The sequence below is a fragment of the Actinocrispum sp. NPDC049592 genome (assembly GCF_040675465.1).
Classification (GTDB): domain Bacteria; phylum Actinomycetota; class Actinomycetes; order Mycobacteriales; family Pseudonocardiaceae; genus Kibdelosporangium.
Map to the genome: position 1 here is coordinate 1 of NZ_JBFAPA010000005.1, position 54,902 is coordinate 54,902.

Sequence of the window (54,902 nt, forward strand, 5' to 3'; positions counted from 1 at the left end):
GGCCGAACATCACGTTCGCCACGGTCGCCGACGCGGTCCGCGACGAGGCCGGCGGGGTCGTGGGCGACAAGGACGTGCCCGGCCGCGCCACCGGTCAGGGCTGGATGTTCTCCAGGTCGTCCAGCAGGCGCGGGTGCTTGGGTTCCCAGCCGAGTGCCTGGCGCGTGTGAGTGCTGGACGAGGGTTGGTCGGCAGAGAAGATCACGGCGAGGGGGCCGTAGGTCTCGGTGGGCACGGACTGGACGGGCACGCCGAGGCGCCGGCCGATGACGGCCGCGATGTCCCGCACCTGGTCACCCTCGTCGTCCACGGCGTGCCAGGCCGTGCCGGGTTCCGCGTGCTCCAGGGCGAGCCGGAACAGGACGGCGGCGTCGAGGGCGTGCACGGCCGGCCAGCGCTGTGTGCCGTCGCCGGGGTAGCCGGACACTCCGCTGCGCCGCGCGATCCCGGTCAGCACACCGGCGAACCCGCCGGCGCCTTCGTTGTGGACGGTCCGGGGCAGGCGGACGGCGGAGCTGCGGACCCCGCGCGAGGCGAGATCCAGGATGCCCATGACCGAGCGGCCGCGGCCGCCGACCGGCCCGTCGGCCGGGATGGGGTCAGCCTCGGTGGAGGCGCGGCCGGGCACCGCGGGCGTGCCCGAGCAGACGACGAAGGGACGGTCGCTGCCGACGAGGGCCTCGCCGAGCGTGGCAAGCGCGGCGCCCTCCTCGGCGACCGCGGCGGCCAGGGCTTCGGGGCTGCTGAAGTCGTTGGCGAAGGCCAGGTGGATCACGCCGTCGGCCTGAGCGGCGCCGGCGCGCAGGACGTCCAGATCGGCCAGGCCTCCCCGGATCGGCTCGGCACCGGCCTCCGACGCGGCCTGCGCGGAGGCGTCGGAACGGGCGAGCGCCAGGACGGTGTGGCCGTTGCCGAGCAGCTCGGCGACGACAGCCGATCCGATCAGACCGGTGCCGCCGGTGATGAAGACGCGCATGGAACTCTCCAGCGAGTGATGGGACTCTTGTCCCATCACCCTAGCAGCGTGATGGGACAAGAGTCCCATCACCTATGATAGGTCCATGGGCCGGTGGGAACCAGGAGCGCGCGAACGCCTCGTCATGGCGGCCGTCGACCTGTTCACCGAGCAGGGCTACGACGCCACGACGGTCACGCAGATCGCCGAACGCGCCGGGGTCACCAAGAGCACCTTCTTCCGGCACTTCCCCGACAAACGCGAGCTGCTGGTCGCCGGGCAGGAGACGCTGTGCCGGCTGCTGACCGAAGGCATCGCCGAGGCGCCCGCCGGCGCGAGCCCGCTCGAGGCGGTCGCCGCCGGTCTGCAGCGCGCCTCGACCGCGATGGGCCCGATGAGCCGCGAGATCGCCCCGCGCCTGAAGGCCGCCGTCGCCGCCAGCACCGAACTCCAGGAACGCGACGCACTCAAGAGCGTCAGCCTCGCGGCCGCCATGACCGCCGCCCTGATCGCCCGCGGTGTGCCGGACCCGACCGCCGCCCTCGCCAGCGAACTCGGCGTGCTGGCCTTCAAGCGTGGCTTTATCGAATGGTCCGACGGCGACCGCGACGACGAGTTCGCCGCCTACCTCCTCAAGGCCCTCGACGAACTGCGCGCCGCCAGCACCTCCCTGGGCTGACAGGCAAGGCAGGCGGGCAGGCCGCGAGCGTCCACGTGCGCGAGCGCGGGGATGTCGTGGAAGGTCTTCCCGACCCCACGTATCTCGAGAAGCTGCTCGTCCACTGACCACCCCCGCGTTGCCGCGCATCGTGGCTACCGGTTTCGTGCTGTGCCCGATGACGCTAGATGGCCGCACGCCACGGCGTCAAGCATTATCGATAATGCCCAAGGGGCTTACGATGGGGGCACTATGACCAGCCCCTTACCCCGCACGACGCTGGCCGATCAGATCCGCGACCACATCGTCATGGAGATCGCCCGGGGTGCGTTGCCGCCCGGCACGCCCGTGCGTGAGCTGGAGATCGCCCAGCGGCTGGGCACCAGCCAGACCCCGGTCCGGGAGGCGTTTCGCAAGCTCGCGGCGGTCGGGCTGCTGGAGACGCGCATCCACGTCGGCACCCGCGTGCGCGACTTCACCGCCAAGGACCTGTCCGACGCGGTGCCCGTCCGGGCCGCCCTCGAAGGCATCGCCGGCCGCACCGTCGCCGGGCTCGGCATCCGGCAGGACGACGAACTTCTGGCGGCGTTGGAGCACATGGAGTCGGTCGCGGACTCCGGCGACCGCCTTGCGCTGGCCGGCGCCAGCACGGCCTTCCACCGCCGGATCGTCACGATGGCCGGGAACGACTCGCTGCGCCGCGCGTGGGAGTCACTCGGCATCGAGGTGATGACCGTGATGGCCCTCGCCCACAGCACCATCGACACCCACACCGCCGCGCACAGCCACCGGCCGGTGCTGGAGGCGGTGTTGTCCGGCGATCCGGTCCGCGCGGAGCGGGAGTTAGTGGCGCACCAGTTCGCCTACATCCCCAGCTCCGAACCGGCGGACGACGAGCCGACCGCTTCGTGAGTCAGAGGGCCGCGAGCAACGCGTTCAACGGCCGGGGCAAGGCATTGCGGGTGACCGCCGCCTCGACGAGCAGCCGCGCGTAGCGGAGTTTGCGGCGGGAACCGCTGGCCAGGAACCGGTGCAGCTGCGCATCGAGGTCGCGGCCGCGCCAGGCGGGTTGGCTCTGCAGGGAACGGAACGACCCGAGATCGCCCTGGGTGCCGAAGACCGCCTCGACCTCGGCGGTGCCCAGGGCGCGGATCAGCTCGTCCTCCAAGTCGTTGACACAGACGTGAAACCCGAGCCGTTCCAGGTCGGCACGCGTCCACGGTGAACCAAGCCCGGCCGCGACGATCGCGCGCCGGAAGATCTCCTCTTCGCCGAGGTCGCACAGGCCCGCGAGTCGCGGGCCCGTGCGGAACCTCGTCAGGAAACGGCCGATGGCGTGCGCGCCACCCATCGGCAGGACCACGATCCGCTCCGCGTCCAGATCGCGGTCGTGGGCCAGTGCGGCGGTCTCCAGGGCGATCTGGTCGCTGAGACCCTCGACCAGGACCACGGTCGCGGCGTTGCCGACCTTCGCCAGGGCCTGGGCGGTCGCCGCGGCCGGGGCCTCGACACCGCTCACATAGCCGTCGAGGGCCTTGCGGGCCAGCTCACGGCGATGGTCAACGTCCACGGCTGATCGGCCTGCGGTTGCGCCGGTCGGCTCGCGCGTCGATCCGCCGGGGCGGGCGCGCCGTTCGATCGCGCCGGCCTCGCACCGGGAAGTCGCTGCGCCCCAACGGCCAGTCCGGTTCGGCGGGGCGGCGGCGCAGGTGCCGCGACCGGGCGCGCAGCGAGTCCGCGAACCGGGTGGCGATGTCGGCGCGTTCGGTGTCGGCGAGGCGTCGTACCAGGCCCAGCAGTGACATGTCCGACGGCTCAAGGGCGTCCGTGGTGAACATGTCGGCTCGGCGGGTCATGACCATGACCGTCATCTTCGGCGATGTCCCGCACCCCCGCAAAGGATTAACGCCGCCACGGTTAGCAAACGGTTAGCGCGTCAGGACAGTCTCCGTGCTCTGGGCTGACATCCAAGGAGGGCGAATCCTGATGAAGTCATGGGTGAAGGGTGCGGTGACCGGGGTCGCGGCCGCCGCCGCGACGCTCGGGCTCGCCGTGCCCGCGCAGGCCGCCGAACCGAACTTCCAGCTGCCGTTCCCGTGCGGCCAGACCTGGCACGGCAACAACCCGGACAGCAGCGCGCACGTGACGCCGTGGGAGATCGACTTCAACCGGGCCGACGATCTCGGTGACCCGGTGGTCGCGTCCGCTGCCGGAACGGTCGAGACCGCGGCGAACCAGGGCGATGCCAACGGATACGGCAACCTGGTGAAGATCAGCCACGGCAGCAGCGGCTACTTCTCCTACTACGCGCACCTGCACGACATGACGGTGCAGAAAGGCGACACGGTCGCACAGGGCCAGCTGATCGGCCACGTCGGCAACACCAGCAAGCCGGGCAACAACATCCAGCCGCACCTGCACTACGAGGTGCGGCACGGGAGTTCCTACCCGTCGAACCTGCAGCCCGCGGTGTTCAACGGCGTGCGTTTCCCTTACCCCGACGGGAGTGTGACCTCGCACAACTGCGGTGGCGGTGGCACACGGAAAGCGGCGCGCAGCATCAACGGCGACCAGTACGACGACGCGGTCGGGGTCGACGGTGACGGTGTCGCGTGGATGTACGCGGGCAAGGCCGGTGGCGGGTTCGCGACCGGCGTGAAGCTCGGGCCGGGCTGGGGCGGTTACACGCGGATCGGCGTCGCCGACTCGAACGGTGACGGCTGGGCGGACCTGTTCGCGATCAAGGCCGGAACCCTGTCCTACTGGAACAACCGTGGCAACGGCACGTTCACCTCGGCGGTCGAGGTGGGGCCCGGCTGGTCGGGAATGGAGTGGGTCGCGTTCGCGGATGTCGACGGTGACAACTACGCGGACATCCTCGCGCGTGACGGCGGCAACATGTACCTCTACGTCGGCAAGGGCAACGGGGCCTTCGCCGCCCGGGTCAAGCTCGGCGAGGGCTGGGCTTCGCTGGCGCGGCACACCGCCGCGGACGCGGACGGCGATGGTGACGGCGATATCTGGGCGACCAACGGCGCGGGCGAGTTGTTCTTCTGGGAACGCGGTCCCAGCGGCTACGCCACGGCGGTGCAGGTGGGCAGCGGCTGGAATGCGTTCCGGCAGCTGGTGTCCATGGACATCAACGGCGACAGCAAAGCCGACCTCGTCGGCATCCGCACGTCGGACAACACGCTGTGGCAGTGGCTCGGCAGCGGCACGGGAGCCTTCGGCCAGGCCAAGCAGATTGGCAACGGCTGGACCGGCTTCACCCTCGCGGACAGCTGAAAAGGAGTTCCTCCAATGAGATTACGTGCGCTGCTGCCTGTTGTCGTTCTGACCACCAGCGTTCTGTTCGCCGCTCCCGCACACGCTGTCGGTGACATCGACCTGTGCGTCACTGTCGGCCGCAACGCCGGGTTCACCGGCGAGGACTTCGTCACCGCGGTCGCGGTCGCGATGGCCGAGTCCCGCTGCGATCCGGCGGCCCGCGGTTCGAACCCGGGCTCCGTCGACCGCGGTCTCTGGCAGATCAACGACAAATACCACCCCGAGGTATCCGACGCCTGTGCCTACAACGCGCAGTGCAACGCCAACGCCGCCTATCGGATCTCCGACCGCGGCACCGACTGGACGCAGTGGTCCACCTACGAAAACGAGACCTACAAACAGTTCCTGGACGAGGCGCGGGCCGCGATCGGCGCTCCTCCCCCACCGGCTCACGCGTCGAAGAGCATCAACGGCGACAGGTTCGACGACGCGATGGCCGTTGACGGCGACGGCACGGCGTGGACATACGCGGGCAAGACCGGTGGCGGGTTCGCCACCGCGGTGAAGCTCGGGCCGGGCTGGACCGGCTTCACCGCAATGGGTGTGAGTGATTCCAATGCGGACGGTTGGGCGGATCTGTTCGCCATCAAGGCAGGCACGCTCCACTACTGGAACAACCGCGGCAACGCCACCTACTCCCCCGCCGTCGAGGCCGGGCCCGGCTGGTCGGGAATGGAGTGGGTCGCGTTCGCGGATGTCAACGGGGACAAGAAAGCCGACATCCTGGCCCGCGACGGCGGCAACATGTACCTCTATGTCGGCAAGGGCAACGGGTCGTTCGCGGCCCGGAGCATGATCGGCGCCGGGTGGTCGTCGCTGACCCGTCACACCGCTGCGGACGCGGATGGCGACGGTGACGCGGACATCTGGGCCACCAACGGGGCCGGTGAGCTGTTCTTCTGGAAGCGCAGCAGCGGCGGTTACGGCACGGCGGTTCAGGTCGGGACCGGCTGGAACGCGTTCCGGCAGCTGGTGGCCATGGACATCAACGGTGACGGCAAAGCCGACCTCGTCGCCATCCGTTCGTCTGACAACACCTTGTGGCAGTGGCTCGGCACGGGCACCGGAACCTTCGGCCAGGCCAAGCAAATCGGCAACGGCTGGGCCGGACACACCCTCGCCGCGAGCTAGGACGGCGACCGACTGCCACTCGCCTCGGGCGGCGATACCCCCTTGCCGGCCGAGGCGAGCGGCATCCGGGGAGACGCACGCAATCCCTCCCCAAGACAGCGTGCGTGTCTCCGGGAACCCTTGTCCTACCTTGTGGTCGTGCGGAACCGGCGTTGGTAGGCGGCGGGGCTGATGGACAGCTTGCGGCCGAAGACCCGGCGCATGCTTTCATAGCTGGGGAACCCGGCGAGGGTCGCCGCCTGGGTCGCGGTGTGTCCTTGGTCGAGCAGGGCCCTGGCCATGTCGAACCGGATGTTCTCCACGTAGCGGGCCGGTGTCGTGGCCAGCTCGTCGTGGAACAGCCGGGTGAGGTGGCGGGTGCTGACGTTGAGGTGTTTGGCGAGTGCACCGAGCGAGTGGTCGCCGCTCGGGTCCGCCGTCACCCGATCGGTGATCGTGCGCAGAGCGGGTGAGCGGGGCGGCGGTCCTTGCAGCGGCGCCGAGAACTGTGACTGGCCGCCCGCGCGTTGCATGTACACCACCAGGGCGCGGGCCACGTCACGCGCCACGTCGGGCCCGTGGTCTTCCTCGACGAGAGCCAACGCCAGATCGATGCCTGCGGTTACTCCGGCCGAGCTGTAGGTAGTGCCGTCGCGAACTTAGATCGCGTCGGGGTCGACGCGGCACGTCGGACACTGAGTGGCGAGCTTGTGCGTGACCTTCCAGTGTGTGGTCGCCCGTTTGCCGTCGAGCAGGCCGGCCGCGGCGAGGATGAACGCCCCCGTGCAGATCGACGCGACCCGTCGGGCCTCCGGGGTCCGGGCGGCGTCCGCCAAGTCGCCAGGGACACGGGAGCGCGGGTAGATGTCGGCCCCAGGCACCAGAAACGTGTCAATAGGGCCCGCGGACACCGCGCCGTCGACCGCGATCCGGACCCCGAGGTTCGACGTGACGTCCGCGCCGGCCGGTGAGAGCAGCTCGATCCGGTAGCGGGCGCCGAACTGGTTCGCCGTCTTGAACACCTCCGCGGGACCGGCGAGGTCCAGCAACGTCACCCCGTCGTAGACGAGGAACACGACGCGATGACGTGCAGCCTGTGTGGACACCGTTCAGTGGTAGCACACCGTCACCGGCGCAGCAGGCCGTCCGGATACGAGGTGTTCCTGGCCGGATGAAGGCGGCGCCGCGCACCTGGGCGTTGGCAGCATGGAGGCGTCCGAACACCTTCGTGGAAGTCCGAGGTCATGTCAGAGGTCATCGCGGGGCTGGCGATCCCGGAGACGACGGCGGTCGCCGAGGCGACCACGCTCATCCAGCAGACGACCAGCCCGCTCATCTACCACCACTCCCGGCGGGTCTTCCTCTTCGGCCTGATCCACGCCCAGAACCTGGACGTGCGGCCGGACCCGGAGTTGCTTTACCTGGCGGCGATGTTCCACGACTTGGGCCTGTTGACGCCGTTCTCCGATGCCGAGCAGCGCTTCGAGGTCGACGGCGCCGACCACGCCCGCAAGTTCTTGGCGGGCCACGGTTTCTCGACGGCCGCCGCGGACACCGTGTGGCTGGCCATCGCGTTGCACACCACGCCGGGCATCCCCGGCCGGCTGGCGCCGGAGATCGCGACCATGCACCTCGGCGTGCTCACCGACGCGATCGGCTTCGGCCTGGACGGGCTGGATCGCGACCAGCTGGCCGAGATCCTCGCCGTGCACCCGCGCGGGGACTTCAAGAGCGAGTTCCTGCAAGCGTTCGTCGATGGGCTCAAGAACCGCCCGGACACCACGAACGGCACCGTGAACGCCGACGTGCTCGCCCACTTCATCCCCGGCTTCCAGCGCACGACGATGGTCGACCGCGTCCTCGGCTCGCCATGGCCGAGCTGACCCGAAAGGATACGAGCATGCGAGCGATCACAGTGCGAGACCGCGACGCGGGTGTCGGCGGCCTCACCCTGACCGACATGCCTTACCCGCACGCCGCGGAGAACGACGTCATCGTGCGTGTGCACGCCGCGGGTTTCACGCCTGGTGAGCTCGACTGGCCGGCCACGTGGTCCGATCGGGCCGGGCGTGACCGGACGCCCAGCATCCCGGGGCACGAGCTGTCCGGGGTCGTGGCCGAACTGGGCTATGGCACCACCGGCCTGACCGTGGGCCAGCGGGTGTTCGGGCTGACCGACTGGGCCCGCAACGGTTCCCTGGCCGAGTACACCGCGGTTGAGGCGCGTAACCTCGCCCCGCTCGCGGCGGACGTCGACCACACCGTGGCCGCGGCGCTGCCGATCTCCGGGCTGACCGCATGGCAGGGCCTGTTCGACCACGCCCGCCTCACCACCGGCCAGACCGTTCTCGTGCACGGCGCCGCGGGTGGCGTCGGCTCGATCGCCGTCCAGCTCGCGCACGAGGCGGGCGCGTACGTGATCGGCACCGGCCGGGCCGCCGACCGTGACATCGCGCTCGAGCTCGGCGCGCGCAGGTTCCTCGACCTGGACGCCGAGGATCTCAAGCAGGCCGGTGACGTGGACGTGGTGCTCGACGTCATCGGCGGCGACATCCTCGATCGGTCGACCGATCTGGTCCGGCCGGGCGGCACCGTCGTCACCATCGCCGCGCCGCCGACCGTCCAGCCCAAGGACGGGCGAGCCGTGTTCTTCGTCGTCGAGCCCGACCGCGCCCGGCTGGCCGGCCTCGCGGAGCGCGTCCGCACCGGACGGCTCAAGCCGATCGTCGGCGACGTGCGGCCACTGGCCGACACCGCCACCGCGTTCGCCCGCCACCGCCGCACACCCGGCAAGACGATCATTCAGGTCGCCGAGGAGGGGTGACCGAGCAGCTCGTCTCAGGAGGTTGCGGCGAACCTGCTGACACCGCCACTAGCAGCCGAGCTGGTCGGCCAGGTCACTGCCGGAGGTAGCGGCGATGTCGCCGCGGGTGCCGGCGGCCGTGTCGACCGGCCGATGGGGTCCTTTCTCGCCGCGCCGGTGCGGGAACGCTGTGCGCAGCCTCCTCGTCGCGTACACCTCATCTTGGCGCGGGCATGATCCGTGCTGGGAGGATCTCTTCGTGCTCGACACTCTCGCCCCTGGGCTGCACGCGACGTTCGACTACCAGGTGCCCGGTTGGGGTTCGAGGTCCTCGCTCGTGACGAGGCCGCCGTTATCTGCCGCGGCCACCACCAGCGGGCCGTGGTCGACTTCGACCGGTTCACCCGCGGCCTGGCCGCCGGCACCCCGCCAGCCGGTTCGTCCCAGCTGGGTTGACTATTCGACCGTGGCGCGGGCCCGGCGGCGCAGCGGCGAACTCGGCTTGGACGCGGCCAGCGGGTCCCAGTCCGGCCCGATCGGGCTGAGCTTGGCCGGGTCGGCGATCACGGCACCGGCCTTGACCTCGGTGCTGAGCGGGCGGCGCAGGATCGCACCGGCCGCGGCGAGGCCACTGCTGACCGCGCCGACGATGCCGTTGCCCGAGATGGTGCTCGCGCCGGTGAGCCACAGGCCGCGGATCTCGGTCCGCGGCCCCGGCCGGCGGGGGCCGATCTGGTCGGCGGCCATCTCGATGCCGTAGCAGGAACCCAGGCTGGACAGGGTGAACCGTTCGTGGGTGACCGGGCTGGACGCCTCGCGCCACACGATGTGCTTGCGCAGGTCGGGGATCACGGCGGTGGCGCGGTCGATCAGCTGCTCGGTCAGGCGTTCCTTGATGGCGACGTAGTCCGGGTTCTGCCGGTAGCCGTCCCCGCTGGGCCAGAACGCGCCTTGCGGCGCAAGGCACATCACCTCGAGCGTGGAGTGGCCGGGCGGGGCGGCATACGGGTTGCCGGGGTCCTTGGTGGTGGCCGACGTAAGGAAGATGGGCACCTCGTCGGGGATACGACCTTCGTAAGCGTTGCGGTACAAGCCTTCCACGTCGCTGTGCGGGTAGCACCAGTAGGTGCTGTTGGCCATCTGGCCGGTGAGGTCGATGTCCAGTCCCAAGTAGACGGAGAACAGTGGCAGCGCCATCCGGTAGCGGCCCACCCGTTCGACGGTCGCCGGGGCCAGGTGCTCGCGGCCCACCAGATCCAGGTAGGTGCGCTTGAGGTCGGCGTTGGACACCACGATCGGCGCGTGGATCACCTCGCCGCCCTCCAGCTGCACACCCGTCGCGGCGCCGTTCTCGACCACGATCCGCTCGACACACGCCTTGGTGCGCACCTTTCCGCCGTGCGTCTGGATCACGTCGATCAGGTGCGCCGGGACGACTTGGCCGCCGCCGCGCGGATACCAGGCGCCGCCGGTGAGGTAGTGGTCCAGGAAGCCGCCGTGCAGGGCGATCGATGTGCGGGACGGCGGGACCCCGTAGTCGCCTGACTCGCCGACGATCACCGCCCGGGCCAGTGGACTGAGCCGGCAGGCGGCGAACAACCACCGCAGCGGGAGCTGACCGAGGATCGCGGTGGTCGGTGCCCCGCGGACGAACCGCAGCGAACCGCGGATGGTCGGCTTGGGCATCGGGGTGGCGCGCAGCTCGGCGCCGATCCGGCGCAGGATGCCGATACAGCGCCGCAGGCCTCGCGTCTGGTCCGGGAACGCCTCGATCAGCCGCGCCAGGTAGGTGTCCCAGTCGCTCGGCACCCGGAAGGTCAGGCCGGGGAACACCAGCGTGGAGTGCCCGTCCGGGTCGAGCTGCCGGAACTCGACCCGCTCGTCCAGGCCGAGACCGCGCAGGGCGGTGCGCATCCGGCCGCCGGGGTGGCACTCGCCGATGTAGTGCATGCCCACGTCGAACTCGTAGCGGTTGCCCTTGCGCCGGAACACCTGGCTGCAGCCGCCCGCCACCTGGTTCTGCTCCAGCACCAGGGTGCGTTTGCCCGCCGCGGTGAGGTAGGCGGCGCAGGTGAGTCCGCCCAGGCCAGAGCCGATGACGATCGCGTCCCAGTCAGTCATGGCGACACCTCCGCCAGGGACCATAGCATCTGCTATAGCGATTGATATAGCACTAGGATCACGGCCGTGCCCGAACGCCGATCCGACCCCACCGTCCGCATGCGCCTGCTGGAAGGCGCCGCCCGCCTGCTCGCCGAGGAAGGCCCCGCGGCCCTCACCCTGCGGCGGGTCGCCACCGAGGCCGACACCTCCACGATGGGCGTCTACACGCACTTCGGGTCGATGGGCGACCTCGCCGACGCGGTGGTCACCGAAGGTTTCGCCCGCCTGAGCGCGCAGCTGGCCGAGGTGCCGCGCACCGATGACGCGATCACCGACCTGGCCGGCCTCGGCCGCGCCTACCTGATCAACGCGCGGCAGAACCCCCACCTGTACGCGGTCATGTTCGGCACGGCGTCACTGGGCAAGTACCGCCCGGCCGACCAGCGGGAACGCGGGCGGTACACGTTCGAGGAGATCGTTCAGGCCGCAGCTCGCGCGGTCGACCAGGGGCGGCTGCGGCCCGGTGACCCGCTGGCGATCGCCAGCCAGCTGTGGACGGCGATGCACGGGTACGTGATGGTCGACATCAGCCGCTACTTCGGCAAGGGCGGCGTCGAGAAGGTCCTGGTGCCGATGATCGTGAACCTGCTCAGCGGCCTCGGCGCCGACCCCGACGCCGCCCTGGCGTCGATCCGTGCGTTCGAGGCCACCGACACCTCCTACCGCTGAGCGCCTACCCTCTGTTCGGGAGGCCGCTGATCAACTCGGCCACTGCCCGGGACGCAGTGTGTCACCACAGGCGCGCAGCGGGGCGTCGAAGGCCCGCGCCACCGCGGCGGAACCGTCGCCCATGCCGTAGGCGCGCAGTTGCTCCAGTTTGGCCTGGGTGGGGACCGCGTCCTTGCGCACCCAGTCGGCGGTCTCCGGCGGCCCGGCTTCGCGCCGGATCATCACGTAGTCCCGGATCAGCCGGGGGTCGGTGCTCACCTTGACCCCGTCGCTCCACGGGGAGTGCTGCTCGATGAAGGTGGGCTTCACGGTGTCGAACACGTAGTCGGTCAGGTCGTCCCACCGGTGGTCGGCCCAGAAGTCGGCCATGGCGGAGTCCGACAGGCCGGCGAGGTCGATGATCCGCAGCCGGCTGGTCAGCGCGGTGGCGCCGACGTCCGCGGTGAGCAGGGATCCCTGCTGGATGCCCAGGATGTCGGCATAGACGTTGTCCACCCGGGACGGTCGCTCGGCGATGGTGCACATGGGCACGGTGGGTGCGGCCCGGAAACCGTCGGAGGCGCCCTTGAACAGGCTCCACGCCGGGACCAAGGCCAGGACCACGCCGGCCGCGAGCACGGTCCGGCCGCGCGGGGTGAACTGCCGGAAGACCGCTTCGCCGCACAGCACACTGGCGATGACGACCAGCACCCACACCGGGGTGGCGAACCTGAGCTGGGCCATCCAGTCCGGCGCCAGCACCGAGTAGGCGGTGACGGCCAGCGCGAGGGGCACGAGGAACGAGACGATCGCGGTGCGCAGCGCGGAGGGGCGCATCATGACCATGCCGATCAGGATCGCCAGGATGAGCGCGCCGAGTGCGCCGACGTAGCCGATCAGCTCACCCGCCCGGGCCAGGTTCGACGGGTGCGGGAGCGACTGTCCCTTCGCGACCGTGGGCAGGGAGGTCAGCCGGCCGAACTCGAGATAGCGCCAGGTGATGTAGGCGCCGACGATCACCGCGAAGGCCGCTACGGCGACGAGGACCGATCGCAGGCCATGGCGCAGCGTCGCCCGGCGGATCTGGATCAGGACGACCAGCGGGTAGGCGCCGCCGTAGATGAGCCCGTCCGGTCTGGTCAGTGCGGCTACCGCGGCCAGCGCACCGGCCACCAATGCGATTCTTGTGGTCAGCAGCCGGTCCTCGACCGTCGCTTTGAACATGATCGCACCCAGCCACGTCACGACCAATGCGTAGAGCGGGTTCTCCAGACCGGAGAAACACCAGACGACGAATGACGGGATGGCCGCCAGCAACGCGCCGGCCAGAAAGGTGACCAATGCGGGCCGCTTGGCCACGTCGCGCGCCGCCCAATAGATCGCGACGAGAATGCCCGCACAGCACAGCAGCGCCAATGCTTTGGGGAAGAACACATAGTCGGGAACGCCGAGTATGGTGCCGTGATCGAACAAACCCACCAGCCGGCCCACTGTCAGCAGCGCCAGCCAGCTCGGGTTGGAGAACCCCTCGGTGGGACCCGCTCCCGGTTGCAGGACCGGCCCGTCACCTTGGGCGATGCTTCGGACATAGGCGAACGTGATCGCCGCGTCGTCGACGATCCAGCTGCCGAACCGCAATGCGTGCAGACCGATCAGACCACTGCCACCGACGACCGCCGACAACGGTGCGAGCCATGGCGGCAATGCCGATCTTCGAAGTGAACCGGACTCGATTGTTCGTTCAGCGGTGTGAACCGGCAGCGCCAATTGGACTCCCCCCGGAGATGCGCTCCACCTTCGCAGTTGCGGCGCCGACACTATCATCACCGCATTGGCTGGTTGATTTGGCACGGCACATCCGGAGACCGGCCCGAATCATGGCTCGTCAATGGGGTTTTGTCACATTGTTGTCAACTGGCGAATCGCTGGTTGTTCGCCATTGATCCATATTGCCGACACATTTGCGAAACATTGTGGTTCTCAATCGTTGACGTGACGGTTCTCGAACCAGGTGAGCACGCGCATGGCCCGCAGGGTGTTCCAGCGGCTCGGTCGTCCTTCGTGGTCGTCGATCGCGAAGTGCAGCTCGCCGGGGTGCGGGTTCTCCACCGGCCACCGGCCGTCGGCGTCCCGTTTGGACCGGACCAGGTCGATCGCCTCGGCCACGCGGACGTCCGGCGTGCTGCCGGCGGCGCGGAGGTAGTCGAGGCCGCGCAGGACGTCGTAGTGCCAGTAGGCCGGGAATGAGAACTGTGTCCACGCAGCGGGGGCGCCGGTGGTGCGGTCGTGCTCGATGGGTTCGCCGGTCGACAACCGGCGGGCCATCCGGCGTTCCAGCAGGTATTCCTGGCCACGCAGCCGCGCCTGGCGCACGTCGCGGCCGGTCGCCTGTTCGTAGGCCAGCAGGCCTTCCAGCACGTCGATGGTGGTGTGGAAGGACGCGCGGGTGGACCCGTTCTCCTGCTCGCAGTTCCAGCCGCCGTCGGCCATCTGCTCGCCGAGCAGCCGTTCGACGATCGGCGTGACCTCCACGCCGAAGTAGGCGCCGAGCGCCACGGTCCGGCCGTTGATGCACGGCTCGACCTCACCGGCGAAGAACGGCTCGCCGTCGTGCTCCCACCGGACGTTCTCGCGCACGAGGCCGACGGCCCTGCGCACGGCCGGGTGGTCCGGTTCGGCCCCGAAGATCCGCAGCAGCACCAGGCTCCACGCGGTCGAGGTCCACATCGGGAACAGCGTGCCGTGCTGGTCCGGGGCGAGTGAGTGCCACCAGCGCTCCTCGGCCTCGGACCGGAACGCGGGCAGGCCGGACGCCCACTGCCCATGTGGCTGTTGAAGGGCCAGCAGCCTGCTCCCCCAGCCTTCGTTGGCCACGCGGGCCCGTTCGGCCGCGACCTGCCGCGCGGGCGCGTCGGTGAGGTCGCGCAGCACCTGCCAGCGGATCGCCGGATCGCTGTCCAGCAGCCAGTCGATCACGTCCATGCGACCCATCTTGCTAAATCAGCCGGCGGTGGGTGGCCCATCGGGTGAGTTCACGGCGGTTGGAGAGCTTCAGTTTCCGCATCACGGCGGCGGCGTGCGTCTCGACCGTGCGCGCCGAGATCGACAGCCGCACGCCGACCTCCTTGTACGTGTAGCCCGCCGCGACGAGGCGGATGACGTCCCGTTCGCGGCGGGTGAGCTGGTCGAGCTCGGGTTCGAGGCCGGCCGGGGCGGCGCCGCGGAACGCCGACAGCACGAAACCCGCCAACATCGGCGAGAAGTAGGCGTCACCGGCGTGCACGCGGCGGATCGCCTCGCCGAGGTCCGCGCCGGAGATCGCCTTCGTCACGTAGCCGTGCGCACCCGCGCGGATCATGGCGATGACGTCCTCAGCAGTGTCCGAAACGGACAGAGCGAGGAACCGGATGTCCGGGCACAGCGGCACAACGGCGTCGAGAACCGCGAGACCGCCGCCGTCGGGCAGGTGAACGTCGAGCAGCACGACATCCGGGTCCACCGCCGGGATCCGTTCGATGGCCTCGGTGACGGTGGCGGCCTCGCCCACGATCCGGACCACATCGCCGATCTCCGCGCGGACCCCGGACCGCACGAGCTTGTGGTCGTCCACCACGAAGACCCGGACGCTCATGTCGGCATCCGCAGCTCGACCTCGGTGCCCGCACCGACGTCCGACCGGATCACCGCCGTCCCGCCCTGGCGGCGGACCCGTCCTTCGATCGAGTCGACCACACCCCGCCGGTCGCTCGCGTGCGCGGACAGGTCGAACCCGCGGCCGCGGTCCCGCACCAGCGCGAAGACCTCCTCGCCGGTCACTTCCACCAACGCTGACACCCGCTGCACCCCGGAATGCTTGGCGGCGTTGGTGAGCGCCTCACGCACCGCACCCACCACCGCCTCGGACTTCTGGTCCATCGGACAGGTGCCGACCAGGATCAGCTCCACGGTGATCGCGAACAGGTCCTCCACCTCGGAGACCACCGTGGTCACCGCCGAGACGAGGTCGTCCTGGCCCTGGACCGAGCCGTACAGCCAGGCCCGCAGGTCGCGTTCGGTCGTGCGTGCGAGCCTGCGGACCTCGGGGTCGTCGGTTCGCTTGTGGATCAACGTCAGCGACTGCAGCACCGAGTCATGCAGGTGCGCGGCCATCGCCGAGCGTTCCTCGGCCCGCACCCGGGCGGCCCGTTCCCGGGTGACGGTGCGGGTCAGCAGGAAGATCCACGGCAGCACGACCGCGCCCAGCAACGCCAGCGCCCCGGCCGAGAAGATCGCGATGATCATCACGCCCGCGGTGGCCTGGCTGTCCCCGAAGATCACCAACGTGAGACCGACGCCCGCGAGCGCGGCCAGGATCGTGATCTCCACGACCCGCCGAAGCACCTGGTACGCCTCGTCTTCGGCCTTGAGGCGGCTGACCGCGAGCCGGGTCCACGGCACCACGGCCAGCCCCACGACACCTGTCACGATCGCGAGCACCACCGGCAGGCTCGGCCGCGCGGTGTGCCCGATGGCCCACACCAGGCCCAGCACCGCGACGATCCCCAAGCACCCCAACAGAACCAGCCAGCGAGCCCGCACAGGTCCCCTCTCTCAGGCCGACAAACCCAGACTACGGGCAACGCAGGAACACGTTGTCCGCGAGTTCCCGGCGGGGAATGCCGGTGTTGTGCGCGATCAGGTCACCCAGGCTTTGCCGGTAGTCGACGCCGTAGGCCTGCCGGATCTGGGCCAGCACGGGATCGTTGCCGTAGAAGAACCGGTTGCCGTCCCGCAGCGCCTCGAACTGCTTGCGCCAGATCGCCAGCTGCAGCTCACCGAACTCGCTGCCGGGCACCTTCGGCTCGGACACCATGCCCACGAACGCGTCCATTGTGGACACATCGCCGTAGATCGCCTTCAACCGGGCGGCAAGCGGCGTACGCCGCTCCCCCGTGACCGCGTCGTCGCTGCCGGGCGGCAGGATCCGGCCGCGCTCGTCCCGCAGCCGCACGAAGTCCAGCGCGTCCGGGTCGTTGATCTCGTTGCCCGGAGTCAGTTCCGGATCGGCCGGGAACGCCTCGCCGGCCTCACCGGTGACCGCGCGGAACGTGGGTCTCGCGGGCAACCCGTACGCCTGCCGGAGTTGCTGGTAGCCGGGGATACCGTGGTCACGGCCGCGTTCGATGTCGATCGCGCTGATGTCGAAGACGACCGTCACGCAGTTCGGCGCGCAACCGGGCGCCTGCAGCGGGATGCTGCGGACGAGGTCACCGATCTGCTCGTCGTTGCTGGCCTGGGCGTACTGCCCGAGCCCGCGCAACGTGGTGCCGAGCTGGATGGCGTCGAGCAGGTCCGGGTTGAACAGCGACGCCGCCGGCGGGATCACGATCTCCACGTCGCTGCCGGCGACGGTGACCTGCGCGCCCTTGGCCCGGATCGCGTCGAGCTGCGCCGGGGTGTACTGGCGCGCGTCGCCTTTCAGCCGGATGTCGCCGTGCAGCATGCTGTGCCCGCGGTACCCGACTGTCGCGAACTCGTTGCTGATGGCCGGGTTCACGGCCGGGTTGTAGCCCGTGTACGGCTTGAGCCGCACGCCCAGCGCGGGCAGGAACTCCTCGTAGGTGATGTACTGCTGGGTCGCGATCACCACCCGCCGCGCGATCTGGAACTTGGTCTCCTCCGGCAGGTTCTTCGGCAGCTGGTCGACGATCCTGTTGTGTTCCCGGGCGAACAGGGTCTGCACGGCCAGCAGCCCGGTGTTCTCGTTCGCCCGGATGTCACCGGCCACCCGCGCGCCGAACCTCATCGCCCCGGTGGCGTCGTCCATCCCCGGCGAGGACTGCGGGTCCCCCCGTTCGTCGCGCCGGGGCAGCATCCCGTTCGGCAGCAGCAGATGCGCGCCGTTGTTGGTCATGTCCCCGTCGACCGGGCCCTCGCGCATCCACTCCAGGCGGTCCGCCGACCCGTACACCGCGAACGCGTCGAGGTAGGAGTTCAGCTGGTTCACCTGTTCGCGCGGACCGGTGACCCCGGTGCCCGCCACCGGGAGGCTGCGCACGAACGGCACGAACCCAACATCGTTGTGGAACCGCTCCAACGGATCGGCGTTGTCGAACGGGATGTTCCGCGCCTCCGGGCCGCCCGCGCGCAGGCCGAACGTGTGGTCCAGGAACTGCCCCCACGTCCACGCCCACTGCGTCACCCCGCGCCCGGACGACAACCGCTGCCCGGTGTCGTTGAAGACCCGGTTGCTGACGTATCTCGGGTTCGGCCCGGACACCGCAACCCCCAGCCCGTCGGCGTACCTGGCCGGTGCGACCCGCGAATACCCGGTGCCCGCCTTGCCCCAGTCGGGATGCGCGCGGTTGTTCCCGCTGCCATCCAGGCTCTGCACCTCGAACCAGGGCCCCGCCCCCGCCGCGTCCGCGGTGCCGGCCGCCGCCAGTTCGGCAACGGCCAGCACCACGACCAGCGCTCTGTATCGAAATCCTCGCATGCGGCCAGCCTGGCCAAGCCGGTCCGGCCGGACATCCGTAGAAAACCCGCGAAGAACCCGTAGACCGTGTCCGGGCCTACGGCTCGGTGGCCAGGACGAAGAGGCTGAAGTCGGCACGCACCTTCGCGTCGAGCGCCATCGGCAGGCGGATGCGGCCGGAGCCGACCATGCCCCGCACGGCGGACCGGCTCAGGCCGAACCCGGCCCTGAGCAGCTTCTCCACCCGGATGGGCACCGGGAGCTCGAACCTGACCAGCACCTCCAGCGACGCCGGATCGTCCTTGGCCAGGTCGTAGAACGGCAGGTCGGTCTCCAGGTCCCAGGTGCCGGTCCAGTCGAGCCGGTAGCCGGCCCGGCCGGCCAGCGCCGCGTCCATGGCCAGCCGTCGCACCATGGCCGGGTCGTTGTTCTCGAACATCACCAGCCGTTCGTGGTCCAGCGCCTGGACGTGAACGCGTTCGTGGACGGGGATCTTCGACGTGCGGTCGCACTGCTCGCAGCCGATCAGCATCCACACATCCAGGAGCTTGCCGTTGGCGTTCACGCGGATCTTGCCGGTGGGACGGTGACGCGTGGCCCGGCACGACACACACGTCTTGATGATCGCGGGCAGTCCGAGCTCTCTCACCACCCACAACGCCTTCCGGTCGACATCCGGTTCGGCGGGCATGCGGGTACTACGACTGTGACTCATGGTTCGGCGAATCCTCAGGCTCGTGCCGGAGGCGTCAGGCCGCGTTTCAGCGCGCCAGCAAGCGCCCCCGGAGGTAGTGGCGTCGGGGATACGAAGGCACGCCAGGCCCGAAGACGGGGAGTTACTCGAACCCGTCTTCAGTGTGCGCGTGCGCCACTACTCACTGAGTCACGTCCGCCATGATCGTGAACCCGCCAGCCGCAGGGCAACTGATTTTTCCGGGCGGCGTCAGTTCAGGTTCGGCCCGGCGTGCACGGTCAGCACCTTCAGGTGCGGCACCGACGGGTTGGCGCAGGCCTGGCCGGGGAACGCGACGAACGCCGAGGCCGTGTCGTGCGGCGGGTAGACCCGCAGGCCGCGGACCGGCGTGGGCTGGCATTCGGCGGGGTCGTAGGCGTCAATGCTGGTGAACCCCACCGGCGCGGTGGCCGCGTCGCCGGGTTTCAGGCTGACAACGCCACCTTTGGCGCCGTCGCGGACAGCGGGCTGGCCGACCTGGTGCCCGTCGTCACCGGCCACAAAGGACACTCCGGGAAAGCCCTCGATGGTGCACGTCCGCCCGCCGGTGTTGGTGAACACCAGCCCGCGGTAGATCGTCCCGAGGGCCCCGTCCTCGCCGCGGATCGACAGGCTCAGGTCGGCCACCTTGCATTCCGCCGGGGCTGCCTGCGCCGGTGAGGGCGGCGGCGCAGCGGTGGTTGTGGTGGTCGTCGTCGAGGGAACCGTTGTGGTGGTGGTGCTTGTCGACGCGGACGGAGTTCCCTCCGCCGCAGTCGGCGCGGTCTTCCCGCACCCGCCGATCAACGCGGCCACCAACGCCGCGCCAGCCAGACTCACCACGGTTCGCACCATCACAGACCAACCTCCCCGAATTCCAATCCGCCTAAGGCATACCCCACCGGCGCCGGTGAACACACCGGCCAGTTTCGGCCAACCGTGGGCGCGCAAATGGCGGGCACCGAAGTGGCCCACTGGATACCTCCCAGCGGTCGCTCGCCACTGACCGCCGCACTGCCGCGGGCCCGAAGTCGCGATCGGCGCGGCCGACATCGGTCCACAGTGGGATCCCGGCAGCGGAAAGCGTGACCGGCACGTGCCGGTCGGCACCCCGCACACCATGACCTTTGACGTCCGAAGTGGCCGGTAGGAACTTCCGGGCAAGGCGGCCGCGCTCATAGCGTCGGTTGGGTGACGGACAACAGGATCTTCTTGCCGAGGTTCGGTGCGGTGTGCGGGGTTGTCCTCGCTGTGTCGATCGGGGTGCCGGGGGCCATCGAGGCGTTCACCGGGGAGACGGCGGCCACGAGCCTGGTGATCGGGCTGGGCGCGGCGTTCGGGGCGCCCGCGGTGGTGGCGTTCCATGGGCACCAGGCGCACGCGTCGGGACGGTTCGGGGCGGTGGCGTACGCGGCGAACCTGCTCGGGCTGGGGTTGTTCACGGGGGTGGCGTTCGCGCTGAACCTGGTGATCTTCTTCCAGCAACCGGATCAGGTGGCGGCGCTGACCAAGGTGGTGGTGAAGGGGGCGTCGCTGGTGTTCGTGCTCGGCACGGTGTTGTTCGGGATCTCGATGGTGCGGGCGAAGGTGTTCCCCGCCGTTCCCGCGTGGGGATACCCGATCGGCTTCACCCTGCTGGCCGTGTTCGCGGCGCTGCCGGACACGCCCTGGTCGTCCCTGCTGCACGTCGCGTGCGCGACGGTGTTGGTGTGGCTGTCCGCCACGGTGTGGCGCGCTCGTCCGGCACTAGCCTGAGCGGCATGACCACCTCGCGACCGGCGCCCTGGGTGTCCGTCGTGCTGTGCGCCGCGGTGCTGGTCGCCGGGGTGTACGCCGCGGCTTCCGGGCTGGGCACCACGAGACTGCCGCTGCTGGCCGGTGGCCTGGCGCTGCTCGTGGCCGTGGACTTGGCCGAGGTCCGCCGCTACCCGGTCCGCACGCCGAAACGGGTAGCGGCGGCCCTGTTGGCGCTGCGGGCGGCTCTCTACGTCGCCGTGTCCTATGTGGACGGTTCCGGGCTGGCGCGGTTGCTGCTGCTGCTCGTGCCGTTCACCGCGTACTTCGCGTTCGGGCAGGCCACCGCGCTCGCGCTGGCCGCGGCGTGCCTGGCGGTGGCGGTGATCAGCACGCCGGGCTGGTACGCCCACGTGGAGCAGGTGTCGGACCTGGTGATGTTCACCGTCGGGCTGGTGATCGCGATCGCGATGGCCGCGGTGGCGGTGCGCGAACGCGACGGGCAGATCCGGCTGCAGGAGTCGCACCGCACGGTGGCGGAGCTGTCGGCGGCGGCGGAGCGGGCCAGGGTGGCCAGGGACCTGCACGACGACCTCGGCCACCACCTGACCGCGATCGTCGTGCTGCTGGAGAAGGCCGCCGCGTTCCACGACCGCGAACCCGCCACCGCGAAAGCCGCGGTCCTCGACGCCGAGCGGTCGGCCCGGCGGGCGCTCGGCGAGGTGCGCGAGTCGGTGCGGTCACTGCGCTCGTTCCACCTGCTCGCCGCTCTCGACGAACTCGTCGCGGGCCAGGGCGACGTCACCCTCACGATCAGCGGCGCCCCCGACGGCCACGACACCGGCGCCCTGCACGCGCTCTACCGGGCCGCCCAGGAGGGCATCACCAACTCGCGCAGGCACGCCGAAGCCACCCACATCGCCGTCACGGTCGACCTCGACGCCGAGCGCGCCCGGCTGACCGTCACCGACGACGGACACGGCATGGGCGCCGCCGCCGAGGGGTTCGGGTTGCTCGGGATGCGCGAACGGGTCGCGCTGTCCGGGGGGCGGGTCGACCTCGCCAGCACGTCCTGCGGCACGAGGCTGACCGTGACGATCCCCGCCGCGAGGACCGCGTGACCAGCGTGCTCGTCGTCGACGACCAGCGGCTGATCCGTGAGGGCATCGCGTCGCTGCTGGGCATCCAGCCCGGCATCGAGGTCGTCGGCACCGCCGCCGATGGGCACGAGGCCGTGGAGCAGGCGGTGGCGCTGGCTCCGGACGTGGTGCTGATGGACGTGCGGATGCCGGGAATGGACGGTGTGGAGGCGGTGGCACTGCTGCGCAGGCGGGCGCCTGCCTGCCGGGTGGTCATGCTGACCACGTTCGACGACGAGGACTACGTGGTGCGCTCACTGCGCGCGGGCGCGACCGGCTACCTGCTCAAAGATCTGCCATCACAGGAACTCGCCGCCGCGGTCAAGCTCGCCGCCGCGGGCGTGGCCCAGTTCGACCCCGCCGCCGCGGCCCGGCTCGCCGCGGTGCTGGACCGGTCCGGCAGCCACCGCGAGCCGCTCACCGTGCGCGAGGTCGAGGTGCTGCGGCTGGTCGCGGCCGGGGCCACCAACCGGGAGATCGCCGAGCGCCTCTACCTGTCGGAGGGCACGGTGAAGAACCACATCTCCCGCATCCTCGGCAGGCTCGGCCTGCGCGACCGCACCCAGGCCGCCCTCTACGCCCAGTCACAAGGACTGGTGTGACCTCAGTCAGGGATTCGGCGCCAGGCGTGGTCGGCGCGTTGCCATTCCTTGTCCCACGAGGAGATCCGGCGCTGCAACAACAACCAGGCGATCAGCAGGTACACGACCAGCACGCCGGCCAGCCACGCCACCCCGGCCAGCACCAGCTTGACCGCCCACCCGAACCACCGTGTCGAGCGGTCCGCGTCGCTGACGGGCGTGCCGTCGGTGTTCGTCCAGATCGGGACGCGTTGACCGGCCGAGCCGCCGCCGGTGATCTCCAGCTGGTCGAGGGTGGGGGCTCCGGCGGTGTCCGCGGCGACGGGGATCGCCAGGCAGGCCATCAGGGTGGTCGCCGCGAACAGTGTTTTCTGGGCACGGTCGGATCGGCGGCGCAGCGGTCCGCGCGCGAACCCCAGGAGCCGCAACCACCGCAGCGGTCGCCGGATCCTGGGGACGGGTCTGCTCATTGGCCGCCCTTGGCGTTGATCCTGGCGATCCGGCTGGCCACGAACAGGCCGGCGACCGCGATGACGCCCATCGTGGCGACCAGCCGGTTGACGTCCACGGCGGGCGCCCAGCGGACGTTGCCGTCCTTGATGATGTAGGCACCGGCCGGTTTGGCGGTCAGGCCGAAACCGCCGCCTTCGCCCTCCTGGCCCTTCTCGTCGTGCCCGCCGCCGCCACCGCCGCCCCCGACGACCTTCGCCGCCGCGATAACGGTGACTCCGTCCCGTTCGTACGGTTCGGCGTAGACCATCCGCACATCCAGCGATTCCTTCGCCTTGGCGATCAGCTCGTCGACCTTCATGCCGTCCTCCTGTCACCGGCCGGCTCCACATGTCGGAGCCGGCACCCCAGCCGTCAGGGCCCATCGTTCCAGCGCTGCCTGTCACTGGTCACGAGCCAGGCCAACCGGATGGTTCAGGTCAGGGCGAAGCCGAGCTCCCGGCCCGCCTCGCGGAGGTGATCACGTGAGCTGGGATGGGCGACATGGTCGATGATCTGGCGGGCCTGGGTGGCGGCGTCGTGGCCCCAGATGGTGGCGATGCCTTGTTCGCTGACGATGTAGCTGTGCTGGAACGAGGTCACCGGGCCGGTGAGGCGAGGGACCACTGTGGACACGTCGGCTCTGGGGTGCCAGGACGGAAGGGCGATGATCGCCTTGCCGCCAGGCGAGTGCAGGGCGCCGACGACGAAATCCGTTTGCCCGCCGAAACCCGAGTAGATCGCGCCGCGCACCCGGCTCGCGTTGGCCTGCGCGAACAGGTCCACCTGGAGAGCGCCGTTGACCGAGACAAGGGCGCGCTGGCGGGCGATCAGGCCGGGATCGTTGGTCTTCTCGGTGCGCAGCATGCGAACCCGCGGGTTGCGGTCGACCCATTCGTACAACTCGTTGGTACCGAACACGAACGACGCGGTCACCGGCACCGCTGGGTCGAGCGCGCCCGCCTTTTCCAAGCCCAGCACCCCATCGCTGAACATCTCCGACCACACACCCAAGCCACGCCGCGAGGTCAGCGACGCCAGCACGGCGTCCGGGACCGCGCCGATACCCAGCTGCAGGGTCGCCCCATTGTCCACAAGGGACGCAACCTTGCCGCCGATCTCCCGTGACACAGCGCCGATCTCGCGGACCGCGGGTGAGGCGAGCGGGGCGGCGACCTCGATGCCGTAGTCGATCTCGTCGGTGGCCAGCACCGCGTCACCGTACGTGTAGGGCATGTGCGGGTTGAGTTGCGCGATGACCAGTCCGCCACGCGCCCGCGCGGCCTCGATGGCCGCGGGCAGGATGTTGACCTCGGTGCCCAGCGACACCGTGCCGTCGAGCGGCAGAGATGTGTGCAGCAGCACGATGTCCGGCGGCAACGCTTGCTGAAGCAGGTGCGGCACAAGCGAGAGCCGCGACGGGAAGTACCGCAACGCGGCGCGTCCGCGCATGCCCGCCCCCACGAACGGGGTCTCCAGGACCACGCCGTCGCGGTCCGGGATCCCCGGCTGGGCGTTGAGCATGAACAGCCGGTAGGCGGGAATCGCCTTGTCCAGAATCGCCAACGCGTCCGACGGCGTGGCGAAGTTCCCACTCACCACCACTCGTGGATCGACCGATCTGGACACCAGCGTGGCCAGCTGGGACTCCGAGACGACGCGCATGTGGCCCATCGTTACACGATCACGTAAGCCGTGGGAAAGTTGTCCACGCGCGACCCGGATTCTTCTTCGTAGACAACGGAACTTTGTCGCCCGGAAGTGTGACTCCGGGGTCGACCACTCCCCAACGCCGCGACAGTGCGTTAGGAATGCGTGGGGTTGGCGGCCCTCGAGGAGTGATGCACCACACATGAACAACCACAGAGAGAAACGACCCAAGTCGCGACTGCTCTGGATTCACAACTGGCCTCTGCGGGTCAAGCTGACCATGGTGCTGGTGCTGCCCACGGTCGTCGCCGTCGTGCTGGCGGCCGGGAGGGTCGAAGGCGAGCTCTCGCTCGCCGGTCAGGCCGCCCAGGCCAGCGCCGAGGTCACGGTGCTCGACCGCGCCAGGGCGGTGGTCCATGCGCTGCAACGGGAACGGGACCTGACCATCGCCAGGGCCGCCCCTGCCGACGTTGACCAGCAACGACGTCAGACCGACGCCGCTGTCGCGGCGTTCGACGAGGAGGTGGCCGACGCACCGGCGGGCCTGGACGCCGACGGCCGGATCGCCGAGGCCCAGCGCAGGCTGCACGACCTGCCCTCGGTGCGCCGTTCCGCCGGCTCGGCCGGAGCCACTCCGCTGACCGCGACCCTGACCCCGTTGCTGAGCCTGGACGAGTTCGGCACGCGGCTGGCCGGGGAGGCGACCATCCGCCGCACCGCGGCCGCGCTCGGCGCGGTCGGCCGGGTCATCGAGCAGGCCCAGTTCCAGCACACCGTGCTCAGCGCGGCCGGTTCGGCGAAAACGTTGCCGGACAACGAGATCGACGCACTGCGAGTGGCCGACGCCCGCGAACGTGACGCCACCGCGACCCTGCGTGAGGTGAGCACCGACGAGCAGCGAACCTGGTTGTCCGCCATGGTCGACCAGCGGCTGCTCGACCAGCGGGACCAGCTCAAGACCGCCGCGCTCGCCCGCGCCCGGAGCGGCGGCCCGCCCGGGCTGGATCCACAGGTCTGGCGCCAGGCCTCACAGCCGGTGCTGGATCAGCTGCTGCTGTACGAGACCAAGCTCGCCGGCGCGTTCGGCGAGGCGGTGCGGGCATTGGACGTCGGCGCGAAGACCCAGTCCCTGCGCGACACCGCGCTGGTCATCGGCGCCCTGCTGCTCGGCCTCATGCTGACGCTGTACTTCGCCAGCACGATGCTACGTCCATTGTGGACACTTCGGCGCCGGGCGCTGGACGTGGCCCACCGCGAGCTGCCCAGGGCGATCGAGCGGATCGCGGCGGATCCCGGCCAGCGGCAGGACGTCCGGATCGCCCCGGTGCCGGTGCACTCCGGCGAGGAGATCGGCCAGGTGGCCCGCGCGTTCGACGAGGTGCACGCCTCGGCGATGCGGCTGGCCGCCGAGCAGTCGGCGTTGCGCCACAGCGTCAACGAGATCTTCGTCAGCCTGTCCCGCCGGACCCAGAACCTGGTGGAGACCCAGCTGCGGATGATCGACACGATGGAGGCCGACGAGCTGGATCCCGAGCAGCTGGACCGGCTGTTCAAGCTCGACCACCTGGCCACGAGAATGCGCCGCAACAGCGAGAACCTGCTGGTGCTGGCCGGTGCGACGTTGCGCCGCACCACCACCCGCACGATCGACATCGCCGACGTGGTCCGTGCGGCGATCTCCGAGGTCGAGCAGTACACCAGGGCGGTCGTGCGGCCCACCCCGGACGTGGTCCTGCTGGGACCGGCCGTCAACGACGTCATCCACCTGCTGGCCGAGTTGCTGGACAACGCCACCACCTTCTCCCCGCCGGAAACCCAGGTCGTCGTGGTGTGCGCGGTGCGGCCAGGCGGCGAGGTGTGCCTGGAGGTGTCCGACGAGGGCGTCGGCATGTCACCGTCCGAACTGGACACTTTCAACCGGCAGCTGGCCGCGCCCGCGCCGATCGAGGCCGCGATGTCCAACCGGATGGGGCTGTTCGTGGTCGCCCGGCTGGCCACTCGCCGCGGCATCACGGTGCGGCTGCGCGCGGGCGTCGGCGCGGGCACCGTCGCCGAGGTCACCCTGCCCGCCGATCTGGTGCGGCCCACCCCGTCCGACACCGACACCGTGCCCGATGGGCAGGCGGTCACCACCACCCGGATCAGCACGATTCCCGTTGCACTGCAAGCCATCGGCGTGCACAAACGGTACGCCAGGGACACCTCGGCGACCGACAGCGCCCTCGCCGACCTGCCGCCCACGCTCCGGGAACTGACCAAGGCCTGGTTCCACGAGGAAGGCGGGCGGACCGGGGCGGACTGGCCGGAGGCGCCGACCACCGTGCGGCACAAGGCAAACCCCGGCTCGGACACGACGGCTCCGGCCGATGCGGACAGTCCCGGCCACACCGCCGCGGGCCTGCCTCGCCGGCTGCGAGGAGCGCAGCTCATCCCCCGTTCCCACGGCCACCGAGGAGACAAGGCGCCATGAACGCGCGCTGGTGTCCGGCACCCGATCCACAGCCTGCCGGCCGTCAACGACCAAGCCTCCGCCGATTGGAGACCAGGTGACCTCCGCGGAAACCAGCCGTGCCAGCCAGTTCGGCTGGCTCATCACCTCCTTCACCCGCAAGACACCCGGCGCCGCGCACGCGGCCGTGGTCTCCAGCGACGGGCTGCTGCTCAGCGCGTCCAGTTCGTTGCCCCGCGACCAGGCCGACCAGCTGGCCGCGGTCGTGTCCGGGCTGCAGAGCCTCACGCAGGGCGCGGCGCGGTTGTTCGGCGGCGGTGAGGTCGACCAGACCGTGGTGGAGATGCGCCATGGCCTGTTGCTGCTGATGACCGTCAGCGAGGGCTCGTGCCTGGCCGTGCTCGCCGCACCGGACAGCGACATCGGGGTGCTGGGCTACGAGATGACCGCCTTACGGACCAAAGTCGGCGGGCTGCTCACCCCGGAGCTGCGCATGGAACTGCAGGCGTTGCTATGAGCGACATGCAGCATTTCGCCATGGGCACATGGACGTTGTGGCTGGCCTACGGCGTCTGCATGATCGGGTCGCTGATCGGGCTGTCGTGCACCGCGCGGGCCCGGCAGGCCGCCGGCCGGCGGGCCAAGCTGCTGTGGACCGGGCTCGCCGCGGTGGCGATCGGCGGGGTGGGCATCTGGCTGATGCACTTCCTGGCGCTGCTCGGGTTCACCGTCACCGGCGCCCCACTGCGCTACTCCGTCGGCCTCACCGCACTTTCCGGGCTCATCGCGGTAGTCGTCGTGGGTGGCGGGCTGGCCATGGTCACGCTCGCCGAACCGCGCAAGCCCCGGCTGGCCGCCGCGGGCATCCTCGCGGGCACCGGGGTGGCGTGCATGCACTACCTGGGCATGGCGGCGATCCAGTTCCGCGGTTCGTTCTCCTACGACCCGCTGCTGGTGGTCCTGTCGTTCGTGATCGCCATCGGCGCCACCACCGCGGCGTTCTCGTTCGCCGTCGCCGTCCGGACCGTGACCGCCCGCTTCGGCGCGGCGGCCTTGATGGGCATCGCCGTGACGGGCATGCACTTCACCGGCATGAGCGCCGTCGCGGTCCACCTCGACCGCGGCCACCCACCCTCATCCGCCACCGACGTGTTCGACCTGGTGTTCCCGGTGTTCGTGCTCAGCGGCGCGGTGATCGCCGGGCTGATGTGGGCGCTGTTCACCACGAACACCACACCGGAACCGGCCCGCCACGCCCGTGCGCTGCTCGGGAAGGCACCGACCGAGCCGAGGTGAGCGATGGTGTCGTTCAGCGAGAGGTCGACGAACAGCTCATCCCCAGGTGTGCACCGCGACGAGCGGACGGCCGCGCAGCGAGGCCTCTCGACGGCGAACCGGAGCGCCGCCTCGCTCGTCGCCGATCCGTCGATGCCGACCAGCACCGACCGTCCAGTTCGTGGGCGCGCAGTGGCGGCGTCTGCACGAGCGAGACCGGGCGGATGAGGCGACGGTCCCGATCGGCTCCAGGCCGGTCTGATTTTTCGTCACGTATGGAATCAACTAGTAAAATAGTCCTGAATGCAGTGACACCAACGCATTTCCAACGTGGACCTAGCTACTCGGAATCGGTGGACCGCTTACAAGCCGTGGCCGCGGTGGTGGTCATCCCAGGTGTGGTCGAGCTTGTTGCGGACGTCCACCACGCCGGGGATGGTCGCGGTCAGCCGGCCGGCGATCTCCACCTCGCTGCGCCGGTCCAACTGGCCGGTGAGAGTGGCCTCGCCCTGGGTCACCGTGACGGTCACCTGGCTCATGTCCGCCCACAGGGTCCGCTGGAACACCTCACGCTCGATATCGACCCGGATCTCCTCGTCCGAGCGGAGGAACACCTTCAGCAGGTCCCGCCGGGACACCACGCCGACCAGACGGCCGTGGTCGAGCACATACAAGCGGTGCACGCCACGGTTGTTGAGCTCCCGGGCGGCGAAGCTGACCGACTCCCCCGCGTCCACCGCGAGCACGCGGAGGGTCATCACATCCGCGGCCCGCACACCCTGCTTGCCGGCCAGGTCCAGCTGCGTGACCACACCGACCGGCACACCGTCCCGGCCGACCACCGGCACCGAGGCGATCTTGTTGCGGTCCAGCACGTCGGCGATGTCCTTGAAAGGGGTGTCCGGAGCCACCGTGACCGGGTCCTTGGTCATCACCGTCGCCACGGTCAGTTCGCGCACGGCACACACACCTCCGCTGCTGGTGTTCCGCTCCCAAGCTGAGAAGCATCGGCAAGGCGGCGACAGAGTCTTCAGGCCTTGAGGGAGAACGGCACCGACCCAGCATGAGGGCCGTCGCTTTGCCTGGCAAGCCCGGCCGGAGGCGGCACCCGGCCCTGGGTGCGGCGAGATCGCGCCCGGCACGGTGGTGCGGGTAGCGTTTCTCGTGCCGACCTGGAGGAGGCCGCGGTTTACGCGACCCGCTGGCAGGAGGACTGATGGCGGACAAGAAGAAATGGCGTGACCTGGACACGCGGCAGCGTCGGGCGATCATCGTCGGCGGGACCGTGCAGGCTGCCCTGGCCCTGGCCGCTTGGTACGACCTGTCGCACCGCTCCAGCGATCAGGTCAACGGCCCGAAACCGTTGTGGGCGTTCATCATCGCCATCAACTTCATCGGCCCGCTGGCCTACTTCCGGTTCGGCCGGGCGAGGCGCCGCTCGTAGTCCGTTCGCCCCAATGGGTCAGCGGGATGAGTTCCGGGCCGGGGACCGGGTTCCGCCGCGCCGGTCGCCGGAGTCCCCGCGGTACTCGCCGTCGTCCGGATCCGGGGACCAGCGAGGCCGCCCGCTGCCGGGGCGTCGCTTGTTGCGGCCGGTGGCGAGCCAGAGCAGGAAGATCGCGACCGCCACCACCATGGGCACGAGGGTCAGCGCCACGATCATGTCCAGGCCGTTCGAGTCGGACTTGACGATCAGCGGCGTGGGGTCGTTCAGCGTCTGGAAGTCGACCATCCCGGTGGCTTCCAGCAGGGTCATGTGCTTGTTCACGATGCTGTTGGCGGTCGTGGCGAACTTGCGGATCTCCGGGTCCTGCGTGGTCACGCGGGACTTGGCGATGATCGGGAAGATCAGCCCGTGCGCGGCGCGCAGGCGCATGGCGAACACGGAGTCGAACTGGGTGCCCGAGGACTGTGCCATCTCGGTGAGCCAGCTCTTCTGGTTGTCGTACGGGGAGTCCGGCAGCTTCAGGCCGTAGATCCCGGCCAGGCGCTCGACCTCGACGTTCAGCGCGGCGTGGTCGGCCGCCATGGTCTTGCCGGCCTCCTGCACCTTGGGGTTGGCCGACTTCGCCTGCGCCATCTGACCCGCGGGCATCTCCCACAGGTTGGCCATCCGGACCTTGATGATCAGGTCGGCGTCGACGGCCGACAACGGCTGGGCGGCGTGGGCCACGCGGGTCACGACGGGGAACGAGACCAGGGCAAGGGCGAGCAGGAACGGTACGGCGAGTCGTCTCACGGCGTCCTTCTTGTCTCCGAGCATCCGGGCGGACATCGGTCAGGCCGTGCTGGGTCCACCCGGGATCGCGCTCCCCGGTCCGCGGCGGATCCGGTGCGGCCGGGTTTGAGGACACCGTATTGGGTCCTCGCAAGGGGATACGGCACCGGGGGCGCGATGGTTCAAAAACCAAGAGATAACGACGTTAACACTTGCAGGTTTCTATACATGAGCAGATGATGAAGCCATGGAGGAGGGGCCGGGGCGAACCGTCGGCGTCGTCAGCGACGGCAGCGCACTGCCCGGCCGGATGGACTTCGGGCGGCCCGAGCTGCGGCTACAAGCCGTAGAACCACTGTTGCGCCTGCACGCGATGATCATCCACGAGCTGACCGACCTGCCCACCCAGGTTCTCGCCGTCGAACCCGGACGGCTGCGGACCGCCGTGGACGAGCTGCTGGGCGAAACCGGAGCGGTGTTCCTGCCCTACGTCAAGCCGGCCGCGATCCCGGTGACACCGGGACTGGTCACCGACTGGGACACCACCGCGATCGCGCTGACCGCGGCCTTGCTCACGACGTTGAGCCGGGCGGGCCGGCCGCCGCGGAACAGTCGCGTGCTGATCGCCGGTGCCGCGCGGATGCCGCTGCTGAGCCAGCTGGTGGTGGCGACCGGCGTCAGCGAGGTGACCACCTGGAACCCCGCCGACGCGGACGCCTTCCCGCTGCACGAGGTCGCGGCGGACGCGGACGCCGTGATCGACCTGGTGGGCGTGGCCGCCGAGGACGACCCCAAGGTGATCATGGCGGGCTTGCCGCTCTACCCCCTGCTCGCCCTGCCCGGCCTGGTCCAAGCCGTCGCGGGCGCCCCGGCGGCCACGATGGCGGTCGACGTCCACCTGGCGTGCAGCTATGAGCTGGTCATGGCCACGGCGCCGGACCTGCGGGTGCCGTCCGCGCTCGACCGCGCCCTGGTCGGCCGGATCGCCGATGCCGCGACCCGGGCGATGATCGACATGTCGTCCACAGTGGACGATGTCGGCGACGTTGGCTGAGGCCCGCACCTGCGAACTTGCTAAGGTTGGCCGATGCCGGACCTTGCGACCTCCTCGGATTCGTGGGCGGCGCGGAAGGATGGCGACATGACGACGGCGGGCGCACGGTGACCAGGCCCCTCTACCAGCTCAAAGCGGAGTTCTTCAAAACGCTCGGCCACCCGGTGCGGATCCGGGTCCTGGAGTTGCTGAGCCAGCGCGAACACGCCGTCGCCGAGATGCTGCCCGAGGTCCACGTCGAGCCGGCGAACCTGTCGCAGCAGCTCGCGGTGTTGCGCCGGGCCGGTCTGGTGGCCACCCGCAAAGAGGGTTCGAACGTCTACTACTCGCTGGCCAGCCCGCTGTTCGCCGAGCTGCTCGCGGTGGCCCGCAAGATCCTCACCGGCGTGCTGGCCGGTCAGGTCGAACTGCTCGAGGACCTCCGGACGCCGATCACGACCCCGGACACCGGCGCGGACGACTCCCCCGGCAGCTGACCCGGATCGGCGCTCCGCATCTGCCGACCACCGCCACTAGTTGCACAATTTATTAAGTGCGCACATGATGGTGCTTCCGGTCGAGAGGGAGTGGTGCCATGGCAGGCCGCGGGAGCACGGGAACGACAAGCGAGTTCGAAACGGTCCTGCGCAGCCAGGTCACCGACACCTTCGCGGCGCTGGCCGAGGTCAGGCGGGCCGGTCACGACTACGAGGCGCACCTGCACTCGGCCCGCGTCCGGGACCTGCTCGACCTCGCCGCCCGGCACGGCATCGACACCACCGGCTGGGCCGGCACCACCACGCTGGACTTCCCCGCCCCGGGCGACTGACCGTGGCCGTGGTGGCGCTCGTCTCCGACACCATGACCTGGCCCTCGCTGATGCGGTACGCGGCCCTGATCGAGGACTTCGCGGGACTGCGGACCTGGACGACGACGGTCGAGGACGGGTCGGAGACCGACCTGCGCGGCCTGCCGTCCGACGTCGGGGCGGTGTTCCTCCAGCGCACCCCGCCGGGGCTCACCTGCCGTGCGCGAGCGCTGACCCGCGGCCTGCCTGTCCTGACCGATCAGGACATCATCGCCATCGCCCTGACGGCCGCCCTGCTGACCGCCACGAGCCAGGCAGGCCGCACTCCGCGCACGAGCACGGTCGTCATCGCCGGCGCGGACGCGTTGCCGGTGCTGTGCCCGTTGCTGATGATCGCCGGTTTCGCCGAGGTCACCACCTGGAACCCCATCGACGCCGACATCTTCCCGTTGCGCCGCATCACCTCTGGCGCCCACACGATCGTCGATCTCTTGCACGGCACCATCGACCTGACGGCGGCCGAGGTGATCCGGTTGGACAGCGGGCAAGAAGCCGTACTGGTGCTGCCAGGCCTGCTCCGCGCACTCACCCACGGCCGGGGCGCACGACTGGACCTCCATGTCCACCACGCCTGCGCCCTTGCGCTCGTCATGGCCACCCCGCCGGACCGCCAGCTGCCCTCCCGGCTGGACCAGGACCTCACCGACCAAGTCACCCACGCAGCGGCCCACGCCCTGCACGCGCAGACCCACCACCCCTTCGACTGACCAGTACCATGATCCTCCACGCACCAGGGGGAGGTACGGCCTTGTCAGGCATCGAGATCGTCGACTACGACCCGCGGTGGCCCGGGATGGCGGCGGCCGCGATCGCCGGGCTGACGGCGGCGCTGCCCGAGGTTTTCACGGCGATCGAACACATCGGCTCGACCGCCGTGCCGGGCCTGGCGGCCAAACCGGTGATCGACCTGATGGCCGCGGTCGAGCACCTCGAAACGGTGGGGCAGCGCGAAGATGCCCTCCTCGGGCTCGAGTTCGTCAGGCACCTCAACGGAATGACCGACCGCCTGTTGTACATCCGGACGGACAACGGCAGGCTCACGCACAACCTGCACATCGTCACGCTGGCGAGCTGGCCCACCCGCAACCAACGGATCCTGCGCGACTACCTGCGCGAGCACCCGGCCGACGCCGAACGGTACGCACAGCTCAAGCGGTCGATCGTGGCGGCCGGAACCCATCACGGTGACTACGCTGCGGCCAAGACGGACCTGATCCAGGAACTGACCGACAACGCCCGCCGCGAGCTAGGCCTGCCATCGGTTCCCGTATGGGAGAAGTGACGGCTGCTCAGCCGCCCTGCGGCCACATCGAGTAGAACAGCGACGCGCCGTCGGCGCAGATCACCTGCGGGAAGTCCGGTTCGGGCACCTGGTTGCACGAGAAGCCGGCCACCTCGACCGGTGCCGAACCGGGCTTCGGGTCGGGCCGCTGGGTGTAGTAGTCGACCAGCACGGCGCCGGCCTGGTCGCAGGTGATCCGGCCGGCCGGCGTCTCGACCACGACGACGTTCATCGGTTTGCCCAGGGCGCCGGTGATCCGTTGGTCGCAGTACTGCAGCTGGGCGCTTTCGTCGATGGACGTCGGCGGCGGGTTCAGCGAGGGCTTCGCCGAGGTTGTTGCCGAGGTTTTCGCCGGCTGTGTTGTGGCGGCGGTCGTCGTGGGTGTGCGCGTACTGGCCGGAGCTGTGCCCACCGACGCGGTTCCAGCCACAGTGGACGAACAACCGGCCAGCAGCAGGAGACCGGCCAGGACCGCCGCGACGATTCTCATGGCCACTTGTTCGGCCAGGTCAAAGCGCACGTTACGGCCGCTGCCACGAATACCGGCCTTGTTCACCGGGCGTGCCGGGTCAGCGACGTGGTGTGTGTCTAGGGGGAGGTCGTGAGGACTACGCGCTGGCCGGGTTTGACAGGGGCGATCCAGGCTTGTTCGACGTCGGCGAGCGGCATCGCCAGCGCGTCCACGCTGAGGGTGCCCGACACGAGCAGGCCGATCAGTGACGGCAGTTCGGCGAGGATCCCGGCGGCCGTGACGGATCCCTGTCCGCTGCCCATGATCCGGAGGTTCGCCGCGCGCAACACGAACGAGGGCAGGGTGATCTCCTGCCCCGCCATCGAGCCGATCTGGATCCAGTCCAGCGGTTTGCCGCGGTCGGCGCGGCGGGTGAGCACGGCTGGAATCGCGCGTTGGGTGGGCTCACCCCAGGTGTAGTCGATCACGACGTCGACATCGGCGGCGGCTTCGCCGAGCCGTCCGGGGTCGTCCGCCAGCGACACGACTGTGGTGGCGCCCAAGCCGGGCAACAGATCCAGGCGTTGTGGATCACGGCCGGCCGCGACGATCCCGGCGGCGCCGAGGTGCCGGGCGATCTGCACGGCCATCTGCCCGGCGTTGCCGGTCGCGCCGAGCACCAGCACGCTCTGGCCGGGCTGGAAGGCGATCCTGCGGCGCAACGCCACCCATGAGGACATCGCCGGGTTCATCGCGGCGGCGATGACCACCGGGTCCGCGTCCTCAGGCAACGTTATGGCGCGGCGGGGATCCAGCACCGCCCGCTCGGCCATGGTTCCGGGGGCGTCATCGTCGGCGACGAAGTAGACACGACGCCCGTCGGCCAACCGCCCCACGCCGTCGACGCCGGGGATCAGCGGCAGGCGGTCGTCGCTGGTGTAGTGCGTGCCGTTGGCGCCCGAGCGCACCCGCGGGTGCAGTCCGACGGCAAGCACGTCCACTGACAACTGCCCGTCGGCCGGGGTCGGCGTGGCGAATTCCTCGTAGCGAGGCGGGTTGTCGAACGAGCGGACGACGGCTGCGTACATGGCGGCTCCCCTCGATTGGTACGTGGCACAAACTAAATTAGTTGGTGCCACGTACCAAGTCAATTGGTTTGTGCCACGTACTAGATGACCTAGGATGGCCCCATGCCCGCCCACCGCCCGCCGGATCTCGGCATCGTCGACGCCCTGGCGCAGCTGTCCTTCCGCGTGCAGGGTGAGCTGGGCAAGATCGCTGCCGAGCACGGGCTGTCGATCATCCAGCTGCGCCTGTTCGGCATCCTGCGCGACCGCACGCCCGCGATGCTGGAGCTCGCCCGGTACCTGGAGCTGGACAAGTCCAGCATGACCGGCCTGGTCCACCGCGCCGAACGCCGCGGCCTGGTCCAGCGCAGCCCCGCCCCCCACGACGGCCGGGTCACCCAGGTTTCCCTGACACCCCAAGGACTTGACCTGGTCCGCGAGTGCGAAGCCGAGGTAGGCCGCCGGATCCACGCCCTGGCCTCAGTCCTCACCGGCCCCCAACGCTCCCAGCTAGCCCGCCTGGCGACCATCCTGGTCGGCAACCCGGGTCAGGACCTGACGCCACCACGCTGAGACATCCGATCCGCACACCAGGCACCGCGCTCCCGACGACCTTCGCGATGTGCCGGTCGGTCTCGTCGGTCAACGTGACCACGCCCTCGCGAAGAACCGCGGAGTCTGGAAGAACCGCTACCGGGCCGTGCTCACGACGACACCGGCCGGATCACCGACGTCGTCCCGGCTAAGCAGTGAACTGACGGACGATGTAAGCCGCTCGCACGGAGTCATCGGCGCCGGCCACCGGTTCGTCATCGCCGAGAAGTTCATTCAGGCACAACGTCTCCGCGACCTCCGCCAACGCACACCACACCACGTCATCCGCACCGTGTTGATGCCCGACGGCCACCAGAGCGGCGAACGCCTGGCCGAGCAGGCCCTTGGCCATCAACTCGTGATAGCGGTTCAACGTTTCGTCCGGCAGACCGGCGGCAACGTCCCGCAGCTGAGTTCTGGCCCGCTGCCGACGCTCCTCGCATTCCGCCGCATCCTCAGCGGGCGCGCTGATCTCGCCCTCCCCCATCACACACATGACGAAAAGCGCACGGAACAACATCTCCTCGGCGGCCTCGTCGCCCTCGCGGTGATCGGCCCACACCGGGCTGAGGTGCACCATTGACTTCAGCGCCGTTGGCTTGGGGTCCATCGCCGCGGCCATGACCATCATGGACTCGCCCTTGCGCAGCCCGCGTTGCCTCAGCAGCCCCAACACATCGTCGAACCCCGCACCAGAGGCAAGCTCGGCGCGAACCAGCTCGGCAAACCGCGCGTGCGTCGAGGAATCCATCACGCCGGAAGGAAAGCACACCCACGTGCCCCCGGAAAGTTGTTATAGCCAGGAGAAGGTGGGCAGCCGCCGAGCGACAACGTACGCAGCCATGACCCGGGTCCGTTTCGTAGCTCTGGTCGCTGTCGCTCTGGCGACCTCGGCCTGAAGAGTGACGACCGGGCGGAGTACGAGGTCAGCCAGTCCACCTAACAGTCCAATCGCGAGCCGACGTAAGAAGTCGTTGTGGAGAAGGTCGACTACGACGCACGCCTGCACGCTGTCTACGCCGCAGGACGACAGATGTCGCCCGAGGCACTGCACATCTGGATGACGGCGTTCGGGTACCACCTGCCGGAGACCCGGCCACTGGTCTGGCTCGATCTGGGCTCGGGCACCGGCCGGATGACGCCCGCGTTGGCGGACGCCTTTGGCGGTCCCGTCCACGGCGTCGAGCCGTCGGACAAGATGCGCGAACAGGCCGTGCCTCACCCCGCCGTCACGTACACCGCCGGGTCCGCCGAGCACATCCCGCTGCCGGATGCCTTGTGCGATGCGGCTTTGCTGTTCTTCGTCTGGCATCACGTGGGCGATCGTGGTGTGGCCGCGCGGGAGCTGCGCCGGGTGGTCAAGCCGGGCGGCAGGCTCTTTGTGCAGGTGAACTTCGCCGACCGGATGCCGGATGTCTGGTGGTTCCGGATCGTGCCCGAATGGCGGGAGGTCGACAGGGCGCAGTTCCCCACCGAACGGGAGGTACGTGGCGACTTCGTCGACGCCGGGTGGACGTTCGTCGCTCGCGAGCAGGTCGTGTGGCCGCGCTCGGCAAGCCTGGCCGAGGACGTCGAGAGGCTGAGACTGCGTGCCGTGTCGGCCTTCGAGCACATGACCAAGGACGTCATCGACGCCGGTTTCGCCAGAATCGAAGCCGCACTGCCGTCGCTGGACGATGGACCTCAGTACGAGACCAGCGAGCTGCTCGTCTTCCAGCGCTGACGCCGCTGGCTTCGGCGGGACGTCACGGCCAAAGCGGCGTTGTGGCAGTCCCGTGTGGACAGCGATCCCGCCCGCGAGGCCACGGCCGGTGCCACGAAAGTCCCGGCCTGTTCGGCACAGGGGCGGCGCCGAGGTGGAGGAACCGCGACCATGAAGCTGACGACCATGACTCAGGTGACCCTCGATGGCGTGATGCAGGGGAACGGCGGCGCGTTGGACGAGAACCGCAGGAACGGGTTCGAGCGCGGTGGCTGGGCCACACTCACCGCGTCGCATTGGGAGGGCACGACCGCCAGTAGACAGCGCCAGTAGACAACCCAGTAGAACAACACCGTCTTGACACCACAGGAGATGATCTTCAGATGCAGTACCTGATTTCCGTGATCCACGACGAGGCCGCCCTTGCCAGCCCGGAGGAGGACGCCGCGATCGACGTGTTCAACGAGCGGCTCCAGGCCGAGGGCAACTGGGTCTTCGCGGGTGGCCTCGCGTTTCCCGAGGCGGCGACCGTCATCGACAACCGGGGCGGGCGAGGGCTGATCACCGACGGGCCCTTTCTGGAGTCCAAGGAGTACCTCGCCGGCTTCTGGGTCATCGAGGCACCCGATCTCGACGTGGCGCTCAAGCTCGCCGCCGACGGGTCGAAGGCGTGCAACCGGAAGGTCGAGGTGCGGCCGTTCCAGTGAGCGATGCCGAACAGGCCGTCACCCGGGCCCACCACGAGGAGTGGGCCCGGGTGGTCGCGGCGCTGACCAGGCGTTTCGGTGATCTGGACATCGCCGAGGAGGCGGCCGCCGAGGCGTTCGCGACCGCCGTCGAGCGGTGGCCGGCCGACGGCGTGCCGCCCAGCCCCGGCGCCTGGCTGACCACCACCGCCACCCGCAAGGCCATCGACCGGATCCGGCGCGAGAGCAAGCGCGACGACAAGCACAAGGAGGCTCAGCTGGTGTACGACGACGACCCGCCCGAGCCTCTCGGCGCCATCGACGACGACCGGCTCCGGCTGATCTTCACCTGCTGCCACCCGGCGCTGGCGATGGAGTCCCGCCTGGCGCTGACGTTGCGCATGGTCGGCGGCCTGACCATGCCGGAGATCGCCCGCGCCTTCCTGGTCACCGAGGCCGCCATGGGGCAGCGGATCACCCGCGCGAAAGCCAAGATCAAGGCGGCGCGCATCCCCTACCGCGTGCCGTCCGCCGAGGATCTCCCCGCCCGCGTCACCGGCGTACTCGCCGTGCTGTACCTCGTGTTCAACGAGGGCTATCTGGCCACTGGCCCGGACACCGATCCCGTGCGCCACGACCTGACCGCCGAGGCGATCCGGCTCACCCGCCTGATCCACGCCCTCCTGCCGGACGACGGTGAGGTGGCCGGGCTGCTGGCCCTGATGCTCCTGATCGAGGCCCGACGCACCGCCCGGGTCTCGGCCGGCGGCGAGCTGGTCGCCCTCGCCGAGCAGGACCGTGGATCCTGGGACACGGCGTTGATCGCTGAGGGCCACCGGCTCGTGCGCGAACGCCTCGCCGCTGCCGCCGCCGGGATCGCCCCGGGCCGCTACCAGATCCTCGCCGCCATCAACGCCGTGCACACCTCCGCCCGCGATATCCGCGACACCGACTGGTCGCAAGTCGTCGCGCTCTACAACCAACTCACCCGCGTCGACCCCTCGCCGATCGTCGCCCTCAACCGCGCCATCGCGGTCGCCGAGCTCGACGGCCCCGAGGTGGCGCTGGCGGCCATCGACGGTCTGGACGGCACTCTGGCCGGTTACCACGCCTTCCACGCGGCCCGAGCCGACCTGTTGCGCCGGCTGGGCCGTAGCCAGGAGTCACGCTCGGCCTACGACAAAGCCATCGAACTGGCGGGCAACACCGCCGAGACCGTCGCCCTGACCCGCCGCCGCGACCAGCTGGGATAGCCGGGATCCCGATCGAAAAGTGCTGACGGTCCATTCGAGTGACGGTCGGAGCGTGGTACCAGGACGTTCGTATCACGCCGGCCGGTTCTGGCGACCAAGGGGCATGCAAGACGTCGACACGCTCATCGAAGAGCTGAACGCGCGCATGTCGCGGGACTGCAGATGGCTGAGCAGGTGGCGGCAGTTCCACCGGCTGACCGCGATCATCCTGAATGTCGTCCTGATCGTGGCGCCTCCCATCCTGGCAGTGGGCCTGGTGGACGCCGGAAGCCCCTTGGGCAAACTCCTGCTGTTGGCCGTGACGGTGGTGGGCGGCGTGAGCGCGACATTCAAGCCGTACACCCACAGCTATCGGCGGCGGGCCGACATGAACTCGCTGTATCGCCTGAGAGACGAGTTCCGCGGCGAGACAGCCGCGGTCAGCGCGGAAGACGTTGTTGCGAAGACGGCGGTTTTCCTGAAGTACTCCTCGATTTACTCGAACATCTACGAGTTGAGAGGGCGGGAACTGATCGAGGCGACCCTGAGCGTGACCGAGGAGCGGGAGATCGCAGGCAAGAAAACGCTCCAGACCGATGGCGAACAACCACGCTGACGCGTCTCGAGCTCGGGGTCATGAGGTGTCCCAGGCCCTTCTCCGAACCGATCGCGGCTGCCCACGGATCGAGAGGATCCAGTCAGCACAAGCGGAAGGTGGCCTTCATGTCCATTCACGACACCCCGCCGGTGAACGACTCCCCGACCGCGTTGATGACGACCGCGGCCGGCAGGGTCACCGCGGTCCCGCGGGCAACACGTGGGGATTCGGGCTCCGCTGGGCCGCTCTGACCCGTCGTAGCCCTGGCTGATCTGACGGAGCCCGGCTTTTCGCGGGTCTCTGGCCCCCTATCCGTTCCGGCTGGGTCTGCGGCCGTGGGCGCCCGGCATCAAGGAGTTCTACCTCAGGGTGAGCATCGAGGTCATCACCGGCAGGCGCCTCCAGGCCTGAAACCAGGTCAGGCAAGAGCAGCGGCTATGGCCGGGCTGGTTCTTGCTCGTGTTGGATCACGACCTCACCTCACAGTCCACAGTGGTCAAAACGGGTTGGCACGCGGTGACCGGCTGGTGCAACGGCTCGTTGGGCGAGAACGGCTTCCGCTAGACCAGCGGTGCCAGGTGGTCCGCGGCGATCCCGGCCACCGCTTCGGCCAGTGCGGACAGTGGCGGCGAGTCGAGTTTCCATTGCTGCCAGTACAACGGCACATGCACCGGGTGCTCACGGGCCAGGTCGATGAGCAGTCCCAGTGCTGACTGCTCATCGGCTTGCCGGTCGGGGATCATCCCCCAGCCAAGTCCTTTGTGGACGGCGGTGAGGAACACGTCCGACGCGGGCACGTAATGCCTGCGCATTCCAGGATCGCGGCCGGTCACCGCTTGGGCGAACCGGTGTTGCAGGTCGTCCTTGCTGTCGAACACCACCACCGGGGCCTGCGGCAGCACCTCCTGGAGCGGGCCGTCCAGCCACCGCGCGGCGAACTCCGGACTGGCCATCGCGCGGTAGGTCATCCGGCCCAGCGCCCGCACCGAACATCCCTGCACGGGTTCCGGGCTGGACGTCACCGCCGCCATCACGAGGCCTTCGCGCAGCAGATCAGTGGTGTGGTCCTGGTCTTCGCGGTGCAGGACGAAACTGACGTCGCCAGGCACGGCGGTGAGCGCATCGAGGAACCATGTCGCCAACGAGTCGGCGTTCACCGCGATCGGCAACGTCGTGGGACGGATGTCGCCATCCACACCGAGTTCGGCGTCGGCCTCCTGGGCCAGCAACCTGAACTGGCGGGCGAAACGGGCCAGGACCTCGCCGGATTCGGTGAGCCGCACCGGTTTCGACCGTTGCAGCAGGACACGGCCGACCCGCTGCTCCAGCGCCTTGATCCGCTGGCTGATCGCCGACGGCGTGAGGTGCAACGCCCGGGCGGCAGCCTCGAACGTGCCCTCCTCGACCGCGGCGAGCAGGGTCCGCACCTGGTCTATGGGCAGGTCAGCCATCACGGTCGCTAATGATACTGAAGAAAGTTTAGCTGGAGTGTTCGCATTTCGCTCCTTACTGTCAAGGCCGTGTACGGAGCGTTGACACCCCTGGCCGCGGGCCTCGGCACCACCCTGTCCCTGATCGTGGCGATCGGCTCGCAGAACGCGTTCGTGCTGCGCCAAGGCCTGCGCCGCGAACACGTGCTGCTCGTGGTGGCGATCTGTGGCGCGTCCGACGCCGTGCTCATCACCCTCGGGATCAGCGGCATCGGTGGCGTCATCGCGTTATGGCCGTCCGCCATCACCGTCTTCGGCTGGGCGGGCGCGGTGTTCCTCGCCGGCTACGGCCTCTACGCCGCCCGCCGAGCGCTGCGCCCCGAAGCCATGCAGGCCAGCCACGCCGGACGTTCATCCCTGCGGGCGGCGCTGCTGACGTGCCTCGCCTTCACCTGGATCAACCCCCACGTGTACCTGGACACCGTGTTCCTGCTCGGGTCGATCGGCAACAGTTACGGCGCCGGGCGCTGGGTTTTCGCCGTTGGTTCGGTCGCGGGCAGCCTGTTGTGGTTCACCACACTGGGTTTCGGCGCTCGGGCGCTGTCCGGTGTGTTCACCCGGCCCATGGCATGGCGGGTGCTGGACTCGTTGATCGCGGCCACCATGCTCACCCTCGGCATCGTCATGGCCGTCCGAACCGCGAGCTAGCGTCCGCCGCGAACCGCCGTTCGCCGAACATCAAGGTCAGCAGCAGGTCGACGGCATCGCTGGCATACCCGCGCCGCTGATGGTCGTGGCCGATGGCAACGCCATAGCCGAACCGCCCCGCGCGTTGATCGGCGCCGTGGGGCGAACGACTTTCATCCCTCACACATCGGCCCGCTCTACGTGGTGTTGTTGAGCTCGGAGAGCGTGATGAGCTTGTCCTCCAGAGCACGTGCGACGAGGTCGCTCTTGGTCGGCGCCGGACGCCCCACGCTGGCATATCGGATCCGGACCCGTTCGATGTAGGTGTCGACTGTCTTGACACTGATACCGAGCATCTCCGCGGCAAGTCGTTTTGATGAGGAGGCGAACCAAGCGCGCAAGGCGGCGATCTCCTGCGGCGCCAGCCGCGGCCTGTTCGGATCCTCGTCCGCGACCAGGGCACCACTCAATGATGGTGGGGTGTACGCGAAACCCTTTGCGGCAGCCCGGACCGCGGCCACCAGATGTTCCGGGCCTTCTCGTTTCGTCACGTAGGCGAGTGCACCGAGCTCAACGCAGCGAACAGCGGTCGCGTTGTGGGCATCCTGGGTGTAGACCACGATTCGGCGTCCACTGTCGACCAGCCGGCGAAGCTCGCGGAACTCCTGTTGTTCGCCGTTCAGCTGCAAGTCGAAAATCACGACATCGGCGTCTCCACCCGGCCCGGTCCAGACATTGGCGAGCCGAGCACCGGCATCGACGAGTTCGATGGGCGGTTCGGCTGTGGCGCACCAGTAACGAACGCCAGCCGTGACTACAGCGTGGTCGTCGATGATGACTGCTGTGATCGGTTTGTCGGCCATTGCGTCTCCACCCACAGGATGTCGTGGTCGATAATGGTCTTGATCTGGGCACCGTCGGCGGCGATGGTGGGCAGTTCGATCTGCCCGCAGTCAGCGATCACGCTGACGGACAGCAGTTCGTCGGTACCGACGACGGTGACACGGGCCCAGGACCGCGCCGTCGCCAGCGCGGCCAGCGGGGCCTCGGTCAAGGCCCGCCGGATCTCCAGCGGAGGGTCCGGCCAATGCCCACGGCTGTCGAGTTCGACAAGGATCCCCTTGCGGTCAGCGACATCGGCACAATGCCGAAGCTCGTGCACCAGTGGGTTCGGTACGACGTCGATCTCGGCGAACAGTCTCCGCATGCGGGCCGCCTCGATGGCGCACCGCCGTTGCACGCTGTCGTCATGCGGATCCAATGACCTGCTGGCCAAGCCGTGCAAGAGCGGAATGGTGGTGTTGTAGATGTTGGCGAACCGCTGGCGCCGCCGTTCGTGCAGGCCCTCGGCGATGGCCTCGGCAAGCCGGACCTGTTCCGCCTGATGTGCCGCGTCCTCGGCAGCGCGTGCGATAGAGCGCAACGCCGTCGCCGCCACAGCGCCGGCGAGGGGGAACCCGATGGTGTTGATCGACAAGGCTGCTGCGCTCAGCAGCGTGGTTCGGTCGGTGCCGCCGGACAACACGAGAGCCGTGACCGTAATGGTCTCGTTCAGCGCGAGAAAGGCGATCAACTCCCAGAGGCGACGGTCAACGAGCAGGATCACCCCCACCCAGCCGATGTTGCCGAACGCCCAATCGGCAAGAGTGATCGCGCCATGTTCGGGCAGCGAGGTATAGCAGGCCGCATACGCGGCGATCGTCGCAGCCAGCGCCACCCAGCGAAGAGGGCCCCAACCACGGCGGCGCAAGGCCAGCACTCCTTCGACCACACAGACCATTGACACCACGAAGAACGCGGTTACCTGAACCCATGCCGGCCGGTAGTGCGGAAGGCTCCGGATCAGGTTCGGCAGGCTCAGTGACAGCAAGATGACCACCGTAATCAGCAACGCGGCCAGCCGCAGACCGAGCAGGAATCGTTGAGCCGTCTGAGAACCACTGGTGTCAGGCATCCGTCCACTCCAATCGGACGGACGTTCCTCTGCCCACTTTGGACGCGACGTACGCATGGCCACGGATCCGTTCCATCCGGCCGTGGATCGACTCCCGCAGGCCTCGCCGGGTCTCCGGCACCCGGTCCACCGAAAAACCGGCACCACGATCCACTATCACCACCAGCACTTCATGCTCGTGACCTTCCACGCGCACGAACACCTCGTCGACCATCGCGTGTTTCACCACGTTGTTCAATGCCTCGCCGGCCGCGTCCGCGATGGCGCCGGCCACCTCGGCGGGCAGGCTCAGTGGCCCCATCCCCTCGAAATGGACGTCGATCGGGATGAGATTCGCCGCGGCTCGAAGCAGCGACGACAGGTCCGAACGATCCGGCAGACTTTCCCCGTACGTCCGTAGCACCGCCATGTCGCGTTCGGCCTGCGCGGCCAGCAGCTGCTGGTCCTTGGGAATCCGGCCGACGCCGACCATCAGCAGGGTGGCCGCGGCGGTGTCGTGCAGGGCGTTCGCCAACTCACTTTCGTCGGCTCGAACGACCTGTGCCACGCGTTGCCGGGTCCGTGCCTGTTCGGCATCTGCCATGGCCCGGTCGGCGAGGACGCCGCCTCTGCGAACAAGGATCCACAACGATCTCGACAGCACGGCACCGACAACGGACCAGGTCGTCGTGATCACGATGTCGATCGGTGAACCGGCCGGGGCCGCGGTGTACGACCCGGCAACCAGCGAACCGATCACCCCGGCTGTCGCCGCGAGGCCCAGGGTCAGCCCGGTGTGGCATTGGTAGGCGACACAGGCGAACGACGCGAAGGCCATGATCCACGAGTGGCCGGCAACCAGCCAGTCGGCGGGCACCATCCACCGGGTCCCGAGGCACAACACCATGAGGATGCCGGCATCGACGACCGTGTACCAACGGGCCGGGCCGCGCAACAATCGGGCCACATATACGACGCTCCAGAACGCGACAATCGACACAGCGGCCACAGTGACGCCGAATTCAGGTTGCGGTGCCGCCAGAAGTGCGATGACCACGGTTGGTGGCATAGTGGCCGCCCGGATTCCCGCAGCGTACTGGCGTCCCAATCGATAGAGAGATCGAACCGCCTCACCGGTTGCCGCGTCCGCCGCGTTCAAATGATCAGCCTTCCACACGACTTCATCATCGGTCACCTCCTGGCGGCTGCTGTCAGGTGAACACCCCTCCCTGACTACAGCGATCGCGATCTAGCGTCCGTTTCAGGCAGCCGGCGAATGGTTGCCATTACGAGATCAATGACACCAGGAGGTGTGCAATGTGGATCAAGAAGCGGGGGTCAGGAATGGCGACCACGCACGACCAGCGCCGCCGTCCGATCAGGATGTTTATCATGCTCATCGCTGCGATGATCAGCAGCCTGGGTATCGGCCTGATCGCCCCTGGCGCGGCATCGGCCGGTATCTTCACCGGCCGCGTCGATACCGGCTCATCGCTCCCCCTGAATGTCCGTCAAGGACCGTCGACCGGCACGGGTGTCGTCCGCACGCTGCCTAATGGTTCCGCGGTCGGCCTGAACTGCTATGTCCACGGTCAGGCAGTCAGCGGCCGTTGGGGTGTGACGGATATCTGGGACCAGATCGACGGCGGCGGCTGGGTCAGCGATGGATTCGTGTACACCGGATCCAACAATCCGGTCGTGCCGCTGTGCGGCTCGAACACGAAGGCGGACCATGCAGTCGCCTGGGCCAACTCCATGGTCGGCGCGACCGGATACGACGGCTGGTGTGAGCGGTTCGTGGAGAACGCGTACGGCACAACCGGCCGCTACGGCTCGGCGCTGGCGAACTTCAACGCACAGCAGGCCGCAGGCCGGATCAGCACCTCGACGAATGTGCCCGCAGGGGCACTGGCGTTCTTCCGTAACCCCTATGACGGTGGTTACGGCCATGTCGAGATCTCCCGCGGTGACGGCAGTTTCGTCAGCACAGCGGCTACGGTCCGGGTCGTCGGCCTCAGCTATGGCGGCACGTTCCTCGGCTGGGCGCCCGCGCCGGACAGCTGGCCAGGTCGTTGATTCACCCTCCGGCCCTGGGCTGCCTCAGCCCAGGGCCCCGCGCCCATGAAGTCTTTGCAGGTGAGTACTCATGATCCAGCTTTTCCGTGATCGCAACGACGTCAACGTGCAACGTGACCGCACAGGGCATGACGTCTGGCAGGCCACATCGGTACACCCGGTTCATCGTTCAATTGTCGCGGTGGACATCGAAGGATCCACGAGGCGGACCAATCCGGTCAAGGCCAGGCTTCGCCAGCTGTTGTACGGCATGCTCGAGAAAGCCCTGGACTGCAGCGACATCACGGGCGCGTACGTTGATCCCATCATCGACCGGGGTGATGGAGCGCTGATTCTGATCAAGCCCGCAGACCACCTCCCGAAGACCCTCTTGCTGAACAACCTGATTCCTTCGCTGCACCACATGCTCGGACGCCACAACACCGGGAACAGTGATCAGGCGTTTCGGCTGCGAGCCGCAGTACATAGCGGAGAAGTGCACTATGACGCGCGAGGAATATTCGGCGAGGCAGTCGACATAGCCTGCAGGTTGCTGGACAGCCACGAACTGAAGGAAATCACCCGAAGCTCCAGCGCTCCGTTGACACTCGGGATCTCCGACGATCTCTATCATGCGGTGGTCAAACACGGGTATTTTGGAATTCAGGCGGAAGAGTTCACCGATGCCGTCCGTCTCGAAATTGGTGATCAGATTCATCGCGGATGGGTCCTCCGTCCGGCAATACCGGCATTCATCCCGGCGGCGAGCTAACGTACGCAACAACCAACCGCCCCTGCTTGTTGGGGACCAACGCCTCCGCTGTCTCAGGCGGGGCGGTCCTGGGTTGTCCCCCGCCGCCCCGCCTCGGTCACGGGTACCCGCACGAGTCGTCTCCCCTGCCGCGAGCACGACGCTGGATCTCGTGCACCAGAACGTAAACCTCGCACAGACAGCTTCAGTGTCCTTGCTGGCCACGTTGATCGTCTTGCTCGGTCACCCAAGTCCCAGTGCGGGCAGGCATTCCTGGACACCGGCGAGTTCGATGTCATCGCGCCGGACCCAAGCCTCGCGGGTCAGTCGCCACCGCTGGATCGGCGCGGCCTCACCGCGACGGGTGTCCCAGGTGGTGCCGTTCGGCTCGTAGCCCAGCGCCCGGGACACCTGGTTGGACGCGTGGTTGTCGATGAACGCGTCGCTGCCTGCCTCCCGCGCGCCCAGTCCCGCGAAGGCGAGGTGCAGCACGGCCGCGCGCATCTCCTTGCCGAGCCCGCTCCCCCGCCGGCCCGGTGCCAGCCACGAAAAGGTCGACACGGTCCCGTATTTGGTGAAGTCGACGCCGATCAGGTCCTGCATGCCGATCGGCTCGCCGTCCAGCAGGACAACGAAGTACAGCCGCCAGAACCCCGGGTCCACGCGAGCCCGTCCCGCCCAGATGCCGCGCAGCCACCGCCACTCGCGGTCGGGACTGTCCGCATACAGCGACATCGGGTCGTCGAACGGCCACGGCGCCGTCGTGGCGACGCCCGCGCGGACCACTGGGACCAGCCGTTCCAGCAGTTCGTCCGTCGCCCCGGCCAAGGTCAGGCGCGGCGTGCGGACCTCGAGGTTCAGCGGAGGGTAGGTGTGGATCACCTTCGGACCGTAGGCAAACCAGGGTCCGGCCGCATCCGACTTTCCGGCTCAGGGGCGACGCGCGGCCCAGACAGTCCGTTCGGTGCGCACCGCCAGGTCGGCACGACGCAGGATGCTGGCCGGGCTGTTGAGGTTGAGCAGGTCGTCCAACGCGGCGAGGTCCTCGGGCGAGATCAGGCCGGCCACGGCAACGCGGATGCGCTGCAAACCGTTGAGCGCATAACGGCCAACAGCGTCCGAACGCGACTGATCAATGTGGACAGTGACGGTGCGCTGATCTTCAACGGCGAACCCGGCATCGGTCAGCATCGGCCCCCAGTCGGCGCCGCGGTGGGGTACGTGCACGGCGTGCTTGTGATCGGCCGCCGCATGGCAGCGTTCCTCCAAGCCGGGACGGTTCTCCGGTGCGGTAGCGGGCAGGAACCGGGGAAAACCGGCGAGCTCGACCACGGCGAACAACCCGCCGGGCGCAAGCGTCGAATGGACCCGGCGCAGGGTGTCGTCGGGATCGGCCATGTGGTGCAGGGACGCCGACGCCCACACCATGTCGGGCCGGCCCAAGTCCGGCCAGGGAGCATCGAGGTCGGCCTCGACGGCACGCACCTGCTCGGCCACCCCACGCTGCACGGCCTTCTCGCGCAAGCGGCTTAGATGCTCTGCCGACGCGTCGACGGCGGTGATGTGCGCCCCGGGAAAGCGATCGAGCAAGGCGAACGTGCCAGCGCCGGTCCCGCAGCCCAGATCGACGATGTGCCGGGGAGTCGCCTCGACGGGCAGCCACGCGACAATCGAGGCGAGGTGCTCGGCGAGCACCTCGGCGTCGAGGTCGAGGATCTCGGCATGTGTGTGCGTCATGGCACCACGCTAGGACGCCCATGCGCCGCACGCACAGTCCCTTGCCTAGAACGCAAAGAGATGGCCCGCCACGTCGCTTTTCGGGCAACGGTCACTCGGACTGGTGTCCCCGGCGGGCGTCCCGGTCGAAGATGCCCAGGATCTCGCACGGTCCGCTTTCGGTGCCGATCGCGTGCGGAAGCATGGTCGGGAACTCGGCGGCCTGGTTGGTCTCCACCCGGAAGCGGCGGTTGCCCAGCAGCAGGATCGCCGTGCCGGACAGGACGACCAGCCATTCGCGGCCCGGGTGAGCCCGCAGCTTCGCCAGGCTGTCCGGCGGCGGGTTCGTCATTCGCTGACGCACGACGGACAGGCCGGGGTCCGCCTTGACCGGCCACCGCATCAGCCCGTGCGCCGCGTCGATCGCCGGGTTGGCGATCACGTCGTCGGTGTCCGTCTCGACGAGCTGGTCGAGCGAGGTGTCCAGGGCCCGGGCGAGCGTGACGAGCTGATCGAGGGCGAGCCTGCGCTGCCCGTTCTCGATCCGGCTGAGCGAGGACGGGCTGATCCGCGCCCGGGTGGCCAGGTCCTCCAGCGACCAGCCCTGGGCCACCCGCAGGGCCCGGATCCGTTTGCGCACCAGGCCGTCCAGCCCGTCATCCTCTTGCGTCATAGGCAAGATCCTATGCCTATCTCGCAAAGCGCGGTTATGTTCGCCGGGTATCGAACTTCCCGGAAGGACATCATGACCACGACTCACCCGACGGTTTCGGACGCGCGCCGGCGTCGAGCGGTCCTGATCGCCGTCTGCGTCGCGCTGATGGCCGTCATCGCTTCGGTGACCGGCCTGAACGTAGCCCAGCCTGATCTCGCCGTCGCTTTCGGCGCCTCGCAGAGCACGATCCTGTGGATCATCAACAGCTACACGGTCACCCTCGCCGCGTTGTTGTTGCCGCTGGGCGCGATCGGCGACCGATGGGGCCGCAAACCGGTGCTCCTCACGGGTCTGGCCGTCTTCGGCGTGGCGAACGTGCTCGGCGGGCTGGCTCCGTCGGCTTCGGTCATGCTGGCTGCCCGTGTCCTCGGCGGGGCCGGCGCCGCGATGATCATGCCGATCACGCTCGCCGTGATCACCTCGACCTTCCCCGGACAGGAACGCGGCCGGGCGATCGGCGTCTGGACCGGTGTCGCGGGTGGCGGCGGCATCCTGGGCATGTTCCTGTCCGCCGTGCTCGTCGACGCGGCGAACTGGCGCTGCCTGTTCGTCCTGCCGGTGGTGCTCGTGGTCGTCGCGTTCACCATGGCGCGGCGTTCGGTGCCCAACTCGCGGGAAGAGGCGCGGCATTCGTTCGACACTGTCGGCTCGCTGGCGTCCATTGTGGCCGTTGCCGGGCTGATCTTGTTCCTGCAGGAGGGACCTGAGCAGGGCTGGACCGCTCCCCTGCCGTTGGCCGGTGTGATCATCGGGATCGCCGGGGTGGCCGGGTTCGTGGCCTGGGAACTGCGTCACCGGGCCCCGCTGCTGGCGGTTCGCCTGTTCCGTGAACGCGGCCTGGCCGGCGGATCCGTGGTGCTGCTGATGGTTTTCGGGGTCCAGGCTGGGATCTCGATCGTGCTGTACCCGTTCTTCCAGACCGTGTCCGGCTGGTCCGGCCTGCTGTCCACAGTGGCCTTGATGCCGATGGCCGGGCTGATGATGGTCGCCTCCGGTCTCGCGCCGCGGCTGGCCGAACGGACCGGAGCCCCCGCGACCATGGCGTCCGGCGTCCTCCTGGCCGGGGTTGGCCTGGCGCTGATGGCGACGTTCGTCTCCGTCAACGGCGGCTACCTCGCGATCCTGCCGGGCATGCTCGCCATGGGACTCGGCATGGGCCTGTCGATGACTCCGGCCACTAGCGCCATCACCAGCGCGCTGCCGAGGGAACATCAAGGCGTCGCGTCCGCGCTCAACGACGTCACCCGCGAGTTCGGGACCGCGCTCGGCGTGGCGTTGCTGGGAGCGCTGGTGTCCGCTGGCTACCGCAGCGCCATCACCCCGCGGCTTGACGGCCTGCCCAGCGGTACCGCCGATACGGCACGTGAAGGCATCGCCAACGCCATCGAAGCCGCCAACGGCTCGGCGACGTTGATCCGGGCCGCGCAGGAGTCCTTTGTGGACGGCTGGCGGACCGCCATGTGGGCGGGCGTCGCCCTCATGGCGGTCCTGTTCGGCTACATCGCGGCCCGCGGCCCCAAGGGCAGGTAGGGCCAGGTGCCGGACGGCTTGGCGGTGACGGACTCCCTGCCGATCCCCAGCGCGACAGGCGAATTGCCGGCCAGCGAGAACATCACGTTCGGCGCGTTGTCGGTCAGCGAACGGCCGTTCCAGCCGGCGAAGCCGAACACCGCCGGGGTGCCGATGGTGTAGGGCAACAGGTTCGGCAGGATCCTCGCCACGAACGTTTCGGCGTGGGCGCGGGGATCCTGCGCCGTGCCGGTGGCCGCGACCATCCTGGCCACCTTGTCGGTGAGCTGCTTGCCGTAGTTCTCGACGTCGTCGGCCGGCTTGGTTTCGTTGAGGTGGTTGCCGAGGTCTTCGTTGAACTGCGCGAACAAGGGGTGGATCATCGGCAGGCCGGCGCGGTTGACCGGGCGCCAGCCACCCGCGTCGGTGGCCAATGTGGTCAGTCCCCAGAACCCGATGCGGCGCTCGTTCTTCGCGAACGGCAGCAGCACCGCGTCCGGAACCTCGAGCACCAGCGAGTAAACGGTGTGCCCGGCGAACAGGTTGCGGGCCTTGGCGGGTTCCCAGCCGGACAGGTCGATCTTGGTGCCGTCCTGGAACGCGTGACCGACCGCGTGCAGCACGTCCGGCTCGATCCAGAACGGGTCACCGGCTTCGCCTGACCACAGCCGCAGGCCATCCGGTCCCTCCACTGTGGACCCGACCGGCCCGGAGGCGACCACCGTTCCCTGAGCGAAGGGATCTGCCGCATCGGCGCCGATGAGGCATCGCAGCGTCAACTCGTCGCGGTCGGTGACGGTGACGCGGTAGGTCAGCTCCTCGACCGCGTCACCGTTGCCGTCGATCTTGAACTCGTACATCGCCTCCGGATGGAACCCGCGCGCCTGCTGACCGGCGAGCGAGTGGCTGACGTTCATGACGAAGACCGTGCCCTGCTCGCCCCGGAACAGGTAGACGTCCGAGATGTCCAGCCGCGCGTCCTGGCGGGCGATGGGCGAGTCGAGGTGGTGGGACAAGACCGGCTCCCGATGTGTCCTGTGTGGAATGTTGTCGGCACGATCCTCACCGGGCCGGACCCGCGGCGGTACCGGCCAATCCGGAAAGCGGTCATAATCAATGGTTATGAAACCGGCACCGCCCGACCTGGAAAGCCTGCAGCTGCTGACGTTGGTGGCCGAGTACGGCAGCCTCGGGCAGGCCGCCGAGCGGATGGGCATCAGCCAGCCCGCCGCGAGCAAACGCCTGGGCCTGCTGGAACGACGGCTCGGCCTGTCGCTGGTGGACCGCAGCAGCCGCGGCTCCGCACTGACCACAGCGGGGCAAGCGGTGTGCCAATGGTCGCAACAGATACTGGCCGACGTCGAGTCGCTCCTGGTGGGCGCGGCCGCGTTGCGCGGCGACCAGGACAACGACCTGCTGATCGCGTCGAGCATGACACTCGCCGAACACTTCGTGCCCCGCTGGATCGGTACCCTCCAGCGCGCGCTGCCGGACGTCCAGATCAGCCTCAACGTCACCAACTCCGAGCAGGTCGCGGCGCTGGCCTCGGACGGCCGGATCGGCCTCGGTTTCCTCGAGGCGGCGAAGGTTCCGGCCGGCCTGAGTTCCCGGCAGGTGGGCGTCGACCGCCTGGTGGTCGTGGTCCCGCCGACCCACCCCTGGGCCCGGCGCCGCCGGCCGGTGGACCTCGGGGAACTGGCGCGCACCCGGCTGATCGTCCGCGAACCGGGGTCCGGAACCCGCGAAACCCTCGACCGGGTCCTGGCCGGCGCGGGCGTCGAACCCGCACGGCCGTTGATGGTGCTGGACGCCAACGCCGCCATCCGCAGCGCCGTCGTCGCGGGAGCGGGGCCGGCCGTGCTGAGCGCGGTGACCGTGCGGGACGACCTCGCCGACCGCCGGGTCGTCGAGGTTCCGATCACTGGAGCGGATCTGCACCGGCGGCTGCGCGCGGTCTGGCCCAAGGGCCGCCAACTGATGGGCGCGGCTGCAGACCTCCTGCGCATCGCCACGCGCATCGACCCTGCAACGCGTTGAGGCCACGGGGTTCGACAGGCAAGAGCGCTTACCGCACCATCGTGACACTGGGCGTTTGATGACCGGCCGTGTCACGTCACGGTGGCGCGGGTTTGATAGGCGGGGTTTGTCCAGGCTTGGGTTGCGAGAACCTCTTTGAGTGCCTGCACGGTGTTCCAGACGTCGATGTACCGGGTGTAGAGCGGGGACAGGCCGAACCGGAGGATGTCCGGCGCGCGGAAGTCGCCGATGATGCCGCGGTCGATCAGGGCACGGATGATTCCGTAGCCGTGTTCGTGGCGCAGGGCGATGTGACTGCCGCGGCGGGCCGGGTCGCGTGGGCCGACGATCTCGAAGTCCTTGTCGGCCAAGGAAAGGAACAACTTCGACAACGCCATGCTCTTGGCGCGCAACTGGTCGAGGTCGACGTCCTGCCACAGTCGCAGGCTTGCCTCCAGCGGCGCGTAGGACAACACGTGTGGGGTGCTGGACCGGAACCGGTCGATCCCCGGCGCGGGAACGTAGTTCGTCTCGAAGTCGAACGGTGCCTGATGGCCGTGCCACCCCGACAAGGGGTGCGTCGCGGCCTCGTGATGGCGTTGGGCCACATACACGAACGCGGGTGCGCCCGGTCCGCCGTTGAGGTACTTGTAGGTGCAGCCGACCGCGAAGTCCGCCTCGGCTTCGTCCAGCCGCACGGGCAAAGCGCCGACGCTGTGGCAGAGGTCCCAGATGACCAGTGCGCCGCTGCGATGCACCCGGCGGGTCGCTTCGGCAAGATCAGCTACCGCGCTCGTCTTGTAGTCGACGTGGCTCAGGACCACCGCGGCCACATCGGGCCCCAGCGCCGGCTCGAGATCCCCGATCAGCCGGCGCTGATACCCCGGCAGCGACGCCAGCGCACCTTCGGTCATGTAGAGATCGGTCGGGAACGCGTCCGCCTCGGCGACGATCACCTTCCGCCCCGGCCGCATCGCCACCGCGGCCATCAGCACCTTGTAGAGGTTGATCGATGTCGTGTCGCACACCACCACCTGGCCCGGCGCCGCACCGATCAGCGGCGCGACCAGCTCGCCGACCGTCCGCGGCTTGTCGAACCAGCCAGCCTTGTTCCAGCTGCCGACCAGCCCGTTCCCCCACTCGCCGGCCACCACCTCGGCTACCCGTGCCTTCGCAGCGACCGGCAGCGGCCCGAGCGAGTTCCCGGCCAGGTAGATGACGTTGTCCGGCAACGCGAACGCGGCTCGGCAGGCGGCCAGCGGATCCGCCGCGTCCAGGGACTCAACTTGCGCTGAGGTGCTCACTCGTCGACAGTACTGATCCGGGTAGGGTCTGCAGACGTGCAAGAGGAGCGGCTGCCGCTGGATGTCGACGAGAGCAGACCCAGCGCTGCGCGCATCTACGACTACTTCCTGGGTGGCAAGGACAACTTCGCCTGCGACCGGGCCGTCGCCGACCAGCTCATGCGCATCGCCCCGGAGACCCCGGCGATGGCCAGGGCCAGCCGGGCGTTTCTCGGCCGGGCCGTGCGGTTCATCGCCGAGCAGGGTGTCCGCCAGTTCATCGACATCGGCACCGGGCTGCCGACCCGCAGCAACGTGCACGAGATCGCCCAGGCGGTCGCGCCCAGCACCCGCGTGGTCTACGTCGACAACGACCCGGCCGTCCTCGCCCACGCCCGGGCGCTGCTCGACGACAACCCGCAGACCGCCGTCGTCGAGGCCGACCTGCGCGACCCGGCCAGGCTGCTCAACGATCCCGACCTCGAGCGGCTGATCGACTTCGGCCGGCCGGTGGGCCTGATCATGGTCGGCATCGTCTACTTCCTGACCGAGGTGGACCGGCCGTTCGACGTCGTGCGCATCCTGCGCGACGCCCTGCCGTCCGGTAGCTACCTGGCAATGACCCACGTGGTCGCCGACGACCGGCTGGCTCAGCTCGGCCAGGCCCAGGAGCTCTACCGCAGCTTCACCAAACAGACCGGCACCGGCCTGCGCAGCCGCGACGAGGTGACAGCCTTCTTCCATGGCCTGGACCTCGTCGAACCCGGCCTCGTGCCGACCCAGAACTGGCGCAACCCGACCCCCGGTGACCCGTCCATCCCGCAGTGGATCCTCGGCGCCGTCGCCCGAAAGCCTTGATCAACTACTTGGCAGCCGGATGACAGCGCCGTCATCCAGCGGGTCCGCCGCTCAGGCGTTGCTCGGCAAGG

The 54,902-nt window shown here is 69.1% G+C and carries 64 protein-coding genes and 1 pseudogene (1 of these 65 running past the window's edge); 33 read left to right on the forward strand and 32 right to left on the reverse strand.

All coding sequences use genetic code 11. The annotated features are described in order from the left end of the window. Nucleotides 1–94 precede the first annotated feature (94 nt). Nucleotides 95–976: an SDR family oxidoreductase gene (locus AB0J95_RS14665; protein WP_364757208.1), complete on the reverse strand. Its 882-nt coding sequence runs from the start codon at nt 974–976 to the stop codon at nt 95–97. An 85-nt stretch (nt 977–1,061) separates the two neighbouring features. Here AB0J95_RS14665 and AB0J95_RS14670 point away from each other — a divergent pair, with 85 nt between their 5' ends. Together AB0J95_RS14670 and AB0J95_RS14675 are read left to right on the forward strand one after the other, a co-directional pair. Beyond that, the gene (locus tag AB0J95_RS14670) at nt 1,062–1,634 is read left to right on the forward strand and encodes a TetR/AcrR family transcriptional regulator (protein ID WP_364757210.1); all 573 of its coding nucleotides are present in this window, start codon (nt 1,062–1,064) and stop codon (nt 1,632–1,634) included. Nucleotides 1,635–1,865: 231 nt separating this feature from the next. Then, nucleotides 1,866–2,525, forward strand: a complete 660-nt coding sequence (locus tag AB0J95_RS14675) for a GntR family transcriptional regulator (protein WP_364757212.1) — start codon at nt 1,866–1,868, stop codon at nt 2,523–2,525. A 1-nt stretch (nt 2,526) separates the two neighbouring features. On the opposite strand, the gene AB0J95_RS14680 is transcribed toward AB0J95_RS14675, so the two are convergent. Beyond that, nucleotides 2,527–3,183, reverse strand: a complete 657-nt coding sequence (locus AB0J95_RS14680; protein ID WP_364757213.1) for a TOPRIM nucleotidyl transferase/hydrolase domain-containing protein — start codon at nt 3,181–3,183, stop codon at nt 2,527–2,529. Then, nucleotides 3,173–3,469: a hypothetical protein gene (locus tag AB0J95_RS14685; protein ID WP_364757215.1), complete on the reverse strand. Its 297-nt coding sequence runs from the start codon at nt 3,467–3,469 to the stop codon at nt 3,173–3,175. Before AB0J95_RS14685 ends, AB0J95_RS14680 begins: the two co-directional genes overlap by 11 nt. A gap of 130 nt (nt 3,470–3,599) precedes the next feature. Here AB0J95_RS14685 and AB0J95_RS14690 point away from each other — a divergent pair, with 130 nt between their 5' ends. Together AB0J95_RS14690 and AB0J95_RS14695 are read left to right on the forward strand one after the other, a co-directional pair. Continuing rightward, complete coding sequence (locus AB0J95_RS14690) at nt 3,600–4,898, forward strand: VCBS repeat domain-containing M23 family metallopeptidase (protein ID WP_364757217.1); 1,299 nt, start codon at nt 3,600–3,602, stop codon at nt 4,896–4,898. A 15-nt stretch (nt 4,899–4,913) separates the two neighbouring features. Next, entirely contained in the window at nt 4,914–6,071 is a 1,158-nt protein-coding gene (locus AB0J95_RS14695; protein WP_364757219.1) for an FG-GAP-like repeat-containing protein, read from the forward strand. Nucleotides 6,072–6,196: 125 nt separating this feature from the next. Here AB0J95_RS14695 and AB0J95_RS14700 read toward each other — a convergent pair whose 3' ends face one another. Both AB0J95_RS14700 and AB0J95_RS14705 read right to left on the reverse strand, forming a co-directional pair. Then, complete coding sequence (locus tag AB0J95_RS14700) at nt 6,197–6,652, reverse strand: helix-turn-helix domain-containing protein (protein ID WP_364757221.1); 456 nt, start codon at nt 6,650–6,652, stop codon at nt 6,197–6,199. 57 nt (nt 6,653–6,709) lie between these two features. Then, nucleotides 6,710–7,156, reverse strand: coding sequence for a DJ-1/PfpI family protein (locus AB0J95_RS14705; RefSeq protein WP_364757223.1), 447 nt, complete (start codon nt 7,154–7,156; stop codon nt 6,710–6,712). Between the two features lie 138 nt (nt 7,157–7,294). Here AB0J95_RS14705 and AB0J95_RS14710 point away from each other — a divergent pair, with 138 nt between their 5' ends. Further along, on the forward strand, nt 7,295–7,933 hold the full coding sequence (locus tag AB0J95_RS14710; RefSeq protein ID WP_364757225.1) for an HD domain-containing protein: 639 nt from the start codon (nt 7,295–7,297) through the stop codon (nt 7,931–7,933). A 17-nt stretch (nt 7,934–7,950) separates the two neighbouring features. After that, on the forward strand, nt 7,951–8,874 hold the full coding sequence (locus AB0J95_RS14715; RefSeq protein ID WP_364757227.1) for an NADP-dependent oxidoreductase: 924 nt from the start codon (nt 7,951–7,953) through the stop codon (nt 8,872–8,874). Between the two features lie 48 nt (nt 8,875–8,922). Here AB0J95_RS14715 and AB0J95_RS14720 read toward each other — a convergent pair whose 3' ends face one another. Further along, entirely contained in the window at nt 8,923–9,069 is a 147-nt protein-coding gene (locus AB0J95_RS14720) for a hypothetical protein (protein ID WP_364757229.1), read from the reverse strand. Nucleotides 9,070–9,168: 99 nt separating this feature from the next. On the opposite strand from AB0J95_RS14720, the gene AB0J95_RS14725 reads away from it, so the two are divergent. Continuing rightward, nucleotides 9,169–9,309 carry a hypothetical protein gene (locus tag AB0J95_RS14725; protein ID WP_364757230.1) on the forward strand — a complete coding sequence of 47 codons (141 nt, stop codon included), beginning with the start codon at nt 9,169–9,171 and terminating at the stop codon, nt 9,307–9,309. On the opposite strand, the gene AB0J95_RS14730 is transcribed toward AB0J95_RS14725, so the two are convergent. Beyond that, nucleotides 9,310–10,974, reverse strand: a complete 1,665-nt coding sequence (locus tag AB0J95_RS14730; RefSeq protein WP_364757231.1) for an NAD(P)/FAD-dependent oxidoreductase — start codon at nt 10,972–10,974, stop codon at nt 9,310–9,312. 66 nt (nt 10,975–11,040) lie between these two features. On the opposite strand from AB0J95_RS14730, the gene AB0J95_RS14735 reads away from it, so the two are divergent. Continuing rightward, nucleotides 11,041–11,685, forward strand: coding sequence for a TetR/AcrR family transcriptional regulator (locus AB0J95_RS14735; RefSeq protein ID WP_364757233.1), 645 nt, complete (start codon nt 11,041–11,043; stop codon nt 11,683–11,685). Nucleotides 11,686–11,715: 30 nt separating this feature from the next. On the opposite strand, the gene AB0J95_RS14740 is transcribed toward AB0J95_RS14735, so the two are convergent. From AB0J95_RS14740 to AB0J95_RS14770, 7 genes are all read right to left on the reverse strand, one after another. Then, on the reverse strand, nt 11,716–13,368 hold the full coding sequence (locus AB0J95_RS14740) for a hypothetical protein (protein WP_364757235.1): 1,653 nt from the start codon (nt 13,366–13,368) through the stop codon (nt 11,716–11,718). Between the two features lie 276 nt (nt 13,369–13,644). Then, nucleotides 13,645–14,646, reverse strand: a complete 1,002-nt coding sequence (locus tag AB0J95_RS14745) for a squalene cyclase (RefSeq protein WP_364757237.1) — start codon at nt 14,644–14,646, stop codon at nt 13,645–13,647. A gap of 13 nt (nt 14,647–14,659) precedes the next feature. After that, a complete protein-coding gene (locus AB0J95_RS14750; protein ID WP_364757239.1) occupies nt 14,660–15,295 on the reverse strand; it encodes a response regulator transcription factor in 636 nt (211 codons plus the stop codon). Then, nucleotides 15,292–16,242, reverse strand: coding sequence for a hypothetical protein (locus AB0J95_RS14755; RefSeq protein WP_364757241.1), 951 nt, complete (start codon nt 16,240–16,242; stop codon nt 15,292–15,294). Before AB0J95_RS14755 ends, AB0J95_RS14750 begins: the two co-directional genes overlap by 4 nt. A 31-nt stretch (nt 16,243–16,273) precedes the next feature. Continuing rightward, a complete protein-coding gene (locus tag AB0J95_RS14760; protein WP_364757243.1) occupies nt 16,274–18,139 on the reverse strand; it encodes a peroxidase family protein in 1,866 nt (621 codons plus the stop codon). A 76-nt stretch (nt 18,140–18,215) separates the two neighbouring features. Further along, a complete protein-coding gene (locus tag AB0J95_RS14765; RefSeq protein ID WP_364757245.1) occupies nt 18,216–18,833 on the reverse strand; it encodes a DUF1062 domain-containing protein in 618 nt (205 codons plus the stop codon). 228 nt (nt 18,834–19,061) lie between these two features. Beyond that, complete coding sequence (locus AB0J95_RS14770) at nt 19,062–19,673, reverse strand: DUF4232 domain-containing protein (RefSeq protein WP_364757247.1); 612 nt, start codon at nt 19,671–19,673, stop codon at nt 19,062–19,064. Nucleotides 19,674–20,021: 348 nt separating this feature from the next. Here AB0J95_RS14770 and AB0J95_RS14775 point away from each other — a divergent pair, with 348 nt between their 5' ends. The 3 genes from AB0J95_RS14775 to AB0J95_RS14785 are packed head-to-tail and all read left to right on the forward strand — an operon-like array spanning nt 20,022 to nt 22,305. Further along, a complete protein-coding gene (locus tag AB0J95_RS14775) occupies nt 20,022–20,585 on the forward strand; it encodes a hypothetical protein (RefSeq protein ID WP_364757248.1) in 564 nt (187 codons plus the stop codon). Nucleotides 20,586–20,590: 5 nt separating this feature from the next. Continuing rightward, the gene (locus tag AB0J95_RS14780) at nt 20,591–21,685 is read left to right on the forward strand and encodes a histidine kinase (RefSeq protein WP_364757250.1); all 1,095 of its coding nucleotides are present in this window, start codon (nt 20,591–20,593) and stop codon (nt 21,683–21,685) included. Beyond that, complete coding sequence (locus AB0J95_RS14785; protein ID WP_364757252.1) at nt 21,682–22,305, forward strand: response regulator transcription factor; 624 nt, start codon at nt 21,682–21,684, stop codon at nt 22,303–22,305. The genes AB0J95_RS14780 and AB0J95_RS14785 overlap by 4 nt, the downstream gene beginning before the upstream one ends. Before the next feature lie 2 nt (nt 22,306–22,307). Here AB0J95_RS14785 and AB0J95_RS14790 read toward each other — a convergent pair whose 3' ends face one another. The 3 genes from AB0J95_RS14790 to AB0J95_RS14800 form a co-directional block, all read right to left on the reverse strand. Beyond that, nucleotides 22,308–22,754, reverse strand: a complete 447-nt coding sequence (locus AB0J95_RS14790) for a hypothetical protein (RefSeq protein ID WP_364757254.1) — start codon at nt 22,752–22,754, stop codon at nt 22,308–22,310. Next, nucleotides 22,751–23,095 carry a spore germination protein GerW family protein gene (locus tag AB0J95_RS14795; protein WP_364757255.1) on the reverse strand — a complete coding sequence of 115 codons (345 nt, stop codon included), beginning with the start codon at nt 23,093–23,095 and terminating at the stop codon, nt 22,751–22,753. Before AB0J95_RS14795 ends, AB0J95_RS14790 begins: the two co-directional genes overlap by 4 nt. A gap of 113 nt (nt 23,096–23,208) precedes the next feature. Next, nucleotides 23,209–24,438 (reverse strand): acetyl-CoA hydrolase/transferase C-terminal domain-containing protein, encoded by a 1,230-nt coding sequence (locus AB0J95_RS14800; protein WP_364757257.1) that lies wholly within the window; start codon nt 24,436–24,438, stop codon nt 23,209–23,211. Nucleotides 24,439–24,625: 187 nt separating this feature from the next. On the opposite strand from AB0J95_RS14800, the gene AB0J95_RS14805 reads away from it, so the two are divergent. The 3 genes from AB0J95_RS14805 to AB0J95_RS14815 all read left to right on the forward strand — a co-directional run bounded on the left by AB0J95_RS14805 (nt 24,626) and on the right by AB0J95_RS14815 (nt 28,168). After that, entirely contained in the window at nt 24,626–26,893 is a 2,268-nt protein-coding gene (locus AB0J95_RS14805; protein WP_364757259.1) for a nitrate- and nitrite sensing domain-containing protein, read from the forward strand. A gap of 76 nt (nt 26,894–26,969) precedes the next feature. Continuing rightward, on the forward strand, nt 26,970–27,389 hold the full coding sequence (locus tag AB0J95_RS14810) for a roadblock/LC7 domain-containing protein (RefSeq protein ID WP_364757261.1): 420 nt from the start codon (nt 26,970–26,972) through the stop codon (nt 27,387–27,389). Nucleotides 27,390–27,409: 20 nt separating this feature from the next. Continuing rightward, nucleotides 27,410–28,168, forward strand: coding sequence for an MHYT domain-containing protein (locus tag AB0J95_RS14815; RefSeq protein WP_364757263.1), 759 nt, complete (start codon nt 27,410–27,412; stop codon nt 28,166–28,168). 341 nt (nt 28,169–28,509) lie between these two features. Here the strand turns inward: AB0J95_RS14815 and AB0J95_RS14820 are convergent, their stop codons facing one another. Continuing rightward, entirely contained in the window at nt 28,510–29,106 is a 597-nt protein-coding gene (locus AB0J95_RS14820) for a CBS domain-containing protein (RefSeq protein WP_364757265.1), read from the reverse strand. A 257-nt stretch (nt 29,107–29,363) separates the two neighbouring features. Between AB0J95_RS14820 and AB0J95_RS14825 the strand changes: the two genes are divergently transcribed. After that, complete coding sequence (locus AB0J95_RS14825) at nt 29,364–29,591, forward strand: PLD nuclease N-terminal domain-containing protein (RefSeq protein ID WP_364757267.1); 228 nt, start codon at nt 29,364–29,366, stop codon at nt 29,589–29,591. 18 nt (nt 29,592–29,609) lie between these two features. On the opposite strand, the gene AB0J95_RS14830 is transcribed toward AB0J95_RS14825, so the two are convergent. Beyond that, on the reverse strand, nt 29,610–30,386 hold the full coding sequence (locus AB0J95_RS14830; RefSeq protein ID WP_364757269.1) for a DUF4142 domain-containing protein: 777 nt from the start codon (nt 30,384–30,386) through the stop codon (nt 29,610–29,612). A 226-nt stretch (nt 30,387–30,612) separates the two neighbouring features. Between AB0J95_RS14830 and AB0J95_RS14835 the strand changes: the two genes are divergently transcribed. From AB0J95_RS14835 to AB0J95_RS14855, 5 genes are all read left to right on the forward strand, one after another. Further along, nucleotides 30,613–31,419: a hypothetical protein gene (locus tag AB0J95_RS14835; protein WP_364757270.1), complete on the forward strand. Its 807-nt coding sequence runs from the start codon at nt 30,613–30,615 to the stop codon at nt 31,417–31,419. A gap of 107 nt (nt 31,420–31,526) precedes the next feature. Next, complete coding sequence (locus AB0J95_RS14840) at nt 31,527–31,895, forward strand: metalloregulator ArsR/SmtB family transcription factor (RefSeq protein ID WP_364757272.1); 369 nt, start codon at nt 31,527–31,529, stop codon at nt 31,893–31,895. Nucleotides 31,896–31,993: 98 nt separating this feature from the next. Further along, entirely contained in the window at nt 31,994–32,227 is a 234-nt protein-coding gene (locus AB0J95_RS14845) for a hypothetical protein (RefSeq protein ID WP_364757274.1), read from the forward strand. Between the two features lie 11 nt (nt 32,228–32,238). Continuing rightward, nucleotides 32,239–32,973, forward strand: coding sequence for a hypothetical protein (locus tag AB0J95_RS14850; protein ID WP_364757275.1), 735 nt, complete (start codon nt 32,239–32,241; stop codon nt 32,971–32,973). Nucleotides 32,974–33,014: 41 nt separating this feature from the next. Further along, entirely contained in the window at nt 33,015–33,548 is a 534-nt protein-coding gene (locus tag AB0J95_RS14855) for a GrpB family protein (RefSeq protein WP_364757276.1), read from the forward strand. Between the two features lie 7 nt (nt 33,549–33,555). Here AB0J95_RS14855 and AB0J95_RS14860 read toward each other — a convergent pair whose 3' ends face one another. Beyond that, nucleotides 33,556–34,038: a hypothetical protein gene (locus AB0J95_RS14860; RefSeq protein WP_364757278.1), complete on the reverse strand. Its 483-nt coding sequence runs from the start codon at nt 34,036–34,038 to the stop codon at nt 33,556–33,558. Nucleotides 34,039–34,136: 98 nt separating this feature from the next. Next, nucleotides 34,137–35,087: a zinc-binding alcohol dehydrogenase family protein gene (locus AB0J95_RS14865; protein ID WP_364757280.1), complete on the reverse strand. Its 951-nt coding sequence runs from the start codon at nt 35,085–35,087 to the stop codon at nt 34,137–34,139. A gap of 102 nt (nt 35,088–35,189) precedes the next feature. On the opposite strand from AB0J95_RS14865, the gene AB0J95_RS14870 reads away from it, so the two are divergent. After that, on the forward strand, nt 35,190–35,639 hold the full coding sequence (locus AB0J95_RS14870) for a MarR family transcriptional regulator (protein ID WP_364757282.1): 450 nt from the start codon (nt 35,190–35,192) through the stop codon (nt 35,637–35,639). A gap of 169 nt (nt 35,640–35,808) precedes the next feature. On the opposite strand, the gene AB0J95_RS14875 is transcribed toward AB0J95_RS14870, so the two are convergent. Beyond that, entirely contained in the window at nt 35,809–36,414 is a 606-nt protein-coding gene (locus AB0J95_RS14875) for a hypothetical protein (RefSeq protein ID WP_364757283.1), read from the reverse strand. 222 nt (nt 36,415–36,636) lie between these two features. Here AB0J95_RS14875 and AB0J95_RS14880 point away from each other — a divergent pair, with 222 nt between their 5' ends. The 6 genes and pseudogenes from AB0J95_RS14880 to AB0J95_RS14905 all read left to right on the forward strand — a co-directional run bounded on the left by AB0J95_RS14880 (nt 36,637) and on the right by AB0J95_RS14905 (nt 40,129). Next, nucleotides 36,637–37,383, forward strand: a complete 747-nt coding sequence (locus tag AB0J95_RS14880) for a class I SAM-dependent methyltransferase (protein ID WP_364757285.1) — start codon at nt 36,637–36,639, stop codon at nt 37,381–37,383. 150 nt (nt 37,384–37,533) lie between these two features. Beyond that, a pseudogene (locus tag AB0J95_RS14885) lies at nt 37,534–37,641 on the forward strand (dihydrofolate reductase); the annotation flags it as partial. A 104-nt stretch (nt 37,642–37,745) separates the two neighbouring features. After that, the gene (locus tag AB0J95_RS14890) at nt 37,746–38,069 is read left to right on the forward strand and encodes a YciI family protein (RefSeq protein WP_364757287.1); all 324 of its coding nucleotides are present in this window, start codon (nt 37,746–37,748) and stop codon (nt 38,067–38,069) included. Continuing rightward, nucleotides 38,066–39,301 carry a DUF6596 domain-containing protein gene (locus AB0J95_RS14895; protein ID WP_364757289.1) on the forward strand — a complete coding sequence of 412 codons (1,236 nt, stop codon included), beginning with the start codon at nt 38,066–38,068 and terminating at the stop codon, nt 39,299–39,301. The genes AB0J95_RS14890 and AB0J95_RS14895 overlap by 4 nt, the downstream gene beginning before the upstream one ends. Nucleotides 39,302–39,404: 103 nt before the next feature. Beyond that, entirely contained in the window at nt 39,405–39,896 is a 492-nt protein-coding gene (locus AB0J95_RS14900) for a hypothetical protein (protein WP_364757291.1), read from the forward strand. Between the two features lie 107 nt (nt 39,897–40,003). Further along, the gene (locus AB0J95_RS14905; protein WP_364757293.1) at nt 40,004–40,129 is read left to right on the forward strand and encodes a hypothetical protein; all 126 of its coding nucleotides are present in this window, start codon (nt 40,004–40,006) and stop codon (nt 40,127–40,129) included. Nucleotides 40,130–40,438: 309 nt separating this feature from the next. On the opposite strand, the gene AB0J95_RS14910 is transcribed toward AB0J95_RS14905, so the two are convergent. Beyond that, nucleotides 40,439–41,329: a LysR family transcriptional regulator ArgP gene (locus AB0J95_RS14910; RefSeq protein WP_364757294.1), complete on the reverse strand. Its 891-nt coding sequence runs from the start codon at nt 41,327–41,329 to the stop codon at nt 40,439–40,441. A 69-nt stretch (nt 41,330–41,398) separates the two neighbouring features. On the opposite strand from AB0J95_RS14910, the gene AB0J95_RS14915 reads away from it, so the two are divergent. Continuing rightward, entirely contained in the window at nt 41,399–42,016 is a 618-nt protein-coding gene (locus AB0J95_RS14915; RefSeq protein ID WP_364757296.1) for a LysE/ArgO family amino acid transporter, read from the forward strand. A 176-nt stretch (nt 42,017–42,192) separates the two neighbouring features. Here AB0J95_RS14915 and AB0J95_RS14920 read toward each other — a convergent pair whose 3' ends face one another. The 3 genes from AB0J95_RS14920 to AB0J95_RS14930 are packed head-to-tail and all read right to left on the reverse strand — an operon-like array spanning nt 42,193 to nt 44,928. Continuing rightward, nucleotides 42,193–42,858, reverse strand: coding sequence for a response regulator transcription factor (locus AB0J95_RS14920; RefSeq protein WP_364757298.1), 666 nt, complete (start codon nt 42,856–42,858; stop codon nt 42,193–42,195). Further along, nucleotides 42,810–43,949: a hypothetical protein gene (locus tag AB0J95_RS14925; protein WP_364757300.1), complete on the reverse strand. Its 1,140-nt coding sequence runs from the start codon at nt 43,947–43,949 to the stop codon at nt 42,810–42,812. Before AB0J95_RS14925 ends, AB0J95_RS14920 begins: the two co-directional genes overlap by 49 nt. Then, the gene (locus AB0J95_RS14930) at nt 43,942–44,928 is read right to left on the reverse strand and encodes an ATP-binding protein (protein ID WP_364757302.1); all 987 of its coding nucleotides are present in this window, start codon (nt 44,926–44,928) and stop codon (nt 43,942–43,944) included. Before AB0J95_RS14930 ends, AB0J95_RS14925 begins: the two co-directional genes overlap by 8 nt. 344 nt (nt 44,929–45,272) lie before the next feature. Here AB0J95_RS14930 and AB0J95_RS14935 point away from each other — a divergent pair, with 344 nt between their 5' ends. Then, nucleotides 45,273–46,004, forward strand: a complete 732-nt coding sequence (locus AB0J95_RS14935) for a hypothetical protein (protein WP_364757304.1) — start codon at nt 45,273–45,275, stop codon at nt 46,002–46,004. 70 nt (nt 46,005–46,074) lie between these two features. Then, nucleotides 46,075–46,755: a hypothetical protein gene (locus AB0J95_RS14940; protein WP_364757305.1), complete on the forward strand. Its 681-nt coding sequence runs from the start codon at nt 46,075–46,077 to the stop codon at nt 46,753–46,755. A 222-nt stretch (nt 46,756–46,977) separates the two neighbouring features. Here the strand turns inward: AB0J95_RS14940 and AB0J95_RS14945 are convergent, their stop codons facing one another. The 3 genes from AB0J95_RS14945 to AB0J95_RS14955 form a co-directional block, all read right to left on the reverse strand. Continuing rightward, entirely contained in the window at nt 46,978–47,616 is a 639-nt protein-coding gene (locus tag AB0J95_RS14945; protein WP_364757307.1) for a GNAT family protein, read from the reverse strand. 48 nt (nt 47,617–47,664) lie between these two features. Beyond that, nucleotides 47,665–48,471, reverse strand: a complete 807-nt coding sequence (locus tag AB0J95_RS14950) for a methyltransferase (RefSeq protein WP_364757309.1) — start codon at nt 48,469–48,471, stop codon at nt 47,665–47,667. 91 nt (nt 48,472–48,562) lie between these two features. After that, complete coding sequence (locus AB0J95_RS14955; protein ID WP_364757311.1) at nt 48,563–49,123, reverse strand: helix-turn-helix transcriptional regulator; 561 nt, start codon at nt 49,121–49,123, stop codon at nt 48,563–48,565. A 72-nt stretch (nt 49,124–49,195) separates the two neighbouring features. Between AB0J95_RS14955 and AB0J95_RS14960 the strand changes: the two genes are divergently transcribed. After that, nucleotides 49,196–50,695, forward strand: coding sequence for an MFS transporter (locus AB0J95_RS14960; protein WP_364757312.1), 1,500 nt, complete (start codon nt 49,196–49,198; stop codon nt 50,693–50,695). On the opposite strand, the gene AB0J95_RS14965 is transcribed toward AB0J95_RS14960, so the two are convergent. After that, a complete protein-coding gene (locus AB0J95_RS14965; RefSeq protein ID WP_364757314.1) occupies nt 50,662–51,690 on the reverse strand; it encodes a DUF4331 family protein in 1,029 nt (342 codons plus the stop codon). The two genes, AB0J95_RS14960 and AB0J95_RS14965, sit on opposite strands and share 34 nt — an antisense overlap. A gap of 106 nt (nt 51,691–51,796) precedes the next feature. Here AB0J95_RS14965 and AB0J95_RS14970 point away from each other — a divergent pair, with 106 nt between their 5' ends. Further along, complete coding sequence (locus AB0J95_RS14970) at nt 51,797–52,711, forward strand: LysR family transcriptional regulator (RefSeq protein WP_364757316.1); 915 nt, start codon at nt 51,797–51,799, stop codon at nt 52,709–52,711. Between the two features lie 71 nt (nt 52,712–52,782). On the opposite strand, the gene kynU is transcribed toward AB0J95_RS14970, so the two are convergent. Next, complete coding sequence (gene kynU, locus AB0J95_RS14975; RefSeq protein WP_364757318.1) at nt 52,783–53,994, reverse strand: kynureninase; 1,212 nt, start codon at nt 53,992–53,994, stop codon at nt 52,783–52,785. A 36-nt stretch (nt 53,995–54,030) separates the two neighbouring features. Between kynU and AB0J95_RS14980 the strand changes: the two genes are divergently transcribed. Continuing rightward, on the forward strand, nt 54,031–54,831 hold the full coding sequence (locus AB0J95_RS14980) for an SAM-dependent methyltransferase (RefSeq protein WP_364757320.1): 801 nt from the start codon (nt 54,031–54,033) through the stop codon (nt 54,829–54,831). Nucleotides 54,832–54,882: 51 nt separating this feature from the next. On the opposite strand, the gene AB0J95_RS14985 is transcribed toward AB0J95_RS14980, so the two are convergent. After that, nucleotides 54,883–54,902, reverse strand: the end of a protein-coding gene (locus AB0J95_RS14985; protein ID WP_364757321.1) for an ATP-binding protein. The gene runs 466 nt beyond the window's last position; the window shows 20 of its 486 coding nt (coding positions 467–486); its start codon lies off the right edge, out of view; it ends in the stop codon at nt 54,883–54,885.

Coding starts and splice junctions, on each gene's coding strand:
- AB0J95_RS14715 (WP_364757227.1), top strand. CDS start 7,951: ATGCGAGCGATCACAGTGCGAGACCGCGACGCGGGTGTCGGCGGCCTC.
- AB0J95_RS14865 (WP_364757280.1), bottom strand. CDS start 35,087: ATGTACGCAGCCGTCGTCCGCTCGTTCGACAACCCGCCTCGCTACGAG.
- AB0J95_RS14815 (WP_364757263.1), top strand. CDS start 27,410: ATGGGCACATGGACGTTGTGGCTGGCCTACGGCGTCTGCATGATCGGG.
- AB0J95_RS14960 (WP_364757312.1), top strand. CDS start 49,196: ATGACCACGACTCACCCGACGGTTTCGGACGCGCGCCGGCGTCGAGCG.
- AB0J95_RS14780 (WP_364757250.1), top strand. CDS start 20,591: ATGACCACCTCGCGACCGGCGCCCTGGGTGTCCGTCGTGCTGTGCGCC.
- AB0J95_RS14925 (WP_364757300.1), bottom strand. CDS start 43,949: ATGCCTGACACCAGTGGTTCTCAGACGGCTCAACGATTCCTGCTCGGT.
- AB0J95_RS14795 (WP_364757255.1), bottom strand. CDS start 23,095: ATGAAGGTCGACGAGCTGATCGCCAAGGCGAAGGAATCGCTGGATGTG.
- AB0J95_RS14800 (WP_364757257.1), bottom strand. CDS start 24,438: ATGCGCGTCGTCTCGGAGTCCCAGCTGGCCACGCTGGTGTCCAGATCG.
- AB0J95_RS14920 (WP_364757298.1), bottom strand. CDS start 42,858: ATGGCCGACAAACCGATCACAGCAGTCATCATCGACGACCACGCTGTA.
- AB0J95_RS14670 (WP_364757210.1), top strand. CDS start 1,062: ATGGGCCGGTGGGAACCAGGAGCGCGCGAACGCCTCGTCATGGCGGCC.
- AB0J95_RS14695 (WP_364757219.1), top strand. CDS start 4,914: ATGAGATTACGTGCGCTGCTGCCTGTTGTCGTTCTGACCACCAGCGTT.
- AB0J95_RS14690 (WP_364757217.1), top strand. CDS start 3,600: ATGAAGTCATGGGTGAAGGGTGCGGTGACCGGGGTCGCGGCCGCCGCC.
- AB0J95_RS14730 (WP_364757231.1), bottom strand. CDS start 10,974: ATGACTGACTGGGACGCGATCGTCATCGGCTCTGGCCTGGGCGGACTC.
- AB0J95_RS14940 (WP_364757305.1), top strand. CDS start 46,075: ATGATCCAGCTTTTCCGTGATCGCAACGACGTCAACGTGCAACGTGAC.
- AB0J95_RS14790 (WP_364757254.1), bottom strand. CDS start 22,754: ATGAGCAGACCCGTCCCCAGGATCCGGCGACCGCTGCGGTGGTTGCGG.
- AB0J95_RS14825 (WP_364757267.1), top strand. CDS start 29,364: ATGGCGGACAAGAAGAAATGGCGTGACCTGGACACGCGGCAGCGTCGG.
- AB0J95_RS14870 (WP_364757282.1), top strand. CDS start 35,190: ATGCCCGCCCACCGCCCGCCGGATCTCGGCATCGTCGACGCCCTGGCG.
- AB0J95_RS14750 (WP_364757239.1), bottom strand. CDS start 15,295: ATGAGCGTCCGGGTCTTCGTGGTGGACGACCACAAGCTCGTGCGGTCC.
- AB0J95_RS14665 (WP_364757208.1), bottom strand. CDS start 976: ATGCGCGTCTTCATCACCGGCGGCACCGGTCTGATCGGATCGGCTGTC.
- AB0J95_RS14900 (WP_364757291.1), top strand. CDS start 39,405: ATGCAAGACGTCGACACGCTCATCGAAGAGCTGAACGCGCGCATGTCG.
- AB0J95_RS14745 (WP_364757237.1), bottom strand. CDS start 14,646: ATGGACGTGATCGACTGGCTGCTGGACAGCGATCCGGCGATCCGCTGG.
- AB0J95_RS14760 (WP_364757243.1), bottom strand. CDS start 18,139: ATGCGAGGATTTCGATACAGAGCGCTGGTCGTGGTGCTGGCCGTTGCC.
- AB0J95_RS14860 (WP_364757278.1), bottom strand. CDS start 34,038: ATGAGAATCGTCGCGGCGGTCCTGGCCGGTCTCCTGCTGCTGGCCGGT.
- AB0J95_RS14910 (WP_364757294.1), bottom strand. CDS start 41,329: ATGGCTGACCTGCCCATAGACCAGGTGCGGACCCTGCTCGCCGCGGTC.
- AB0J95_RS14685 (WP_364757215.1), bottom strand. CDS start 3,469: ATGACCCGCCGAGCCGACATGTTCACCACGGACGCCCTTGAGCCGTCG.
- AB0J95_RS14970 (WP_364757316.1), top strand. CDS start 51,797: ATGAAACCGGCACCGCCCGACCTGGAAAGCCTGCAGCTGCTGACGTTG.
- AB0J95_RS14835 (WP_364757270.1), top strand. CDS start 30,613: ATGGAGGAGGGGCCGGGGCGAACCGTCGGCGTCGTCAGCGACGGCAGC.
- AB0J95_RS14890 (WP_364757287.1), top strand. CDS start 37,746: ATGCAGTACCTGATTTCCGTGATCCACGACGAGGCCGCCCTTGCCAGC.
- AB0J95_RS14710 (WP_364757225.1), top strand. CDS start 7,295: ATGTCAGAGGTCATCGCGGGGCTGGCGATCCCGGAGACGACGGCGGTC.
- AB0J95_RS14955 (WP_364757311.1), bottom strand. CDS start 49,123: ATGACGCAAGAGGATGACGGGCTGGACGGCCTGGTGCGCAAACGGATC.
- AB0J95_RS14905 (WP_364757293.1), top strand. CDS start 40,004: ATGTCCATTCACGACACCCCGCCGGTGAACGACTCCCCGACCGCGTTG.
- AB0J95_RS14805 (WP_364757259.1), top strand. CDS start 24,626: ATGAACAACCACAGAGAGAAACGACCCAAGTCGCGACTGCTCTGGATT.
- AB0J95_RS14950 (WP_364757309.1), bottom strand. CDS start 48,471: ATGACGCACACACATGCCGAGATCCTCGACCTCGACGCCGAGGTGCTC.
- AB0J95_RS14765 (WP_364757245.1), bottom strand. CDS start 18,833: ATGAGTCACAGTCGTAGTACCCGCATGCCCGCCGAACCGGATGTCGAC.
- AB0J95_RS14675 (WP_364757212.1), top strand. CDS start 1,866: ATGACCAGCCCCTTACCCCGCACGACGCTGGCCGATCAGATCCGCGAC.
- AB0J95_RS14935 (WP_364757304.1), top strand. CDS start 45,273: ATGGCGACCACGCACGACCAGCGCCGCCGTCCGATCAGGATGTTTATC.
- AB0J95_RS14845 (WP_364757274.1), top strand. CDS start 31,994: ATGGCAGGCCGCGGGAGCACGGGAACGACAAGCGAGTTCGAAACGGTC.